This window comes from Tranquillimonas rosea (assembly GCF_900111315.1).
Lineage (GTDB): Bacteria > Pseudomonadota > Alphaproteobacteria > Rhodobacterales > Rhodobacteraceae > Tranquillimonas > Tranquillimonas rosea.
Genome location: NZ_FOGU01000003.1, coordinates 383800 through 432609, shown reverse-complemented (window position 1 = coordinate 432609; position 48810 = coordinate 383800). Strand labels below are relative to the sequence as shown.

Genomic DNA, 48810 nt, shown 5'->3' with positions numbered 1-48810 from the left:
CTCGCCTACATGGACTTCCCCCGCGAACACTGGGCTCAGATCGCGTCGACGAACCCACTCGAACGGGTGAACCGCGAGATCAAGCGCAGGTCCGACGTCATCGGCATCTTCCCCAACGACGAGGCCATCGTCCGCCTCGTCGGCGCGCTGATGCTCGAGACCAACGACGAGTGGACGGTCGCGCGACGCTACATGAGCCTTGAAACCCTTGCGCGTGTCACCGACACTCCCACCGTAAGGCTGCCCGCTGTGGCGTCCTGATCAAGCTTGGACCTCTCCGAAGGTCGGCGCTCCTACACCATCCCACGGGACACTACCGACTTCGTCCCGCCCTTCCCGCACGAGGGCGCATCGACGCTTTCGGCCTTGAGCTGCCTTTCGCCTGTCGATTCGTCGCCACAGCGCGGCTTCACCGAACCGGACGTTCGCGAAGCGCACAGCATTTCCTCCGCTCGGGTGACCGCTATGCGGACTTTCCGGTCATTCGGCGGCCAACCAATGCAATTGCAGCATGGCGATGGAGAAGCTCGCAGCTGCAGCAACCAAGGTTCTGCACCGCGGCGCAGGTCACGGAAGCGGTCATTCAAGCCGGCGCCAGACCGAAGGATCTAAACCGACCATTCGCTGCGCGTTCTCGCAGTGCCGCCGATGCGGGATTTCCTGCCGTTCTCTGCGAACGCCAGCTGCCGGTGACGCTCAGTGGCCCCCGTGGTCCTAGTGCTAAGATTCGTTGCCGAGAGGCTTTGGGGTGATTGCCACCAGTGTGTCTCGATCGAGCGTCTTCCGTTCTGCCCGGTCAAGCATCGCGATGATGTCTCCAGGTGGCGTGCCTCCTGCCCGAGCCTTGCGCCAGATCCGGCGGCACGAAGCAGGAGACCAGGGCAAGGCGGCTTGCGCCAACCACGCCCGCAGCGGCGGGGGCAGCCGGTCGTAGTCGCGCATCGGATCCCCCTGGCGGCGACGCTTTCGCAGGGTGGTCGATAGGTTGCGGCTCATAGGTCCTCGTCGGGATCGTCAACGGGGTCGAGAACCAGCATCAGTCGCGTTTCTCCGGTGCCTTCGATCGGTGGCGAGCGATGAACCAATCCCGGATCGGGAGACGGTTTCCAGAGCGTGCCGCGCATGACGAACGGCGCCCCCGTCGCTACCGTGTGTATCACTTCGGGATCGCCGTCCTCCGTGGTGCCGTATTGCGTGCCCGTGCCACGGTAGGTGCAGATCAGCCGCGCGCTGATCCGGTCGACGTGGAATCGGCGGCAGGCATTGGTCGCTACGATGTCGAGCCGTAGGCGCAGCCAACGCGAGCCTGTCACATTGGCGAACATCTCCGCGAGGGCTGCGATGTCGTCCAGGAGGCGTTCGCGCTCGGGTCCATCGGGCGGGCCCGCCTTGTCGCATGTCGCGGCAACCGCCGACCGAACCGCCTCCGGCCGCAGAACAATGCGAGCGCGGGAAAGCACCAGCGGGTCGAGGGTGTCGATCCAATTCTGAAACGACGCCAGCGGATGGCGCTGCCAAACCACGCCAGCAACGCCGTCGGCCTTGATGTCTTTGATCCCCGAAGGCTCTGACACCACCAGGACCCCCGGGAGGAGTTCCGAAGCGAAGGAGCCGTGGACCGTCATGCCGCTGCCCTCCGCCAGACCGGGAACGGATCGGGCAGGTCGGGCAGGGTATCCGGGCCGGTCGCGACATCCCCCGGGACCAGCGCCTCGTCCAGCCGCGCCTTCAATGCAGGCCAGTCGATACCTGCACCGATGAACACCAGCTCCTGCCGCCGGTCGCCCCAGGGCTCCATCCAATGCTGCGCGAGATAGGCCCGCGCGCTGGCGTGATCGGGACGGCGCGCCTTTGGCACAGAGGCCCACCATTGCCCCAACGGTGCGACCGAGGACAGCGCTCCCGCGAGAGAGAACTCCGCCACCCAATCGGGCCTCGTCGCGATCCAGAAATGCCCCTTGGCACGGATCACCCCGGGCATGTCCCCGTTCAGGATCTTCAGCACCTTCTCGGGGTGAAATGGCTGTCGCGCGCGGTAGACGAAGGAGGCGACGCCGTATTCCTCGGTCTCCGGCACGTGATCGGCGAAGCCGTAAAGCTCTTTCGCCCACATCGGATGCTCGTGCGCCTTTTCGAAGTCGAAGAGGCCGGTGTCGAGGATCTCGCTTGCCGCCACGTCCGAGTGGTCGGTCTCGATGATCCGCGCATCGGCATTCAGGCTGCGGATGATCTTGCGCGCGGCATCGGTGCGGTCGGGACCGGCGTCGGTGACCTTGTTGAGCACCACCACATCGGCGAACTCGATCTGGTCGGTCAGCAGGTGAATGAGCGTCCGCTCGTCGGCTTCACCCATGGTCTCGCCGCGGTCGCGGAGGAAATCGTGGCTCGAATAGTCGTTCAGGAGGTTCACCGCGTCGACGACCGTGACCATCGCGTCGAGTCGTGAGACGTCCGACAGGCTGTCGCCTGCCGCGTCGCGGAAATCGAAGGTCGCGGCGACCGGGAGCGGCTCCGAAATGCCCGTGGTCTCGATCAGGAGGTAGTCGAACCGCCCCTCTGCGGCGAGCTTGCGCACTTCATCCAGAAGGTCGTCGCGCAGGGTGCAGCAGATGCAGCCGTTGCTCATTTCCACGAGCGTTTCGTCGGTCTGGCTGAGGTTGGCGCCGCCGTCGCGCACGAGGTCGGCGTCGATGTTCACCTCGGACATGTCGTTGACGATCACCGCGACACGGCGGCCCTCGCGATTGTTGAGCGCGCGGTTCAGAAGGGTCGTCTTTCCGGCGCCGAGAAAGCCCGAGAGGACAGTGACGGGAAGGCGGATATCGGTCTGGGTCATGGCGGTACCTAAGTGAAATGTTATATCGTAACTATTACCGCTAATGGTGCCGCTCGCCAACCCCCCACATCATTCTTCTGACCGACGCCATGACCCTCGCAAGACTGGCGCACGCCTGCGCCCAACGTGTGCCGAGGGGCCACTTTGCGTGGCGAGACTCATTGCGGCCAGCCCGGCAGTCTCGATCATGCCGCGGGTTCACGAGGATTTCGCTGCGGAGATGGCCGAGGTTATCTTGAGCTCCGGTCCGCTCCGTTGGCCTCAAGCCCGTGCGAATGCGCGGGCCGGAGACAGGCCGGCCTCGCGGAAGAGCCCTTCGATCTCCGGGTGCTCGACCCCGTCTGTGACGAAAACCAGTTTCGTACGGTGATCCGCATCCGGCCAGTCCGGGAGGATGAGCGGGTCGTGAAAGACATGCTGCACGCCGTGGAAGACGACCGGCGTATGAGGTTTTTCCGCGAGCTGGACGATGCCTTTGACCCGCAGCAGGGCCGGCCCCATCCTGGCAATCATGGTTTCCAGCGTTCTGGTGAAGGGGTCGGTGGCGACCGCGTCCTCGAAGGTGACGCAGAACGCTCGGATCGACAGGCTGTGACGATTCACGTCATGCGAATGTTGATGGTCGTGACCGGCCCCATGGTCGTGATGGTGTTGGTCGTGGTGGTCCGCCTCCGCGCCCTCGTAGGCCTCTGCGGCAAGCCAGGCCTGGACATCGAGACTGTGCGCGCTCGGGTCGAAGGCCTGTAGCTCGAAGAGTTCCTTCAGGTCGAACTCCAGCGCCTGCGCGTCGAAGCGCCTTGCCACCGGATTCAAGCGTTCCAAAGCCTTGCAGGTCTGGTGTCGGGGATCCTCGGAATGTGCGTCAGCGACCATGTCGGTCTTGCTGAGCACGAGCAGATCGGCCACAGCCGCTTGCTTGGCGGCCTCCTCGTGTCGGGAGAGCGTGTCGGCTCCGGCGAGGCTGTCGACGAGTGTCACCACACCTGCGAGCGCGTAGCGACGTACGAGCCGCGGATCCTGCATGAGGGTGGCGATGACCGGCGCCGGATCGGCCAATCCCGTGGTTTCGATCACCAGCCGTTCGAATGTGGGAAGGCGGCCGCTTTCCGCGTCCGCGTGAAGGCGCAGAAGCGTGTCGCGGATATCGCCGCGGACCGTGCAGCAGAGGCATCCCGAAGTCATCTCTACGGTCTGATCGGGCGAGTGTGAGATCAACGCACCGTCCAGACCGACCTCTCCGAATTCGTTGACCACCACCGCTGTGTCGCTGAAGCGCGGGTCTCTCAGGATTCGCTTGAGAAGCGTGGATTTTCCGGCGCCGAGGAAGCCCGTGAGCAGGGTGACGGGAATCGTGGACATCGGTCAGTCTCCCGAAGTGTTCTGAACTGTGCCGGCGCCGCACGCGGACCGTGCTCGCGTCGCTCGGTTCAGCGCTCCGGCAAGTACCGAGAGGCAGAACAGGATTGCCAGCAGACAGACGATCGTCGGTCCGGTGGGCGTGTCGAGGTGGTAGGAGGCCTGCAATCCGCCCCATGCCGCAAGGATTGCGAGCCCTGAAGCGAGCAGGGCCATGATTTCAGGGGTGCGGGCAAAGGGACGGACCGTGGCCGCGGGAATGATCAGCACCGCGGTGATCAGCAGGACCCTGACCACCTTGATGGCGATGGCGACGACAATCGCGAGCGCGAGAGTGAGGACCAGCTGTTCCCGTCGCGGATCGAGACCCGCCGCCCGGGCGAGGTCTTCGTTCAACGTCGCGGTGAGCAGCGCCGACCAGCGCCAGCCGACGAGGATGAGCACGTGGGCCGTCCCGCCCCAAATCACGCTGATGTCCGCCCTGGACACCGACAGGATGTCGCCGAAGAGATAGGCCATCACGTCGATCCGTATGCCCTCGAGAAAGGAGACGGCCACCAGGCCGAAGGCGAGCGTGGAATGGGCCATTACCCCCAGAAGGGTATCGATGGTGTAACCCCGCCCCGCCATCAGTGAGACGAGGCTGGCCATGAGCAGCGCGATGACCAGCGCCCCGGCAAAGACCGGCAGCGAGAAGGCAAGTCCCAAGGCCACGCCAAGGATCGCCGCGTGGGCCGTCGCATCGCCAATATAGGCCATCCGACGCCAGACCACGAAGCAGCCGAGCGGTGCGGCCGCGAAGCCCGTACCGATACCCGCGAGCGTGGCGCGAAGGATGAAATCATCGAGGATCATTCCGCTGCCTCCTTGGTCCGGGGGCCATGGTCCGTATCACCGTGATCACGGTGATTGCCGTGGCGGTAGTGGGCCATCGTGCCCGCGGTGCCCGGGCCGAAGAGGGCCTGATACTCGGGAGCCTCGGCGACGCGCTCGGGGCGGCCCTCGCAACACACATGGCCGTTCAGGCAGACGACCCGATCGGAGGCACTCATCACCACGTGCAGGTCATGGGATCTTCACATAAGCGGGCGGCATAAGACGGACTTCATGGCCAAGGCCTGCCAGCTCCCGCGCCCAGTGATGGGCCCCGGCGCAGGCTTCCATCCCCACAAGGCAAGGGCTAAGCCGGGCAAAGAACACCAGAATCTGCGACCGACGCAACTGACGGCGGCAGACAATCGTGCCTCCGCGTCCACTCCGTGAACTTGGAAGACATTTTTGGCCAGATCGAGGCCGACGGTGGTAGGTTGGTCAATGGATGGCTCCCTTCAGGTGCGTGCTTCACAGACCCACCTTGGCACAACGCGATGCCGCTGGCGGGGCCATCCACACCATCAGTGGCGCAACCACAGGCGACCGTGCCCGATAGCACGCTGCTGGACTGGTGCGGCCGGGCGATGAAGGTGCTCGCGCCGATCATCGAGAGGATCAAGGCCGAAGTCATGGCGGCGCCCGTGCTGCATGCGGACGGTGAGCCATCGCGGCGCCATGCGTTCGAGACCGATGGCGAACCCGATACGCGTCCTGGACCGCTCCCGCCGCGACCGCGGCCTCGGCAAGGGAGTCAAGCAGGGGCGGGTCTGGGCCTATGTCTCGGACCAGAGGCCCTGGGCCGGCACGGCGCCGCCAAGCGTGGTCTACCGCTTCTCGCCGGACCGGAAAAGGCGAGCATCCGCGTCAGCACCTGCAAAACAGCAGCGGTATCCTTCAGGCGGACGCCTATGCGGGCTTTGGCCAGCTCTACGGGCGCCGCGCGGACGGCAGCAGCCAGTTCCGCGAGGCGGCCTGCTGGGCGCATCTGCGGCGCGACTTCCACCATGTCTGGGAGGCCACGACGTCCGAGATCGCGCGGGAGGCGCTCGACCGGATCGGGAAGCTCTACGATGTCGAACGGCAGGTCGCCGGCCAGCCCGCCGGACTGCGCAAAACAGCACGGGTGCAGTACTCCCGACCTCAGGTCGACGCCTTCAAGGTATGGGCCGAGGCCCAGCTGCTGCTCATCCCGGGCAAAGGCGCTCTCGCGAAGGCCTTCCGCTACGGACTCTCCCGCTGGCCGTCTTTTGAGCTATTCCTCGAGGATGGCCGCATAGGGATAGATAGTGAGGAGGGCCAGAAAACGGTCCGGTGGACCGTTTTCCCGACGAACCCCGCCGAGCGTGCGATGCGCCCGATAGGCGTTGTCCGCCGCAACTGGCTCTTTGCCGGCTCCGACAGCGGCGGGGAGACCCTGGCCCGGGCCATGACTTTGATCGAGACGGCGAAGATGAGCGGGCTGGAACCGCAAGCCTGGCTCGCCGATGTCCTCGACCGCATCCACGATCTCAAGATCAACCGCGTCGACGAACTGCTCCCGTGGAACTGGAACTCGTAGAATTAGGCGACGGTATCAACCGGCCGGTTACGAAGGAGCGAACCATGAGCATAGTGATCCTCGGCATCGATCTGGGCACGAATAGCTGCAGTCTGGTCGGATTGGATTAGCGGAAAGATTGTGCTGCGCAAGCGCACGCGCCGGCAGAGCGAACGAGCGCTGAGGCGGCAAGCTGTGCGCAATCTCTATATCTGCTCTCCGGCAGGCCTGGCTCGCCGCGCGGTTCAGGCGTCGGAGATGACGTCCTGCCGTTGCTGCCCCAGCCCCTTGATCCCGAGCTCCACCACGTCGCCCTCCTTGAGGAAGCGCTGTGGCGACATGCCGAGGCCCACGCCCGGGGGCGTGCCGGTCGAGATCACGTCACCGGGGTGCAGCGTCATGAACTGGCTGAGATAGGAGACGAGGAAGCGCACGCCGTAGACCATGGTGGCGCTGGTGCCGTTCTGCATGGCCTCACCGTTGACGGTCAGCCACATCGGCAGGTCCTGCGGGTCGGCGACCTCGTCCGGGGTGACCAGCCAGGGCCCGATCTGGCCGAAGTTGTCGCAGCTTTTGCCCTTGGTCCACTGGCCCTGCCGTTCCGCTTGGAAGGCGCGCTCGGAGACGTCGTTGGTGATGGCAAAGCCCGCGACGTGATCCATCGCCTGATCCTCGGAGACGTATTTGGCAGGCTTGCCGATGACCACAGCCAGCTCGACCTCCCAGTCGGTCTTTTTCGACCCGCGCGGGATCACGATGGGATCGTTTGGTCCGCAGATTGCGCTCGTGGCTTTCATGAAGATGATCGGCTCGGGCGGCACGGTGGCGCCGGTCTCGGCCGCGTGGTCCGAGTAGTTGAGGCCGATGCAGATGAACTTGCCGGTGCCCGCGATCGGCGGACCGAGCCGTGGATCGCCATCGACCACCGGCAGCGAGCCCGCGTCGGTCGCGGCGATCTTGGCCAGCCCGTCGGGGTGCAGGCTCTCCCCGGCAAGATCGTCGATCACGCCAGAGAGGTCGCGGATGGTGCCGTCCTCGTGCAGCAGGCCCGGTTTCTCGGCACCCTTGGCGCCAAAGCGCAGAAGTTTCATGTCCTGTCCTTCTTTCTTGCGTTCAGATCGTCCAGCCGCCGTCGATGCAGAGGGCCTGGCCGGTCGTGTAGGTGGCCCCGGCGAGGTAGACGGCGAGATCCGCGATCTCCTCGGCCTCGGCGATGCGGCCCATGGGTTGGCGCGCGATGAACTCGGACCGCGCCTTGTCGTAGTCGCCTGTCGCGGCAAGCCGCTCGTCGAGCGAGGGCGATTGCACCGTGCCGGGGCAGATGGCGTTGCAGCGGATGCCCCGGCCCACGTAGTCGGCCGAGACCGACTTGGTCAGGCCCAGAACGGCGGCCTTGGTGGTCGAGTAGACGAAGCGGTTGGGCACGCCCTTCAGCGAGGAGGCCACAGACGACATGTTGAGGATGCAGCCGCCGCCGCGTTCCAGCATGCCCGGCAGGACGGCGCGGATCATGCGGGTCATGGACATGACGTTGAGATCCCAGGCGAAGGCGAGGTCGTCGTCGCTGGCCTCGAGCACCGATCCCGCATGCACGAAGCCCGCGCAATTGAACAGCACGTCGACAGGCCCGGTCGCGGCGATCAGATCGGCAATGGCGGCAGGGTTGCGCACGTCGAGTTTCGCCGCGACGCATCCCCGGAGCGAGGCCAGCGCCTCTTCGTTGATGTCGGTGGCGATCACGTCTGCACCCGCGCGCACGAATGTCTCGGCCGTTGCGCGGCCGATGCCCTGCGCGGCTGCGGTGATCAGCACCTTCTGTCCGGTGACGTCGGTCATTGTCTTTCCTTGTATCGGTCTTGGACGCTCACATCACCGCGCCGATCTGCCAGGGCACGAATTCCACCGCCCCGAAGCCCTGAGCCTCGCTCTTGGTTTCCTCGCCCGAGGCCACGCGCATCATCAGATCGAAGATCTCGCGCCCCTTGTCCTCGAGCGTCACGCCGGAGAGGATGTCGCCGCAGTTCACGTCCATGTCCGGCTGCATCCGCTTCCAGAGGTCGGGATTGGAGGCGATCTTGATGCAGGGCACGGGCTGGTAGCCCGACACGCTGCCCCGCCCGGTGGTGAAGGCGATGAGGTTCGCGCCAGACGCCGTCTGCCCGGTGACCGAACAGGGATCGTAGCCGGGGCTGTCCATGAAAACGAAGCCGGGTTTGTCGATGGGTTCGCCGTACTTGTAGACGCCCGTCAGCGGGGCGGCGCCACCCTTGGCCACGGCGCCGAGGCTTTTTTCCAGGATGGTGGTCAGGCCGCCGCGCTTGTTGCCGGGCGAGGGATTGTTGTCCATCTCGCCGAAGTTGCGGGCGGTGTAGTCCTCCCACCATTCGATCAGGTCGATAAGCTTGCGGCCCGTCGGTTCGTCCAATGCGCGGCGGGTCAGCAGGTGTTCCGCGCCGTAGATCTCGGAGGTCTCGGAGAGGATCGAGATGCCGCCGTGCCGCACCAGCAGGTCCGAGGCCACGCCGAGCGCAGGATTGGCGGTGATGCCGGAATAGCCGTCCGAACCGCCGCACTGCATGCCCAGCGTCAGGTCCGCGGCAGAGGCCTCTGCGCGCGTGGCCTTGTTCGCCTCGGCGGCAAGCTCGCGCAGGATGCCCACGCCGCGGTCGACGGTGGCGCGGGTGCCGCCGGTCTGCTGGATCGTCATGTAGCGAAAGCGCGCGTCATCCTTCAGCGCCTTGCGGTCGATGAGGTCGGGGATCTGCATGACCTCGCAGCCGAGACCCACCATGAGGATCGCGCCGAAGTTGGGGTTGTGCCCGTAGCCCGCCAGCGTGCGGAACAGCGTCTCGTAGCCTTCGCCCTTGCCGGACATGCCGCAGCCGGTGCCGTGAACGATGGGCACGATGCCGTCGACGTTGGGAAACCCGGCCAGCAGGTCCTGGCGGTTGGCTTCTTCGGCGATGAAGCGCGCGACCGAGCCCGCGCAGTTCACTGACGTCAGAATGCCGAGGTAGTTGCGCGTGCCGACGCGCCCCGAGGGGCGGTGAAAGCCGCGGAAGGTTGCGGGTCTCTCGACCGGGGGCAGGACCTGCGCGGCCTCGCCGAAACCGTAGCCCTGCCGGTGTTGCCCCATCCCGAGATTCTGGACGTGGACATGCGCGCCGGCGGCAATGGGGACCGTGGCGGTGCCGATGATCTGGCCGTACTTCACGACATTTTCGCCGGCCGCCACGGGCCGTAGCGCGACCTTGTGGCCGGCCGGGATGGGCTCGGATGTGCTGACGTGGGGGGCGATCCCGGTGCCGGGGGTGATGGCGGTGAGCGCCACCATGATGTTGTCCGCCTCGTGCAGGCGCAGGGCGATTGGGCTGGTCATCTGGGCCTTCGCAGTTGCCGTCACGGTGTGACGATGATCTTGACGATATCCTCGCGGCTGGCGGCGAGGCCGGGGAAACGGTGGGGAAGGTCGGCCAGCGGGACCACCTCCGACGCGAGGGCATCGGCGGGGATATGCCCGTCGCGGATCGCCTGCATCACGCGGTCGAAATCGGACTTGAGCGCATTGCGGCTGCCGATGATGCGGGCCTCGCGCTTGTGGAACTCGGGGTCCGAAAAGCGCAGGTCGTCCTTGACCACGCTCACCAGAACCGTGCTGCCGCCGTGGGCCACCAGCGGAAAGCCCGCCTCGATGGCCTTGGCGTTTCCGGTCGCATCGAAGACCACGTCGAAGCCTTCAGCCAGATCGCCGGTCAGAATCTCGTCACCGGGCTGGTTCAGGTGCTCGAAACCGAAAAGCCGCCGCGCCGTCTCAAGCCGTTCGGGGCTGAGATCCATGAGGTGCACCTCGGCTCCGGCAAGACGAGCAAACAGCGCGGTGCCGAGCCCGATTGGCCCCGCGCCGGTGACCAGCGCCAGGTCGCCTTCACCAGTGCCCGAGCGTGCCACGGCGTGGGCGCCGATGGCCAGGAATTCGACCATCGCGGCCTGCTGGGGCGTCAGCCCCTCGGCGGGATAGAGGTTGCCGCGCGGCACCGAGAGCTGGGCGCACATGCCGCCGTCGCGGTGCACGCCCAGGACCGAGATCGCAGTACAGCAGTTGGGCTTGCCACGCCGGCAGGCGCGGCAGGTGCCGCACGAGATATAGGGGTTCACGACCACAAGCTGCCCTGCGTCCGGCCCCGAGGCGATGGTGCCCGACAGCTCGTGGCCGATGACGCGCGGGTAGTCGAGGTAGGGGTGTTTGCCCTCGAAGATGTGGTAGTCCGTGCCACAGATGCCGATGGCCGCGATATCGACAAGGACGTGCCCCTCGGGCGGGTCCTGGGGCAGGGGGCGCTCTTCGGTCCGGAAGGTGCCAGGTTCGGCGCAGACGCCGCAGGTCATGGTGCCGGAGGCCAGGTCTTTCATAGCGCCGCCTCCAGGTTGCGGGCCGACCAGTCGGCGGGAAGTTCGCCCTTCACGATCAGGCTCAGCACGTCGTCCTTGCTCACTTCCTCGATGGCATGGGCGCCGACGACCTTGCCCTTGTTCATGACCACGATCCGGTCGCAGAGGTCGAAGACGTCGTGCATGTCGTGGCTCACGAGGAAGATGCCGATGCCCTCGGCGCGAAGCTGGCGAATGAGGTCGGCAACCATAGCGGTCTCCGAGGGGCCAAGCGCCGCCGTCGGTTCGTCCATGATCAGGATCTTGGTGTCGAAGTAGATCGCGCGGGCGATGGCGATCACCTGTCGCTGGCCGCCGGACAGGCTCGACACCGGGTCGCGGAGGTTCTTGAAATTCGGGTTCAGCCGCGCCAGCACCTCGCGCGCTTCCTCGTGCATCCGCGCATCGTCAAGGTTGCCGAAGCGTGTCTTCAGCTCGCGGCCCAGGAACAGGTTCTTGGGCGCGTCGAGGTGATCGGCAAGCGCCAGCGTCTGGTAGATCGTCTCGATCCCGACGGCGCGCGCATCGTTGGGCTCGGTGAATTCCACCGTCTTTCCGCCGACGCGGATCTCGCCCCCGTTTGGGATCATCGCGCCCGAGAGGATGCGCATCAGGCAGGACTTGCCCGCTCCGTTGTGGCCCAGCACGCCCACGACCTCGCCGGGCCATAGGTCGAGCGAGACATGCTCGACCGCGCGGACACCTCCGAAGTGCTTTTCGATGTCGATCATCTCGACCAGCGGATGTTCGGTCATGAGGGGGCCTTTCCCTGCGGCTGCGGGTGTCCGGGGGCGGGTGCGCCGCCCCCGGCGTTGGATCAGTAGAGGACGTTCTGCGCCTTGTCGGAGTCGATGTTGCTTTCATCGACCACGACGACGCCGGTGTTGATGAAGTCCTCGACGCTCTCGCCTTCGAGCACGTCGATCACCGTGTTCACGCCCATCTCGCCCATGGCGAAGGAGCCCTGCACGGCAATGGCCTCAAGCACGCCGTCACGCACGAATTCCTGCAGGTCCGCGTTGCCGTCGAAGCCGAGCGCGACCAGCTGGCCCGCCTTGCCCGACTGCACCAGCGCGCGGCCCATGCCGACGGCGGTGGGTTCGTTGGCGCCGAAGATTCCGACCAGATCGGGGTTCGCGGACAGCACGTCGGTGGTCTGGTTGAGCGCGTTGGCCATCTGCGACTGCGAGTAGTAGGGGCCCACGATCTCGAGGTCCGAGTTCGCCTCGATATAGTCGGTGAAGCAGCCCACGCGGCCGATCTCGGAGCCCACGCCCGCGACATAGGACATGATGGCGACCTTGCCATCCGTTCCCGCCTCTTCGATCATGCGTTCCGCGACCTGCTCGCCGGCGGCGCAGTTGTCGGTGGACAGGAAGGCCTGATAGGTGCCCTCGGCGCCTTCGCCGAGCGCGCTATCGATGATGACGACCGGGATGCCGGATTCGTAGGCGCGTTTGACCGCCGGGGCGAGCGCTTCGGGGTCCGAGGGCGCGAGCACGATGCCCGAGACACCGCGGTTGATGGCGTTCTCGACAAGGTTCACCTGGTCGGAAATCGCGCTTTCAGTGGCCGGGCCGTCAAAGCTCATGGTGTGTTCGGACTGCCCTTCGATGGCGGCGGACGCGCCCTTATTGACGTTCTGCCAGAAGTTCGAGCTGGTGGTCTTGACGATCACGGCGATCTCGCCGGCGCTGACGGTCCCCGCCGCGAGCGCCATCGCCGACGTCAGCAGGCCTAGTTTCATGAATTTCATCTCTTCCTCCTCCACTGTTGAGATGTCTGTCTTTCCGTCCGGCTTCAGGGCCGGTTGCGGATCTGGTCGATCCAGACGGCACCGATCACGACAAAGCCGATCACGATCTGCTGGATGAAGGCGGAGACGCCCGCCATGTTCAGCCCGTTGCGCAGGATGCCGATGATGAAGGCGCCGATCATGGTGCCCGACACACCGCCCACGCCGCCCGAGAGCGAGGCGCCGCCGATAACGGCCGCGGCGATGGCGTCGAGTTCATACATCACGCCCTCGCTCGGCTGGGCGGTGACAAGGCGCGACATCAGCACGTTGCCCGCAAGGCCCGCCAGCGCGCCGGACATGACGTAGGCATAGAGCTTGGTGGTATCCACGCGCACGCCGGACAGGCGCGCCGCTTCCTCGTTCGAGCCGGTGGCGTAGATGTGGCGGCCGATCTGGCGGCGGCGCAGCAGGTAGGCGGCGCCGATGGCCACGATCAGCAGCAGGATGGCGGGGTAGGGGATGCCCGGAAAGACGACGCGCGGAAAGCCGTTGTCGCGCATCTCGACCACGCGGAAAAGCGCGCCGTTGCCGAGTGTGCCGAAGGCCTCGCCCAGCTGGGAGATCGGGGCGGCTCCGGTCAGTTGCAGCGCGATACCCCGCGCGATCAGCATCATGCCGAGCGTGGCCACGAAGGGCGGGATGCGCAGCTTGGTGATCACGAAACCATTGAAGGCCCCGCAGAGACCGCCGGCAATCACGCCAAGCGTCATGGCGGGAATGACCGGCAGACCTGCCTTCACGCTCATCCCCGTAATGACACCCGAGAGGGCGAGGACGGAGCCCACGGACAGATCGATGCCGCCGGTGATGATGACCATGGTCATCCCGATGCCAAGAAGCCCGATCACCGAGGTCTGGAGAAGCACCGTCAGCGAGTTGTTGACCGACAGGAACGCCGGGCTTGCCAGCGCGAAACCGAGGATCAGCAGAACAAGGGTCAGCAGGGCGGAAAGCCTGTGAAGCTGGGCTGCGCCCGGCGTGAGGCTCTTGAGCGCATAGAACCCCGCGGGCTTGCTTACGTCTGACATCGGGCCTCCCCTTCTCGATGTGCATTTTATAATTAAGAACTGTATCCGTTGCCGCTTGATTCCGGTCAATAGTTTTTTATAATTGTAATCTGTATTATTTGGAACCTCCGGCAGGGCAGTCGCCTGGTGGGGAAGTAAAGGGCCACATGGCAAGAAGCGACACGCGGTTCCGCGCCGCCTACAACCAGGTGCTGGACTACTGTGAAGGACACCCCAAGGGGGCCCATATCCCGTCCGAGGCTAGGCTGTGCGAGATCGCGGGCGTCAGCCGTACCGTGATCCGCCGCTGCCTGTCCCGCCTGGAAGAGGCGGGAATCATCAGCTGGGACGGGCGAGACAAGCGCATCCTGCGGACGCCCGTGGCTGAGGACCGCATCGATCAGCCCGAAACCTCCGGCGGGGCAGAGGACCTGGAAGAGCGGTTCCTCGATTGGGTCCTGCGCTTCGACGTACCCGCGGGCACGACCCTGTCGGTAGCCGAACTGTCACGCACTTTCTCGGTACCGCAGCACGAACTGAAGGAATTCCTCGCCGGGCTCAGTCGCTTCGGCCTCGTGTCACGCCGTCCGCAGGGTGGCTGGATACTGCTCGGCTTCACCAAGGATTTCGCGGTGGAACTGTCGGACTTCCGCTCGGTGCTGGAGCTTCACGCCGTGGCGCAGGTTGCCGAGGCGCCGGTGGATCACCCGGTCTGGTCGAAGCTCGCCGAGTTGCGTGACAGGCATCTCGATCTCAAGGCGCGGATCGACAGCGACTATCACGCATTTTCCAAGCTGGACGAGAGCTTTCACCAGGCGATCAACTCGGTCGTGAAGAACCGCTTCGTGGCCGAGTTCCAGAAGGTGATCTCGCTGATCTTCCACTACCACTTCATGTGGGACAAGACCGAGGAAAAGACCCGCAACGCCGCCGCCATAGACGAGCACTTGGCCATCATCGACGCGCTCGAGGCGCGTGATGCCCATGCGGCGCAGGAGGCGGCGCGCCGCCACCTGCGGACGTCCAAGACGACGCTGCTGTCGTCACTGCGTCATCACGATCTCGGATAGCAGGGCTTCCGCCTCGGGCGGCAGGTCCTGCGCGATGGCGTCGAGATTGCGGGTCAGCGACGAGGGCTTTGCCGTGCCAAGCAGAACCGAAGCGGCGGCTGGGTGGCGAAGGCCGAAGTGCAGCGCGGCCGTGGCAAGCGGGATGCCCGCGCCCTCAGCTCGACGCTGAAGCTCGGCCACGCGGTCGAGCACGCCGCGCGGGGCGGGGCCGTAGTCGTAAGTCGCGCCCTCGACCGGGCCGGTGGCAAGGATGCCGGAATTGAAGATCCCGCCCAGCACAAGGCTGGTCCCTGACTCGTGGCAGGCGGGCACCAGTGCCTCTTCGGCGCTGCGGTCGAGCAGCGTCAGCCGTCCGGCCAGCAGGATCGCGTCGATTGGCCCGTGGGCCATCACGTCGAGGCAAACCTGGCATTCGTTCACGCCTAGCCCGAGGGCGCCGATGCGGCCCTTCTCCTTGAGCTTCACCAGCCGCTCGTAGCCGGACCCGAGGAAATCTTCCATGTGGCCAGAGTTTGCGGACCCATGGGTATATTCGCCGATATCGTGCACATAGACGATCTCGATAAAGTCGCGCCCAAGTCGCTCCATGCTCTGTTCGAGGCTGTGCTCGATCCCGTCCCCGGAATAGTCGTATCGCACGTCGTTCTGTGCCGGGTTCACGAAACCGTCGGCCTCGGCGATCGGCGTCTTCGCAGGGCTTAGGATGCGCCCGACTTTGGTCGACACCACGGCCCCCTCGTGCCCGTGCAGGAAGCGACCCAGACGCTGCTCGGCCAGCCCGCGTCCGTAGTGCGGGGCGGTGTCGAAGTAGCGGATACCGGCGTCCCACGCCGTTTGCAGGACGGCCTGCACGTCGTCGTCGCTGGCCTCGCGATAAAGGTTCCCGGCGCTCGCAGTGCCGAAGGACACCTCGGTCACCTGTACATCGGTGCGGCCGATCTTGCGGGTCTTCATGCGTCTTCTCCCTTCAGCGCGGCCTCAAGCCTTGGTTTCGGTGTGTCATCGCCATTGGCGCGCGCCCAGTCGACAAAGGCGCCGATGCGGCGACGGAGCTTCTCGCCGTGGTTCTGGGCAATGTCCGCGATGCGGTGATCGAGGAACGGGTTGGCAAAACGGTCGAGCGTGACGGCGATGTAGTCGTCCAGTCTCGCGTCCTCGCCCGCCGCGGTAAAGCCGGGGCGCACCTCTTCGTCGTAGAGCGCGCGCAGGGCGCCCGCGAGATCGGACTCGGCCATGATCTCGCGCACGAAGTCGGGGTTCTGCCCGTCTTCCAGCCAGCGGGAGGCCAGCCATGTGTGGCCGAGGTTCAGCACAAACAGCTTCTTGCGCTCGATCAGCCCAAGGTCCGGCACCATCTGCACAGACGCGTGATCGCAGGGCAGGGTAACGCCCTTGGCCTGCTCGATGGCCCAGAGCGCATAGGGTTCGGCCACCGCGCCCGCGGGGTCCAGCGGCTCGGACACGATGCGGTCGACGAGGGAGTTCACCCAGACGACCTCTTCGGTCAGCCAGTCGCGGTAGGGTTTGTCCATGCCCTGCGCGACGTCGAGCACCAGGCCTTTCAGAGCGGCGCCGTTGTCCTGCACCAGTTCGGTCGGCATGACCTGCGGAGCCTGTCCGCCTGCCTCGAACCGCCCACGCAGCAGGTGGGCAAGCTTGGCCGGGTAGGACATGGCCGGATCGAGCGTGGCGCCCGTGTCCTCGGGGCGCGGGTTGAAGCCTGCGTCGGCGGTGTTCGACAGGATCACCTGCGCCTCCTCGGCGGCGATGCGGGCGATCTCGGCCATGTCGGGGGCGAAGGTGAGGCCGCGCGCGATGCTGTCCACGTGGCTCACGCGGTCAACCTGCTGCCCATCCTCGATGCCGCGCACCTGCACTTCATAGCCCTCGGCCATCGCGTGCAGGCGCTTCGTGCGCGAGGGATCGCCAGAGGTCTGCACCACCGTCACGGGCCGCGCGCCGGGCATCGCCTCGGACAGGAAAAGGTCCGCGTGCGCCTGCAAGAAGCGGCTCGTCCCGAACTGGAGAATGGGTGTGATTGACATGACTTCTCCGGACTGAATATAGTTTGTTATTATTTAGCACAGAACGCTACGGCAAGGACAAAACCGTGATCGACGCCCACCAGCATTTCTGGCGCATTTCGCGAGGCGACTATTCTTGGATGGACGAGAGCGTCGCCCGGATCCGGCGCGACATCCTGCCTGCGGATCTAGCGCCTCTGGCCGAGGCAGCGGGCGTGAGCGGGACGGTGTTGGTGCAGGCGGCGCCGACGGTTGAGGAGACGCTCTTCATGCTGTCGCTGGCGCAGGAGACGCCGCTGGTTCGGGGCGTGGTGGGCTGGATCGACCTGGAGGGCGACGTGTCGGGACAGCTCGACCACATCGCGCATCCAGCGCTGCGCGGTATCCGGCCAATGCTTCAGGACATCGAGGACACTGAGTGGGTCCTGCGCGAAGAAGTGGTCACGGGGTTGCGGCAGGTCGCTGCAGCGGGCTTGAGGGCGGATGCCCTGATCGTGCCGCGGCATTTCGCGGTCATCACCGAGTTGGCGCGGCGCGTGCCGGAATTGCCGATCGTGGTGGATCACTGCGCCAAGCCGGTCTTCGACGGCGGCGACCCCGGACAGGCATGGCGCGATGGAATGGCGGCACTGGCGGCGCATCCTCAGATCAGCTGCAAGCTGTCGGGACTTGCCAATGAGTACGGCCCCGGCTGGTCGGCCGCGGCGCTGCGCCCGGTCTTTGACCACGTGCTGGCCTGCTTTGGACCGCAGCGTATCATGTGGGGCAGCGACTGGCCGGTACTGGAGCTGGCGGGGGATTACGCAGGCTGGGCAGCCTGCGCTCAAGAGATGGCTGCGGACCTGCCCAAGGCATCGCGGGACGCGATCTTCGGCGGAACGGCGGCGTCGTTCTACGGGCTATGAGCGAGGATGCGATGCAGCGGATGGGACTGGTGATCGGGATCGACCCGGCGCGGATCGACGAATACAGGCGCCTGCATGCGGAGGCATGGGAAGGCGTGCTCGACCGGCTCAGAGCCTCGAACATTACAAACTACTCGATCTTCCTTCGGGAGCCCGAGAATCTCCTGTTCAGTTACTGGGAGTATCTCGGCGAGAATTTCGAGGCAGACAATGCCGCCATCGCGGCCGATCCCACGACCCGCAAGTGGTGGGCGATCTGCGGACCGATGCAGCGGCCGCTGGAAAGCCGGGGCGAGGGCGAGTGGTGGGCCGGCATGGAAGAAGTCTTTCACCTCGACTGAGCTTTCTCTATCTCAGTTCGGCACTGCTGTTACCTTGGTGTGCGCCCCTCTGGGTGGACCAGCCGGATCGGTTGAATTGATCCCTCGCGGGCTTTCAGAGCCCATGCGCAGACGCCACCGCAGTCACAGCACCGAATTCAGGCGCCAAGTCGTCGCCGAGTATCGTGGCGGCGAGACGCTCCATGCGCGCGGCCGGCGCCACGACCTGTCCAGCAACCTTATCCGTATTTGGATCGAGAAGGCCGAAGCTGGCGCTCTCGACGAGGACGTTGCGGCGACGGAACCGATGGCGGAATACGAAGCGCGGATCGCCGCGCTCGAGCGGTTGGTGGGACGCCAGGCGCTCGAGATCGAGTTTCTAAAGGGGGCTCAGCACTCAGGACGCACGCCGAGAAGCGGGCTACATCAGGGACTGCCGATCGCGCGGGCTCTCAATCCGGCGGGGATGTGAGCTGATGGGTGTCGCGCGGTCCATCTTCTATGCCGACTCCGGCCTCAAGCCTGGCGACGCGGCTATAATCGCGGAAATCCAGGCGATCACCGACGAGTTCGAGGGCTACGGCTACCGTCGTGTCGATGCCGAACTCCGCCACAGAGAGCGTCCGATCTTCTGTGTATGAGGTTGCCAGTCCATTCTGACCCCAAGAGGGAGATGGACGATGACGAAGAAGATCGACGCGAAGTTCTCGGACGAAATGATGGCGGGCTGGGAGCAGTCGGAGGACCTGCTTGGTGACGGCGGCCTGATGCAGGACCAGGACCTCAAGCGCGCGCTCATGCAGCGTATGCTCGGTACGGAGCTGACTGAGCATCTCGGCTACGAGCGCGGCGCCGAGGCACCGCCTGTGCAGGCGAACCGGCGCAACGTCGCGAGCCGCAAGACCACTGCAGACCTGCTGACGCGCTCACGGAGGTCGTCGGTTCAGCATTGCGCCGACGCCAAGTGCAGCGCTTATTGGGGCGTTACCGTCAGCGTGACGCGCAATCATTCGGCCATGAATCACCCGCAACCCGACGAACGGCGGCTGAAAGGGCCAAGCGGCGGAAGACGCCCGGTGCCGGGCGGCACCGCGCGCGTCACTTGCGGCGCGACGAGACGACGAAATCGATGCCGCACAAGAGCAGCGTCAGAAAGATGATGGCCAGTAGGTTGGCGCGCGGGACCATCCATCCGAGGATGCCAAGGAACCCGGCCAGAACCAAGAATGCGAGTGCGGCGAAAAGCTTGTCCAAGTCGTCTCCTCTCTGGCGATCAGGCGCCGATCCAGTCGAATAGCCATGTCGCTGTGCGCATCAGGCGTGCGTCCTCGCCGCGCGGGCCGACCAGCTGAACGCCCATCGGCAAGCCATTCTGCGCCGTCAGCAGCGGGAGCGTGACCGACGGCGTTCCGCAGAACGTCCACAACCCGTTGAACACGGGGTCGCCCGTAGTGGACAAATCCCGCGGTGCCGGACCGGGGGCGGCGGGGCACAGGATGGCGTTGCAGCGCTCGAATATCTGTTCCAGTCCGGAATAGAGCACCTCGCGCCAGTCCAGTGCCGACAGGTAGTCGCGCGCCAGGATGGTGTTGCCGCGCTCGATCGCGGTCCGGGTCTCGGGCCCCAGTCGGTCGGGCGCCTCATTGGCGTAGGCGTGCAGGCAGCGCGCCATCTCGGCAAGCTGGATGCGGCTGCGTGCAGTCTCGGCGCCGTCGAACGGGGCGGGCAGGGTGAACGTGAACGCCCTGTCGCCGAGGGTCTCGGCCAGCTCGTCGAACGCGGCATGAAGGTCGGGATCGGCATCGTCCCATCCCGGCGGGCGGATCATCGCGAAGACCGGCGGTGCCGGCGGGCTGCCCTGCGCCGTCCGCAAAAGGCGTGGCATCGGAATGGGCCGCGTCGCGGTATCCGCGGCGTCGTATCCATAGAGGCTGTCGGCGAGCAGGGCGGCATCCTGCGGGCCCCTGGCGAAGACCCCGACCGTGTCGAGGCTGGGGGCCTGGGCGAGTACTCCGCGCCGGGGGATCGACCCGAAGGTCGGCTTGAACCCGGTCACCCCGCAGAAGGCGGCGGGGCGGATGACCGAGCCGGCCGTCTGGGTGCCGACCGCCAGCGGAACCATGGCCGCGGCCACCGCGGCGGCGGATCCCTGAGACGACCCGCCCGGCGTGTGGGCCGTGTCGTGGGGGTTCCGCGTCTTGCCGGGATGCATGTAGGCGAGTTCTGTCGTCACGGTCTTGCCCATGATCACGGCGCCCGCCGATTTCAGCCGCTCGACGACGAAGGAATCCTCTTGCGGCTGTCGCCCCTCGTCAAGCGCCGCGCCGTTGGCCGTGGGCATGTCGGCGGTGTCGATGATGTCCTTCACCCCAACGGGCAGCCCGTGCAACGGCCCGATTGGGCGCCCCGACTTGCGCAGGGCGTCCAGGCGCTCGGCCTGCTGAAGCGCGTGGTCGCCGTCCAGCCAGGCCCAGGCCTGGATCTCGGGCTCGCGGTTGGCGATCTGCGCGAGACAGGCGCGGACCACGCTCACCGCGCTGACCTCGCCGGCGGCGAGGCGGTCCCGCAACGCCACCGCGCCGAGCGTCAGGATCGGATCCGGAGCCGCGGCCGCGGTCCTATCGTCCATAGAAGACCTCCGGCAGATAGAAGACGAGGTCGGGGAAGATGTAGACAAGCGCCATGGTGATGAAGACCATCGCGAGGAACGGCATGCATCCCTTGAAAATTTGCACCAACCGCACGTCGGGCGGCGCGATCCCCTTGAGATAGTAGGCCGACATCGCCATCGGCGGCGTGAGGAACGATGTCTGTAGATTCAGAGCCACGAGGACGCCGAAGAAGATCGGATCGACCTCGAAGATCTCCAGCAGCGGCAGGAAGATCGGGACGAAGATGATGATGATCTCGGACCATTCCAGCGGCCAGCCCAGCAGGAAGATGATCAGCTGCGCAAGGATCAGGAAGGTCAGCGGCGTCAGGTTCATGCTCTGCACGAACTCGGAGATCACCTTCTCGCCGCCGAGATACGAGAACACCGAAGAGAAGATGTAAGAGCCGATGAACAGCCAGCAGACCATCGCCGTCGTCCGCGCGGTCAGATAAACCGCCTCGCGCAGGCGCTGCCAGGTCATCGCGCGATAGACGAAGGCCAGGACGATCCCGCCGAGCGCCCCCATCGAGGCCGCCTCGGTCGGGGTCGCGAGGCCGCCCAGGATCGAGCCGAGCACGGCGAGGATCAGGAAAGCCAGCGGCAGGAACGATGTGATCAGCATCCAGACCAGCCGTGGGGTCGATATGTCGGGGATCTCACCCTCAGCCGGGCGGGGGGCGATCGAAGGCTGCAGGATGGACCGGCCCATGACGTAGACGATGTAGAGACCGGCCAGGAGCAGGCCCGGGAACATCGCCGCCGCGTAGAGTTGCACGACCGAGACCGACGCCGCGGCGCCGTAGACGATCAGCATGATCGACGGCGGGATGAGGATGCCGAGCGTGCCGCCGGCACAGATGATGCCGCTGGCGAAGCTGGTGTCGTAGCGCGCCTTCAGCATCGCCGGCAGCGCCAGCAGACCCATCAGCGTGACCACCGCGCCGACGATGCCCGAGGCCGTGGCGAACAGCGCGCAGGTCAACAGTGCCGCGACGCCCATGGAGCCCGGTATGCGCTTGGCCGCGATGTTGAGCGTGTTGAACAGCCGGTCGACGATGTTGGCGCGTTCGACCATGTAGCCCATGAACAGGAACAGCGGCACGGCGGTCAGGATCTGGTTCGACATCACCGTATAGCTCTGGTTGACGAACAGATCGAAGATCCTGTTGTTGAAGAAGCCGCCGAGCCAGGCCGAGAATGTCTCGAGACTGCCGGCGGTTTCATCCAGCCGGCCGAGCGTGCGCCACATCAGGTCGGCGTCGAAATAGGCATAATATCCGAAGCCGAGCCCCATCGCCATCAGCGTGAAGGCGATCGGAAAACCTAGGAACACGATGAGGATGAAGATTCCCAGCATCGTCACCGCGAGAACGGGGTCAGTCATGTCTGTTCTTGATCCCTGTCTTTGATGCGCGACTCTGCCGCTTCGGCCAACAGCTGGTCTTCGGTTTCGAGCACATCTTCTTCGGGTTGAAGCCAGTAGCCGTCGCGGAGGCAGATGATGCAACGCAGCACCTGCGCGAGGCCCTGAATGAACAGCAGGATCCCGGCCAGGACGATCACCGACTTGAACTGGAAGACGGGCACACCGGCGGGGCTGAACACGCTGGTTTCGGTATAGCGCCACGCCCGCGCGGCGTATTTCCAGCCGGCGAAGATCAGGGCGAGGACAGCGGGGAAAAAGAAGACGAGATAGAGGATCAGGTCCACCGTCGCCTGGACCCGTATCGGCCACAGCCGGTAGAGGAAATCGCCGCGCACATGGCCGTTGCGCGACAACGTATAGGCGCCGGCCACCATGAAGATGGACCCGTACATTATGTAGGACACGTCCAGCGACCAGCTGGTCGGGCTGTTGAAGACGTATCTGAGAAGAACCTGCAGCCCAACGCCGACCGACATCAGGATGATGAGCCACGCGAACGCCTTACCGAACCAAGATGACAGGCTGTCGGCTAGACGGATGAAACCGATCATATGTGTAAACCCTATCGCTGACACGACTCACCCGGCAAGGCGGTGCACCTTGCCGGGCGGTTCTGGCTGAGCCGGTGGACTCAGAGTTTCAGCGTCTCCGGGAAGAAGTGATTGTACGCAGCCTGGTAGTCGGGCGCGTTCATCAGCTCGTAATACGCGGTCCGCTCGACCCAGCTGCGCTGACTGTCGAGGATCCGTCGCATGATGTCCTCTTCCTCGAGCTCCGAGATCAGATCTTCCCAGGCCACCAGCTGCTGGTCCATCACGCTTTGCGGCGTGCGGTGGACGGTCACGCCGCCTTCGTTCTGCAGCCATTGCAGGTCGGCGGAATACTGGTCCAGCGCGAGGGCGTAGTTCGCCGTCGAGGCAGCTTCGACCGAGTGGATCAGGATGGCACGCAGGTCATCGTCGAGGCTGTCCATGAAGTCCTGGTTGAACAGGTACTCGAACATCTCGTTCGCCTGGTGGAACGAGCCGAGGTAGTAATTCGATGCCACGTCCTGGGCGCCGAAGTCGCGGTCCGACGACGGGTTGTTGAACTCGAACGCGTCGAGCACACCGCGTTCCATCGCCGGGACGATCTCGCCACCGGGCAGCTGCGCGACCGAAAGCCCCATGTTCTGAAGCAGGTTGGTGGCGAGCCCCACGGTGCGGTAGCGCGAGCCCTCGATGTCCGACATCGACTCGAACGGCGAGGTGAACCAGCCGAAGGGCTGAGCCGGCATCGGCATGCCGAAATAGCCGTCGACGTTCAGGCCCATCTCGTCACGGACCAGCTCGTCGAACAGCTGCTTGCCGTCGCCGGCGTAGAACCAGGACTGCAGGTTGCGCGCGTCCTGGCCAAAGACCGGTCCCGTGCCGAACAGCGACGCGGCCCTGTTCTTACCGTACCAGTAGGCAGACACGCTGTGGCTGGCATCCAGGCCGCCGTCGCTCACGGCGTCGATCACCTGGAACGCTCCGACGACGGCGCCGGCCGGCAGCAGGTCCACTTGGATACGTCCGCCGGACATGGCCTCGACGCGGTCCGCGTATTGCTGGGCCATCTGCTGCCAGATGTTCGATGCCGGCCACGAGGTCTGCATCCGCATGGTGATCGGGCTCTGGCCGACAACCGGGGGCGCAGCCAAAACACCAGCCGTGGCAGCGCCGCCAGCCAGGGCCGACTTACGCAGGAATGACCGGCGACCAATCGGGTTCTGTGACATAGTACTCCTCCCTTTTTTCTCGCCCGTCTCCCCATTTTCAGTGGAGAGCCGCCAACCGTCCTCCAAATCCGGCTGGCCACGGGCTTGGGTCGCAGCCTCGCTTGGGAATGGCGTTGTGTAAAGCCATCGTTAACTCTTCGTGGCTGGCGAGGGCGGAGGCGTCGGAGAAGTGGGCTACAGAAAGCGTTCGCAAACAGAGGTTTGCCAACTCCCTCGGCGCGCGCGGACGTAGTCGTGAAGGCGGGTGCGCGGTTATGGAGCAGCTTTGCCCGGGCCGGATGGCCGGCCTGAGCGTCGGCGCAGGGGGCGCGGTTCGCCTGTTCGACACCGCCTCTCGCACCGCCGGCGAATTTTTTGGGGGCCTCCCTGTTGAATTGCTGCAGTGCAGCATTAGATGAGGGTCAATGGCGGGAAACGGCCCGCACAACACAGTCAATTCTCTTCGAAAGGAGACCCGACATGGCCAAGCAGAACACCAAATCCGCCGCCACCGATCTGCAGAACCTGTTCGACCCGCAAGGTTATCAGGACATCTTCCAGAGCTGGGCGCAGACCGGCGAGCGCATGATGGGCATCGCTACCGAGGCGGCCACCCGCTCCACCGACATCGCGAGCGAGTCGGCCAAGGAAACGTTCTCGAACCTGCGCGAAGTTAGCCAGGTGCGTGACGAGCCCGCCGATTACGGCAAAGCCTACAGCGACTTTGCGCAGAAGCAGATGAACCTCTTCATGCGCACCGCGCAGTCGATGTCCGAAATCGGCCAGAAGACCAGCGCCGAAGCCACCGGCCTAGCCTCGCAGGCCGGCGAAGACCTGGGCAACAAGGTTGCCGCGAACACGCAGAGCGCCGCGAACACGGCGGCCAAGAAAGCCAGCTGAGGCTAGTCAGCCACAAACCAGAAACGAAGACGGCGGGTCCTGAACGGGACCCGCCGTTTTCATGTTCGTGCTGTGACATCCAATCTTCATCCACCCGAAGGCGGAGCACAGCGGTCAGCTTGGCGCCAGTGCGCCGATGGAGCGTTGGGCGATCCGCGCGGCGTTTCAGACGTGCGAAGTGCCTCGCCATCGCGATGAGCTTGGCGGCATAGGCTGCCGGGGCGCATAGCCGAGCGCAGAATGCAGCCGGCTACAACCCTGATGAGTTTCGTTCAGGGCGTCATACCCGCGGCGGCGAAATACCTGTCGATGCATCGCTGAACATGGCTTTCGATCAAGGCCCTGGGGGCTCTTGGTATCTCTCCGAAGTCCAGCCCCATGAAGAACTGTGAGATCAGCGTTTCGGACACGGGCTCGGCTTCCAGGTTCGTCAACAAGCGGTTCAGCGCCTCCGCGACAGCGGGATCGGACCAGTAATACCGGATACGGTCGCTGTAGCTGAAGGTCCGCAGGAGCTCGATCTCTTCAGGGCTGCCCTTGTAGTAGTCCCGCCAATAGGCGTCGTTCGTCTCCATCCGTGTTGCGATGACCTCTTTCAGCCGCGACGGCGCCGGGATGGGCAATTGCGCCTCCAAATCGGCCAGGGCGAAGACCGCTTCCCGGAAGCGGAAGGTGAGTTCGGGGCCGACCTTCAGGAAGAAGAAGTGGTTCTGCACCAGCGCCCGCAGCGCGGAGGCGGGCTGGTAGTCGGTGGAATGGGCCTCGAAGGTGAGGCCCGGCTCCGAAAGGATCGAGCGCGCGAGCGGCTGCGCGGCGGCGGGATCGAACTCGAAGACCGAGGTGTGGCTGAAATCCACACCGGGCTGGGTCACCACCGAGACGATGCGATCCCAGGCCGAGTCGAGGCCGTGTCTTGTGAAGGCCTCGCGGTGAGTCTCGATGGTGTCCTTGAACCGCTCGACCGAGGTGACGTCGAGGGCGTCGGGGTCGTCGGTCTCGCCGCCGGGGATCGGGACCTCTGTTCCGATGATGTAGATCAGCTGCGACGGGTCGGGCGCGTGCTTTTCGGCGACGGCGCAGAGGTCTGCTGCGCGCTCGGCGATTGCCGCAAAGCTCAAGGGCGGCTCCCCGCCCAGCGGCATGGACGCGTCGAGATGGATCTTGCGAAAGCCGGCGGCAGCGTAAAGCCGGACCAGCTCCCGCGCCTTTTCCATCGCATGCGCGGCCGACTCCTTCCGCCACGGGTTCGGGCCGAGGTGATCGCCCCCGAGGATCAGCTGCTCCATCGACGCTCCCGCCTCGTCGGCAAGGCCCGTCACCCAGGATATGAAATCGGACGGGGTCATGCCGGTGTAGCCGCCGTCCTGGTTCACCTGGTTGCATGTCGCCTCGATCACGGTGGGAAGGCCGGTCCGGGCTGCATGGGAAAGGATGGCCCGCAGGGCATGCTCGTTGGCCGTGCAGAAGCAGGGAAGCCCCTTCGCCGTGCCTGAGCGGTTCGCCTCGATGAGCGTCTTAATGTCGATCATGCCTCCCTCCCGTCTGAAACTGCTGGGGTCGAGCTCAGGAAGGCGGAGATCTGGCTGGGGCCGGAATTTCCCTCCATCGGTCCGCGCCGAGTCACCGCGATCGCGCCGGCCGCGTTGGCCTGCCGCCCGGCTTCCTCCAATCCGACGCCCTGCGCGAGGAGCGCAACGAAGGTGCCGCAAAAGCAGTCGCCCGCGCCGGTCGGATCCACTTCGTCGACGTCATGGCCGGGAAGGTCATACTTTGCGCCGTCCCCGATGATCGTCGCCCCCTTGGCGCCGCGCTTGATCGCGAGGATTTCGGCGCCAGAATGCACGAGCCGGTCGATGGCGGCGGCCTCGTCCAGGCCGGGATAGAGGTGATCCAGGTCGCTGGTGCTTGGCATGAGACAGTCGGCCTGCCCGAGGATCCGTTCGAGAGCGCCCCTGGCTTCGTCGTCCTGCATCAACTGAGGCCGCGCGTTGGGATCGCAGGTGATCTTGCCACCTGAGCCTTTCACCGCATCGGCAGCCGAGAGTATCGCGCGGCGCAGCGGCGCGCTTCCCAGCGAGGCCGCCGATACATGCAGCGCGAGCGGTCCCGGCGGCAGCATCTCGGCCGTGAAGCTCAAGGAATCCGCGGCAGTGTTTGCCAGGTGGAAGATGAAGTCCCGCGATCCGTCGTCGTAATACGACACGAAGGCTGTGCCAGTGCTCCGATCGGGCAGGACCGATACGCCTTCGGTCCCCACGCCATCCGCGCGCAGCCGCTCCAGCAACAGCCGACCGAAACCATCGTCTCCCACGCCACCGAACATCTCGGTTTCGGCGCCCATCCTGGACGCCTGGTCGAGGAAGATGGCGGGCGCTCCGCTCGGATAGGGGCCGGAGAACTCACCGATGCGCTCCAGGGCGCAGCCCTTCGTGTGCGAGATGAACTCCACGAGGAGCTCGCCTACCGTGACGATCTTGTGCCCTTCGAGCATGACGCCTCCCATGACTGCGGGGGATGCATAGCCTGAAGTTTTACGCGTGTCAAAAATCTCCGATGCTGATAGCTTCACTTTGTCAGGATGTTCAGCCAGATGGTGGAGCGATGGCAGGCAGGACCGGAGCGCCCGTGAACAAGCCGAAGATCAACACGATGGAAGAGCTCTCCACCGCGATCGGCGTGTCGCGACCGACCCTGTCGCGGTATTTCCAGGATCCCGACAGCGTCCGCAGCTCGACCTCGGAAAAGATCCGTCGTGGCCTCGAGCGCGTCGAATACATTCCCAACTTTTTTGCCACGCGGATGAACCGAAAGACGACCGGCCTGATCGGCGTCATCTTTCCGCACCTCAAGGACCTGTTCTTCACCAGCCTTCTCGAGGCGATCGAGACCGCGGCCATGGAGGCCGACCTCACGATCATCACCCAGAGCTCCCACGGCGACCCGGCGATCGAGACCCGCGCCGTTGAACAGCTGCTGTCGATGAACGCGGACGGCGTGATCGTGGCGCCGCTCGGCGAGAACAGCGATGTCGATGCCCTGAGCCGCGTGGCCGGTCGCCTTCCCTTCGTCTTCATCGATTCCCGGTTGCGGGACGCGCTGCCCGACGTCGATTTCGTCGGAACCGACAATCGGCAGAGCGTATCCCTGATCACGGACTATCTGTGCCGCACCGGAAGCCCGCCCGTGTTTCTGGGGATGCCGAGGCTGAACTCCAACAGCTTTGAGCGCGAAGCGGCCTACATCGCCGAAATGAAACATCTGGGCCACGACCCGGTCATCGTGAGCACCAATATCAAGGGCGACGGCTGGGCGTTCGAGGCCTACGCCCACGAGGTGATGGATGATCTCTTCAGCCGCGGACATCTGACCGAAAGCACCATCCTCTGCGCGAATGACAGGCTTGCGATCGGGGCCATTCGGGCGGCGAGCCGTCACGGCCTGTTCTCCAGGGGAAGGGAGGGGCGCCGGATTCTCCGAATCGCGGGCCACGATGACCACCCCTCGAGCCGGTTCATGACGCCCGCCCTGACCACGGCGGCGCAGGACACCGAGGCGATCGGACGGGGTGCGGTTCGAATACTGACTGAGCGATTGCGCAAGAGTAGCGGCGCATCGGATAAGCCCGTTTTCCAGTTACATGAGGCGGTCTTGAGAGTTCGCGAGTCGGCCTGACAACTGCCCCGTCCATGCCCATCGCGACCTGAGGGCGCCGCAGGATTCTGTGGCGCCTTTTTCATTTTCCTTGACGCAACGGGGTTTTCCGGCTCCTATCTTTACACGCGTAAAAGGGAGGTAGACATGACTGTGAAGCGAACGCTACTGGGCACCGCTGCCGGCGTCGGACTTGTCGCAGGGTCGGCGGCCGTCGCCGTGGCCGAGGAAATCACCGTCGCGACCGTGAACAACGCCGACATGATCATCATGCAGGAGCTCTCCTCGCAGTGGGAGGAGGAGACCGGCAACACGATCAACTGGGTGGTCCTCGAAGAGAACATCCTGCGTCAGCGGGTCACCACCGACATCGCGACCGGTGGCGGTCAGTACGACATCATGACCATCGGCTCTTATGAGGCGCCGATCTGGGGCAAGCAGGACTGGCTCGAGCCGCTCGACGGCATCGAGGGCTATGATTACGACGACCTGATCCCGGCCGTGAGGGCCGGCCTGTCGGTCGACGACACGCTCTATGCGCTGCCGTTCTATGCCGAGAGTTCGTTCACGATGTATCGCACCGATCTCTTCGAGGAGGCCGGGCTGGAGATGCCGGACCAGCCGACCTACGAGGAGATCATGTCCTATGCCGAGCAGCTCTCTGACAAGGAGAACGAGCTCTACGGCATCTGCCTGCGCGGCAAGCCGGGCTGGGGCGAGAACATGGCGTTCTTCGGCACGCTCGTGAACACCCATGGCGGCCGCTGGTTCGACATGGAGTGGAACCCGACGCTCGATCAGGAGCCGTGGGCCAACGCGCTCGACTACTACCTCGAGATCATGAACAATTACGGACCTCCGGGTGCGGCCTCGAACGGCTTCAACGAGAACCAGGCGCTGTTCCAGACCGGCAAGTGCGCGATGTGGATCGACGCCACCTCGGCAGCGGGGCGGGTCTTTAATCCCGAGGAATCGCAGGTCGCCGACGATGTCGGCTTTACGGCCGCTCCGGTCGCCGAAGTCGACAAGGGCAACGCGTGGTTCTGGGCCTGGTCGCTCGCCATCCCGGCGAGCTCGCAGAAAATCGATGTCGCGAAGGACTTCATGGCCTGGGCCACGAGTGAAGAGTACGTGAACCTCGTCGGCGAAGAAAAGGGCTGGGTCGCGGTGCCGCCGGGCACCCGCGCATCCACCTACGAGAACGAGAACTATGTCGAGGCGGCGCCGTTCGCCGAAACGGTTCTGAACTCGATCCAGGCGGCCGATCCGGCCGACGCCACGGCGGAGCCTGTTCCCTACACCGGCATCCAGTATGTCGCGATCCCTGAATTCCAGGGCATCGGGACGCTGGTCGGGCAGAACATCTCGGCGGCCCTGACCGGCCAGATGTCCCCTGAAGACGCGCTCGCACGGTCGCAGCAGGCGACGCAGCGCGAGATCGACCGCGCGGGTTACGCAGAGTAACCCTCCCTGCCCGGGAACCGGTGCCATCCGGTTCCCGGCGTTTAGCACCTCGGCGCACGACCGCGCCGTCTTCCACATCACCAGACAGGCGAGGCCCGCCATGGCGGCGCGATGGCGGGCCTCTCGCCGGCCGAGCAGAAGCGGCGCATCGAGACCGCGGCGCGGGTGCTGAACCTCGGCGATTGCCTCGATTGCACCGGCGTACTTTCACTCTCAGGAGAAGTCACATGCAGGCTATCACCTTTCCGGTTGCTGGCGAGGTCCGGCTGACGGATATCACCGCGCCCGACGCCGGTCCGGGCGAGGCGCTGATCGCCGTGCGCGCGAGCGGCCTCTGCCACACGGATTTCGACGTGCTGCACGCACGCTACGGCCCCGGCGCCTTTCCCCTGGTGCCGGGCCACGAATACGCCGGCGAGGTTGTCGCGGTCGGGCCGGATGTCGGCGACCTTTCGGTCGGAGATCGCGTCGCCGTCGATCCGAACCTCAGCTGTGGAACCTGCCGGTCCTGTCGTCGGGGCCTGGGAAATCTCTGCGAGCGTCTCGGGGCCTACGGTGTCTCGACAGGCGGCGGCTTCGCCGAGCTCAGTGCTGTCCGTGCAGGGAACCTGATGCCGATCGGAGACATGCCCTACGAGCTCGCAGCCCTGGCCGAGCCAATGGGCTGCGCGCTCAACGGCGTCTCGGCGGTCGATCCGAACCCGAACGATGCCGTGCTGATCTTCGGCGCCGGTCCGATGGGGCTGCTGATCGGGCTGGCGCTCCGTGCACAAAAGGTGACGCAGGTCACGTTCGCGGACGTTTCGCCCGACCGGCTTGAACTGGCCGAAGGCTTTGGCTTCAGGGCCGTCGCAAGCGGTTCGGCGGAGTTGGAGTCGATGCGCCGCGAGATCGACCTGACCGTGGACGCGACCGGCAAGGTCGAGGTTGCGGCGACCCTCATCGACTACACGGCTGACGGAGGCTCCTGCCTGTTCTTCGGCGTCTGCCCGCCCGCCGCACGCATCGACGTTGCACCGTTCGAGATCTTCCGTCGGCAGATCAGGCTCGCCGGTGCCCATTCACTCAACCACAACATCGCCGCGGCTCTCGGTGCCATCCGCGCCGCCGGACCGGACGTCGCACGTCTCGTTTCCCACCGCCTGCCGCTCGAAGAGGTTGCCGAGGTGTTGGCCGGGAAAGCGCCCGCAACGGGGCTGAAGATTCAGGCGGCCTTCGATAAATGACCACCGGCTTAAGCGGCCGCCGCTACGATGCGGGCCACTGCGACATCGACGGGACGCATGCGGGCAGCTAGCGTATCGGTGCGGTGATACGCAGCTTGGATAGCTTTGGCGATGGTGTGCGCCAGCGCGCGGGGCAGCGGCTGGGGAGTATCCGTTTTCTGAGGCCCAATCCCCCGAGAGATCCTTGCCGGGACGCTCTCCCGTCTCATTGCGCGGCTTTTGGCAGCTGCCGCACTCGGTAACGTGGTGTCGAGCCAGGCGGACATTTGGGAGCGGTGGCGCCTGTGTCGACGCAATGCGCCGGATTACAATCAGGATCGACTGACGGCCCTGCGGCGCTCGTGCGGCTCCTCCTGGCGGCTGACACATGGTACAACTGAGCGCGGGTATTAGCGCTTATGATTCGCGCTTTGATTGCGTTAACGGTGCCGGATTTTGGCTTTCCGGAGACTGCCATTTTGATTCACGATGCGCTCATATCGGCGATTTACGCCGGCGCCGCGGGAGAAACGGATTGGGCCGAGATCCCGAATGCCGTCTGCGACGTGTTCGGTGCCGGCGCCATGTTGTTTGCCGACGGATATGTCACGGACAAGAGCTCGTATCGGATCGCGCAGTTTAACTACGGCGAGGACGTTCTTGCCGACTGCGGCCTTACCGTGGCGGACAACTTCGATCCCAACCTAAATCCCTGCTTCCGCGCTTGCACACGGGCGCGCTTGAACGAGAGCTTTGAAGGCGGCGAAATCTTCCACGGCGAAACCGAGCGGCAGCGTGACTTTTTCGAGCACTGCTTCGTGCGCCGGGGTATCGCCTCGACGCGGGTATTCACGGTGATGCGGGAAGGCGGCGCCGTGGCTGGCGGGTTCATCGCGCGGCCGACCGCAGCCGGACCGATGGATGCGGCGGACGTCGCGCGTTTCGACGGGATGCTGTCGCATTTGCGACGCGCCACCGACATGCGGTTGAGACTCGAGATCGGCCGCGCGGCCTTGAGCAGCCTCGCCGAGATCATCGACCATCGCGCGACCGCCGTCCTGCTCGTGGACCGAAACCTGCGGATCGTATTTCGCAATGCGGTCGCCGAGACGATGCTGGCAGGCAGGAGCGGCGTGAGCGCGTTCGGGCGGACGTTCCGGCTGGCCGACCCGGCGGCCCATGCCCTGCTTCTGGCGCGTCTGGGCGACCTCTACGCGGATGGTGCCGTGCCGACGGAAACACCGATCCGCGCGAAGCGCCAAGACGGACTGCCGCCGCTCGCCGTGTCTGTCTACCGAGCGACGGGCATGTCCGCCGCGACCGGTGCGCATGCCGCGCATGCCTGCATCGTGATCGGCGATCCCTGCGACGAGGGTGGCCTGCCCACCGCCGAACGGCTTCAGGCCGCGCTCGGACTGACCCGGGCAGAGGCGAACGTGCTGCGTCTGACGCCACTCGCGCTGTCGCGCCGCCAGATGGCCGACCGCCTCGGGGTAGCCGAAAGCACCGTCAAGACGCATCTCGCGCGCGGGCGCGAGAAGCTGGGCGCCAGATCGACGGCCGCGCTTGGTCAGATCATGACTCGGGTCGGCCTCCGGTGATCCCGGAGCGAGGCCGTCACGAACGCGGGGCGTAACGCCGGCACAGCAAGACGCCGGCTTGCTGCACCCCCCTGAGATCGCCCGCAAGACCGGCCTCGGTAGGCACGCCATTCCGGACCCCATCTGAAGGCGCGCAACTCTGGCCGAACCTGATCCGCGTCATTCCGAGCGACACGCGCCGAACCTGCGCGATTCGCGCGAGCGGGCAGATGTCATCCCCCGGTTGGGGGAGGCTCGCCCTGAGTCCCGGCCCCATACTCGCTCCGACATTGGTTGCTGCTCATTTGATCGGAGCCCCGCATGATCCGTGCCTTCGCGCTCGCCCTCGGCCTGCTGTTTGTCGGAGAATTGGCAACAACGCTCATGAACGCGCCGATCCCGGGGGCGGCCCTGGGGCTGACGGCCGTCGTGGCGCTGTTCGCCCTCCGCGGCCGGCCCGATCCCGACCTCGAGCGGCTGTTCGACGGCGTCGCGCCTCACACGCCGTTACTCTTCGTGCCTACGGCGGCCGGGCTCGTCGCCCATGTCGATCTGTTGGCGCTCTTCTGGGTGCCGATCGTCGTGGCGGTCGTCCTTGGCACCGCCACGACGCTGGTCGTGGCCGGCCTTTGTGCACAGGCGCTCCTTTGCTCCGAGCGGAGCGCGGCATGACCGGCGCCGTGGCATTGGCGGTCGGCAACCCGCTCTTCGGGGTGACGGCAACGGTCGTGGCCTATGCCGCTGCCGAGGCGCTGCACACCCGGCTGCGCAGGCCGGCGCTGTTGCACCCAGTTCTGACTGCCAGCGCGGCCGTGGCTGTCATTCTGGCGGTCACGGGAATGCCCTATCAGGTCTATTTCGCCCAGGCCTTTCCGCTCCAGATCGCGCTCGGTGTGTTCGTCGTCCTTCTGGCCGTGCCGCTTTCCCGGCAGTTCGCGCTGATCCGGATGGCTGGTGGTGCGATCGTGCTGACGCTGCTCATGGGCTGGCTGGCGGCGCTCGTGACCGCGCTGGCCTATCCTGCCGTCTTCGGGGCCCCTCAGACGCTTCTGGCCACGCTCGCGTCGAAATCGGCCACGACGGCTGTTGCGGTACAGATGGCCGAGCGGCTGGGCGGTACACCTGCGTTGACCGCGTTGGTGGTGATCTCGACGGGCATCTTCGGCACCGCCTTCGGGCCAACGATATTGCGGCGCTCGGGCGTGCATGACGATCGCGCGATCGGCCTCGCCCTCGGCATCGCCGCGCACGCGATCGGCACCGCGCGGGCGCTGCAGATTTCGGATCGGTGCGGTGCCTTCGCCTCGCTCGGCATGATCCTGAACGCCGGTCTCACGATCCTTCTCGTTCCCATCATCCTCGGAGCCCTCTGATGACACGCCGGTGGATACGGGGGCTTGCCACGGCTGCGACGGGGCCGCTGCGGCTTGGTTCAACGGGTGGGTACGACTTCGGTCGCACGACGATCGCCACACATTCGGAGAATAGGAGCGCCACATGCTTACCCCTGATCGGACAGTCCGGGTCCCGACCCATCGCCGTCTGTTCCGCGCCATTGCCGTGCGCTGCACAGGACCCGGCGGGTACTACAACCTCGGCAACGCACTGGGCCTCGTCTCGGGTGTCGCGTTCCAGATCCTCGCCGCGCAGGATGCGACCGGCGGCTCGGCCCTCGCCGCCATCCGGGAGTACCTGGTCGGCAGCACGGGGGCGACCGCTCTGACCGTTGCCATGGTGATGTTCTTCGTCAGCGGCGAGCTTTATCATCGGGCATGGTCGGCGGGGACGACGCCCGACGCCGTGATGGTGCGCCGCGCCGACTTCCTCTCGGGGATTGCCGCCTTCGTTCTGGGGATCGCCCTCATTCTGTTCGGCAGCTTCTGGCTCGCCGCGGTCTCGACGCTCTTGCTGGCAGGCGGGAAAATCGGCAACGGGCTGACGCCCGGACGGGGCTGGCCGGTTCGCATCCCGTTGCCGGGTTACGGGACAACGCGGCATCGACAGATCGATGTCTTCCGCTTCAGTGCCCTGCTCAGCCGTGCTCCCGCGGTCGCTGCCATACTCTTGGAGCTTGCGCGCCTTTCGGCTGGCGGGGAAGGGGGCGCGCTGGACCTCGCGCAGTCCGGCGTCCTGCTGATCTGCTACATGCTGTGGTGCCGGGCGGATCTCCTGCTGTTTCGCCATTGACGACATCGCCTGGGGGATACCGCACGTCGCGCGCAAGCACGACAACGCGCTCGTGGCGGATGCGCAGGTCTGGGCGTCTCACATGTCGTCCCAATCCATGACGGCGCGGAGGGCACGGTCGAGCTGATCCTGCCAGAGCCAGCGCATGCCATCGAGGGCCTCCGCGTCCGCGCCCCATTCCACTGCGACGAGCGCGCCCTGGCACAGGCAGGCCCGCCAGTCTTCGACGAGCCGCGCAAACGGATAATCCGTCACGCCCGCCCCACAGAGCGCCTCGTGATAGCCTTCCAAAAGGACACGCTCTTGGGCACGGCGCGTGGCGGGCGACCAGTACGGAACGCTTGCATGGACCAGATCGAGCGTCCCCAGCCACAGCCGCAGCGACCACGCGAACGGCTGCCGGTCGACGAGGCAGAGCGCCGGCCCACCGGGCTCGCCTTGAATCCCCGGCCTGAGCGTCAGGACGTTCGTGGGGTTCGGGTCGCCATGAAGAAGGGCGACGCCGGACCCGTCCCGCGCCCGCAGACGCATGCGCTCGACGTCCTCGTCCAGGACGCGGCGCAGCCGGTCGCGTCGCCGCGCGTCTATCTCGTCGCCGAGGGCTTCCAGCACCGGCTCCAGCCCCCTCCCTACATGGCCGAGATACCGGTCGAGATCCGCGTCGAGGTCGTGAGTCCCGTCAGGATCGCCCGCCATGCCCCATCTGTGAGCGTGCAGCTTGCCGAGCGATGCGCCCAGGCATCGCGCATGGGATCTCGTGGGGGGAATGGTCTTGTTGTCCGTATGGCTGGCCGTCAGATCCGCGAGGAGAAGGGCGTAACCCTCGCCGATGCTGTCCGCGACATCCATGTCGTGAGGCCCTATCGCCGCGTGGCAGCGGACGAGCGGGGCGTCGTCGAGACCAACGTAATCCCGCGTGTAGTAGGCGACTTCGGAGGCGCCGAGGAAGTCGTGACCGGGCGGGCAGAGCTTGAGGAACATGGTCGGCGGTAGCGCCTCGCCGTTCGCGCTGCCCCTCAGGTGGAGCCGGGCGGCGGTGCTGCACGCGGCATCGACGGGCTCGACCCGCAGCTCTTCGATCCGAGGTGTCGCGTGTCCGGTGCTCTCGAGGGCCGCCGTGACCCAATTCAGGTCGACCTCATCCAGAGACGCCGGGATCTCGCTGTTTGGCATCGATATTTCCTGTTCAAAATGGACATCCGGGTCTCGAAAGCGCTGGACGACATCTCGATGGCCGCCGTCTTCGCCGCGCTGGGCCGCCCCGGTGCGGCAGGGCCCCAGAAGCGCGGGATCATCCGGGCTGCCCTGTGGAACGCGCCGTCAATCGGACCCTTGTCGAATCCGAAGCCGTGGAGCTCGTATCGGCGCGATACGGGGCGAAAAGCCTGGGTGACATCGCCCGCGAGGCGACAAGCGGCGAGTGACGGCTCTGTCCGCTGTCGCCCGCAGGTTCGGCGCGTCTGCTGCTATTCAAGACGCTCAGCCCGCTTCCCTCGCGACGGTTCTCTCTCTGGCCACCTGCCGCAGGCGTTCGAGAAACAAGGTGAAGGCGCGGGTTGGTTGGCGGCGACTTGAATAGAAGGCGTGATAGCCCGGAAACTCGGGGCTCCAGTCCGAGAGGACCTCGACAAGACGGCCGTCGGCCAGAAAGGGCGCGGCGAGGTCTTCGAGCATGTAGGCCAGCCCCATCCTCGCATGAGCCGCCCCCACGAGCGCATCACCATCGTTGACGACGACGGAAGGTGTGACCTTCACCGTCTCGGCATGCCCATCCTTCTCGAACGACCACGGCGACAGGGTGCCGCCGGCAGTCCTGAAGCCGATGCAGCGATGCCCGGCCAGGTCTCGCGGTATGCGGGGCCGGTCGCAGGTGGCGAGATACCCCGGCGCCCCCACTACGACGGACCTCAAGGGCGGCCCTACGGGTACGGAGACCATGTCCATTTCCAGATCGTCGCGCATCCGTACCCCGACGTCGAACCGCTCGGCGACGATATCGACATAGCCGTTCTCGACGCTCAGCTCGCCCTCGATCTCGGGATGGGCCGCGAGCAGCCGCGAGAAGGCCGGCCAGACCAGCGTATTCGCGGCGTGCTTTCCGCAAGTCACGCGCAGGCGCCCGCCCGGCTCCTCGCGCAGCTGTTCCAGATCGTCGATCTCGGCATCAATTTCCGCGATGACCGGAGAAAGCGTGTGCAGCAGACGCTCGCCCGCCGCCGTCGGGGAAAGGCTGCGCGTTGAGCGTGACAGCAACCGTATCCTGAGGTCGCCCTCGAGGCGCTTCACGGTCTGGCTGACGGCGGACTGGGTCACGCCGAGGCTGCGGGCCGCGGCGGTGAAGCTGCGCTTTTCCGCAACGCGGTGGAAGATGACGAGGTCGGAGAATTTGCGCGGGTTCATTCAGTAGCAATACTACTCAGTCCGACAAGTCCCCAAGCACTAATCGCGAACTGCATCCATGAACTAATAGAAGGTCAGCAAACAAGAGGAGCTGACCATGATTGACAAGATATGGTTCATCACCGGAGCGGGCAGGGGGCTGGGCCATCTGATCGCCCGGGATGCACTCGCCGCTGGCGACAAGGTCGTCGCGACCAGCCGGACGGTCGACGGGATCGTCAAAAGCCTTTCCGTCTCAGACGATAGCCTGCTCGTGCTGCCGCTCGACGTGACCGATCCCGAGGCGGCTTCGGCGGCGCATGACGCCGCTGTCGACGCGTTCGGCCGGATCGACGTGCTGGTCAACAATGCCGGCCGCGCTCAGCTTGGATGGTTCGAGACGATCCCGGACGAGGACGTGCGCCGGCAGTTCGAGATCAACCTCTTTGGCGCGATGAACGTGGCGCGCGCGGTGCTGCCCACGATGCGCCGGCAGCGCTCGGGTCTGATCGTGACGATCTCGTCGGTCAACGGCCTCGTCTCGAACCAGGGCGGATCGGTCTATGCGGCGTCCAAGTTCGCGCTCGAAGGCTGGATGGAGGGCCTCGCCGAAGAGATCGCACCGCTCGGCATCCGCTCTCTCGTCGTGGAGCCGGGAATGATGCGCACGAACTTTCTCGACCCGTCCACCGCGCGGCAGGGAAGTGTCGAGATTGCGGACTATGCCGAGGTCGTGGAGGGATTCCGACGTTTCATCTCACAAGCGAACGGCGCGCAGCAGAACTACCCCGAGGACCTTGCCGCCCTGATCGTCGCCGAAGCGTCCTCTGCCGCTCCTGCGCGACGGCTCTTGTTCGGTGCCGATGCGCACGAATGGGCCGGTGCCAAGTGCCAACAACTCGCAGCCGAGATCGACGCCTCCAGCGCGCGTGCCTGAGCCTGGACCTCGTCATCTGCCGCCGCTACCAGTTCGAACTTCGAGCTGCCGCACACCGCGGCTCGCCACGACGCCCGGATCGCGTTCCATCACAAGTCTTGATCACAACAATCACCGCTCCGGTCTGGCTCGTGAGGGCTGCGGAGACGAGGTCTGCGATACGGATCGTCACCTTCCACCAGAGAGGCCCTCACATGCAGAACCGACCGCTGAGCAACCGGATTTCGACAGGCTGGATCCCGCTGGGCGCTGCCGGAGCGGCGGTGGTCCTGTGGGGCTGTCTGCCGGCGCTCAGGCTTATGATCGGGGACCAGCCGCCCTTTCTCACTGCCACGATCGCGCTGGTGGCCGCGGCGGTGATGGAAACGCTGCGAAGTTGGGTCGTGGTGCTGCGGCATCCGGAGCTCGACACCGGGCATCGGCCGCTCTCGTTCGGGAGGGGGCTCGGGCTGGCGCTGGGACTGATCGGCGCGATCGGTTTCTACTTCATCGGTCTCGACCGGGCACCGGCGGCACAGGTGACGCTGATCACCTATGTCTGGCCGCTGATGTTCGTCATGGCGAGCGAGGTGCTGGACACTGGGCGGCTGCGGGCCTTGGCGATATGCGGGGGCGCGGTCGCGTTCCTGGGCTCGGCGGTGCTCATCCTCGGAACCGGCAGTGGGGCGGTCACGGCGGACCGGGTCATGGGCTATGCCGCGGGACTTCTTTCCGGTCTTTCCTGGGTCGTCTATTCGTTGATGCTGAAGCGCGGCGGTCAGCTCGGTCCGGATGCCTGGCCGCGCATCTTCACGCTCGCCGCGGTCGGCGCGGGCCTGTGCCACTTCGCGCTGGAACCCGTGGCGCTCACCTTCGATCCGCGCGGCTTCGCCGTGGCGGCGGCGATCGGGCTGGGGCCCTACGGCATTGCCTTCATCGCCTGGGCCTACGGCGTGGCAAAAGGCCCGTCCCGCACCGTTGGAACCATGGCCTACGGGGTGCCGGTGGTGGCCACGGCCCTTCTGGCGTCCATCGGAGCGACGGAACTCACCTGGAAGCTCTTGCTCGGTGCAACTCTGGTGATGGGCGGCATCGTCATCGCGAGCCGGAATGACGAGTTTGGAATGCGGCTTTTGTCGCTCATACCCCGCCGCCTGCGACGAACCGCTCCTTGAGCATGTCGCCAAGGAGGCGCGCTGCCTCGGTGGGCCGTCCCGGCCGTCGGTGCAGTGCGATCTCGATCTCCGGCAGCGCCGGCAGCCCGGACACCGAGGCCGGCCCGACCGCCTGTGCGGCCTGCTGCATCATGCTCCGGGTGAGCGCCGTCATGGCGAGGCCGGCGCCCACCATCGCAGTCTGTCCGGTCAGGCTCATGCTCGTATAGGCGATCCGCCACGGCATGCCGGCCGCGCTCAGCGCCTCCGTCATCGAGGTCCGCAGAACGCAGACCTCCTTCGGATAGACCGACAGCGGCAGCGGCGCCGCGTCGTCGGGACGGAAGTCCGGCGCCGAGACCCACTGCATCGGCTCGCGGCGCAGGATCTCGCCGCCGGGGACACTGGGCATCCGCGTGACCACCGCGAGGTCGAGCGCGCCGTCCTGGACCTGCCGCATCAGCTCGACCGAGAAGGCGCAGGAAAGATCGAGCGTGACCTCCGGGTGCTGAAGCCGGAACGCCCGGATCGTGTCCGAAAGCTGCGCCGCGTAGTCGTCGGGCACCCCGAGCCGAACCTGCCCGCTCAATCGGTTGCTCGAGAGGCTGCCCCAGGCCTGATCGTTGAGCCGCAGCATATCCCGCGCGTGGGCAGAGAGATCCTGCCCCGCGGCGGTGGGGGCGACGCCGCGCCCCAGCCGAACCAGCAGCGGCTGGCCGACCTCCGCCTCGAGCCGCTTGATCTTCATGCTGATCGTGGATTGCAGCGCCCCGCTGGCGCGCGCGGCGGCGGTGAAGCCGCCGGTGTCGATCACCGCGACGAAGGCGCGAAGCTGTTCGAGATCGAAGGTCTGGCGGGTCATCTCGAGTATCACCGGTATTGATCGAAACTATCAATGGCAAGGTGTCGAACGATGGCTCGGCACGCGTTCGGCGCCTGTCAGCAGAGCCCGCCTCCGCGAGGCCGCACGGCGCACTGAAGTGCAGGGGACGCGGCCCTCCGAGTGCGGGTCTTGGCCCATTTCCGTCGCCAGACAATCTATGATTGAAAAATTGTGTAAACGATTACACGGTGGATTCGAGCTCATTTGAGGGAGGAGACATGACTCAGCACATTCGCCATGCCGCGCTTGGCACTATCCTTGCCGGCGCGGTGGCGCTGCCGGCCGCGGCGCAGGACGCGCTGCCCATCGCGGTGCAGATGTACACCCTGCGCGATCTCGGCACGCTGGAAGAGCAATTGCAGGCCGTCGAGGATGCGGGCGTCACCGCGATCGAGACCGTCGGGACCCATGACGTCAGCGCCGAAGAGATGACCGGTCTGCTGGATGAGCACGGGATCGAGGTGATCTCGAGCCACGTCCAGCTCGACTCGCTGCGCGAGGGCATCGACGACACCGTCCAGTTCAACAGGGCGATCGGCAACGACACGATCACCGTGCCCTACCTTGCCGAAGAACAGCGTCCGTCCGACGCCGAAGGCTGGCGCGATCTGGGCGAGGAACTGGCCGGCATTGCCGAGGACCTTGCCGAAGAGGACATGCGGCTGGCCTATCACAACCACGATTTCGAGATGGTGGAGTATGACGGGCAGACCGCGCTGGAGATCCTGTTCGAGGCCGCGGGCCCGGACCTGCTCGCCCAGGTGGACCTCGCCTGGGTCGAAAGAGGTGGCCACGATCCGTCGGAGTTCCTGCGCACCATCGGCGACCGCGTCTTCGCTGTCCACGCCAAGGACAACGCGCCCGAGGGCGAGAACGAGGACCAGCGCGGTTTCGCCGCCGTGGGCGTCGGCACGCTGGAATGGCCGGGCATCCTGGAGGCCGCGCAGGAGGTCGGCACCGAATGGTACATCATCGAGCATGACCTGCCCGCGGACGCGGCGGGCGTGATCGCCGAGGGGGCCGAATACCTGCGAGCCGAGCTGCCGCAGGACGCCGCGAACTGATCATTTGATCGCGCCCCCCGCGCGAGGGGGCCGCCAATCCGACACGGACACGGTCGGCGCGACCGGCCCGAGACCTCTCGGGCCGGCACCGGGAGGGTGTGTGCCGACCACCCAGGGAGGAGCGACATGGACAAATCCGACATCACCCGACGCGAGTTGGGACTGGCCGCGCTGGCCGGGGCGGCGAGCCTGCAGGCGGGCACAGCGCGGGCCCAGGGGACGTCGCCCAAGGACGGCGGGGTGAAACACGCGGTCGCGCGCTGGACCTTCGGCGACACCGCGCTGCCGGATCTCTGCGATCTGGCCAACGACATCGGCCTGCAGGCCATCGACCTCGTCGGTCCCGACGACTGGCCCACGCTGAAGGCGGCGGGTCTCGACAGTTCGATGTGCAACGGTGCCGAGCCGAACCTGACCGACGGCTTCGCCGACCCGCAATTCCACGACGCGCTGGTCGCCAGCTACGAGCGTCACATCGATCTCGTGGCCGAGGCCGGCTATCGCAACCTGATCCTGTTTTCCGGAAACGCGCGGGGCATGGATCCCGGAACCGGGCTGGCGAACGCCGAGAAGGGGATCAAGCGCATCCTCGGCCGGGCCGAAGAGCGGGGCGTCGTCCTGCACATGGAGCTTCTGAACTCGAAGGTCGATCACCCCGACTACATGGCGGACACGTCGCCCTGGGGCGTCGAGCTGTGCAACCGGCTGGGTTCGGACAGTTTCCGCCTACTCTACGACATCTACCACATGCAGATCATGGAGGGCGACGTGATCCGGACGATCCGCGATCACGGCGACTGTTTCGGCCATTACCACACCGCCGGGGTGCCCGGCCGGCACGAGATAGGCGAAGGGCAGGAGCTGCGCTGTCCCGCCATCGTCCGCGCAATCGAGGAGACCGGCTTCACCGGCTACCTCGCGCAGGAATTCATCCCCACCGCCGACCCCGCCAGCGCCGCGCTGCGCGACGCGGTGGAGATCTGCACCGTCTGAGACATCCAGCGACACGCCAGAGGAGGAGACGAGAATGGCTGACGACATGCACTACGACGCGATCGTCGTGGGCTCGGGGATCAGCGGCGGCTGGGCCGCCAAGGAGCTGACCGAGAAGGGACTCAAGGTCCTGCTGCTCGAACGCGGGCGCAACATCGAGCACCAGGTCGACTACGTGAACGCTCAGAAGGAGGCGTGGGATTATCCCCACCGCGGCGAGCCCACGCGCGAGATGGTCGAAAAGCACCCGGTGCTGAGCCGCGACTATCCCCTGAACGAGCCGACCCACGGCATGTGGGCCGACGAGCAGGAGAACCCCTATACCGAGGAGAAGCGCTTCGACTGGTATCGCGGCTACCACGTGGGCGGGCGGTCGCTCCTGTGGGGGCGGCACACCTATCGCTGGAACGCCGAGGACTTCGAGGCCAACGGCAAGGAGGGGATCGCCGTCGACTGGCCGATCCGCTACGACGATCTCGCGCCGTGGTACGATTACGTCGAAGGACATGCCGGCATCTCGGGCAACCGCGACGGTCTGGACGTGCTGCCCGACGGCAACTTCCAGCCGCCGATTCCGCTGAACATCGTGGAAAAGACGGTGTCGGAGCGGATCAGGACCGAGTTCGACGGCACCCGGCACCTGATCAACGCCCGCATGGCGAACATGACCGAGGACAAGCCGGAAGAGGGGCGCACCCGCTGCCAGTACCGTGACAAGTGCTGGCTGGGCTGCCCCTACGGCGCGTATTTCGCCACGCAATCCTCGACGCTGCCGGCGGCGATGGCGACAGGCAACCTGACGCTCAGGCCCTATTCGATCGTGCGGCAGGTCCGCTACGACAAGGACGCGGGGCGCGCGACGGGCGTCGAGGTGATCGACGCCGAGAGTGGCCAGACCTACGAATACACCGCCGATGTCATCTTCCTGAACGCCTCGACCTTCAACTCGACGTGGATCCTGATGAACTCGGCCACCGACGTGTGGGAGGGGGGCCTCGGCTCGTCCTCGGGCGAGTTGGGCCACAACGTGATGGACCACCACTTCCGCACCGGCGCCACGGCCACCATCGAGGGGTTCGAGGACAAGTACTACTACGGCCGCCGTCCCACGGGCTATTACATGCCGCGCTACCGCAACTGGGGCGGCGACACCCGCGACTACGTGCGCGGCTTCGGCTACCAGGGCGGCGCCGGGCGCGAGGGCTGGGACCGCTCGGTCGCGGAACTGGGCAACGGGGCCGACCTGAAGGGCGCGCTGTCGCGGCCCGGCGAGTGGACGATGATGATGCTGGCCTTCGGCGAGATGCTTCCCGCGCACAGCAACCACATCGCGCTCGACCCGCAGGTGACCGACGCCTGGGGGCTGCCGGTGCTGAAGTTCTCGGTCGAGATCGGCGAGAACGAGGAGCTGATGCGCAAGGACATGCGCGGCGACGCGGTGGACATGCTGACCGCGGCGGGTGGCTCGGACGTCGAGGGCTTCGACTGGGGTTACGCACCCGGACAGGGTATTCACGAAATGGGCACGGCGCGTATGGGCCGCGACCCCAAGACCAGCGTGCTGAACGGCCACAACCAGGTCTGGGACGCGCCCAACGTATTCGTCACCGACGGCGCCTGCATGACATCGGCCTCCTGCGTGAACCCCTCGCTCACCTACATGGCGCTGACCGCGCGGGCGGCGGATTTCGCCGTGTCGGAACTGAAGAAAGGAAACATCTGATGGACCGCAGACAGCTTCTCCAGATGATCGCCGCGGCCACCGGGACCGCCTTCATCGCCGGCGGCGCCCGCGCCTACGAGCCGACCGAGACCGGCAAGAACCTGTTCTCGGCGGAGGAGTCCGAGCTGGTGAACGCGATCGGCGAGACGATCCTGCCCGCGACCGACACGCCCGGCGCGCGCGAGGCGGATGTGGGGCCGTTCATTACCCAGTACGTGTCGGATTGCCACGACGCCGAACAGCAGGCGGTGTTCAAGGCGGGGCTTGAGGAACTGCGCGAGCGTGCGCAGGTCGTCTACGGGACGGATTTCGCGGGGCTGTCCGACAGTCAGCGCCTGGCCTTCGTCGATGATCTCGACCGCGAGGCCAAGATGGTCGCCGTCACGGCGGGCGAGGGGGCCGGCCCGGCCGACCTGCACTGGTTCACGATGATGAAGCAGCTCGTAATCTTCGCCTTCTTCACTTCCGAGGTCGGGGCGACCGAGGTGCTACGCTATGTCGCCGTGCCGGGCCGCTTCGACGGCGACGTTGACTACGACGGCGGGCCCGCCTGGGCGACCTGACGAAAAACGCCGGGGCGCCGTCCCGCGCGGCGCCTCGGCATCACACATCCAAGGGAGAGAGACGATGACACGCACGATGACGGCGCTCTGCGCGCTGGCGCTCGCCGCGCCGGCCGCGGCGCAGGAGATGACCGACGAACAGCGGTCCACCGTGACCGAACTGGAGGGGCCGAAGCCCCAAAAGATCGAGGCCCCTGCCGACGGCGTGCCCTCGGACGCCACGGTACTGTTCGGTGGCGACGATCTTGGCGCGTGGGAAAGCGTCGAGGGCGGCGAGGCGCAATGGCATGTCGAGGACGGCATCATGCGCGTGAACCGCGGCACCGGCGCGATCCGCACGACAGGGGATTTCTGCGACGTGCAGCTCCATGTCGAATGGCGCGCGCCGGAAGAGACCGAGGGCTATGACGGGCAGGACCGGGGCAATTCCGGCGTCTTCCTGCAAGAGCGCTACGAGGTGCAGGTGCTCGACAGCTACGACAACCCGACCTATGCGAACGGTCAGGCGGCCTCGATCTACAAGCAGCACATCCCGCTGGTGAACGCCTCCCGCGCGCCGGGCGAATGGCAGAGCTACGACATCATCTACACCGCGCCCGAGTTCGGCTCGGACGACCGCGTGAGCGAACCGGCGCGCGTGACGGTGATGCACAACGGCGTGGTCGTGCAGAACGACGTGGAGATCCAGGGCAAGACCGTCTGGATTGGCGCACCGTCCTACGACGAGGCTCACGGCTGCGCGCCGATCATGCTGCAGGACCACGACGCCGACGTGGCCTATCGCAACATCTGGGTGCGCGACCTGTCCTGATCCGCCGGCCGGATACGGGGGCCGGGGATCGGACCCGTCCCCCGGATCGCCCGGCGGTTAGAACGTCTTGGACAGCGTGAGCTTGAGATTGCGGCCCGGCGCCGGACGGGTGGCGAGGTGCGGGGTGTAGTACTCGTCGGTCAGGTTCTCGAGCCCCACGCGCAGTTCGGTATCCTCGAGCACGCCCGATTGCGGCCGGTAGGTGGCCCGCAGGTTGTGCACGGTGAAGGATGGCGAGGGCGTGGCCGAGCGGGTCATCTCGGCGTCGGTCACCACTTCCCAGCTGAGGTCCAGCGTCTCGCCCCAGCGCTTGCCGAGGGTCATCCGCAGCTGGTCGGCGGGGATGCCCTCCCAGTCGCTCTTGCCGGCGCCGGGCAGGACGCCCTCGCCCCGCGCGATGTTGGCGTTGAGATCGACATAGACGCCGTTGGCCAGTGAATACGCCGCCTCCAGTTCCAGCCCGCTCAGATCGACCTGGGAATAGTGCGCCCCGCCGGAGGAATACGAGCTGACGGACCAGTAATGGGTGTCATAGGCCATCGCCTTGAGCGCCAGCGCGTCGCCCGCGGCCAGCAGGTCGCGCCCGTCGAAGGACAGGCCCGCCTCGAAGGTCGTGGCCTTTTCCGGCTCGGTCATGAAGGCCGGCGTGCCCAGGTCGTCGAGGATCGGCAGGTTCTCGTTGTAATACGCCCCGCCCAGGACCGAGAGGCCGCCGCTGAACGCGTAGCGCGCCGACACGCCGCCCATCAGCGCCGAGTTGTCGTAGTCGTCGTATCCGTCGCCGCCGATCTCCTGGGTCTCGTAGCGCAGTTGCGGCGTCACGGTCAGCCGGCCCATCCGCATGTCGTCCACCGCGAACAGCGCGACGCGGTCCTCGGTGCCGCCGGGCGCTGCCGAGGCCTCCTTGCGCTCGCGCCGGATGTATTCCGCGCCGATCCGCAGGTCGTGCGACACCGCGCCGGTGTCGAACAGGGCGGTGTTCTTGGCGGTCAGCTTGGTCGTCTCGTAACGGTGGTCGGCGTTAACGGTCGGGAAGCCGCCGGGCGGGAAGGGGAAGCCGCAATCGACGACCTCGCAGATCGACGAGCCGGGGACGTATTCCTGCTCGATTTTCTGGTCCGAGTAGGACAGGTCCACCTCGAGGTCGATCAGGTCGGTGCCCGGCGCGTCGTAGGCATAGCCCAGCACGGCGGTGCTGTCCTCGGTCGCGCGGTCGACATTGCCGAACTGGTCGCCGGTGGTGCCGAAGGAATCGTAGGGCACGTCGCTGCGGTCGGTCTCGGTCCGCGACAGAAGCAGTGACAGGCTGTGGGCGCCAGTCTCGCCGAAGGTCAGGCGCGAGTTCAGCAGCCACGAGGGCAGCGTGTAGCCGTCCTCGGACCGTGGGGTGCCGTCGCCGTCGTCCTGCACGCCCTGCTTGCGCCAGGTGTAGTTGCCCAGCACCTCGAAATTCTCGGTGGGCTGCCACGCGGCGGTGGACGAGCTTGCAAGGCCGTCACCGTTCGAAGAGTATTGCAGTGTCTTCTTGAAGGCGAAGCCGGGTGCGCCGCCTGTCAGGTCAGCGGCCTGGATCGGCTCCAGCCGCAGCAACCCGCCGAAATAGCCCGAGCCGAATTCGAACGTGCCGCCCATCCCGCGCAGCACCACTGCTTCGCGGTAGAGGTCGGGATCGGTGAAAAGCTGGGTGCCGATGCGGTAGAGTTCCTCGCTGCCCTTGGTCGCGCCGCCCACCTGGATGCCGACCTTCTGGTCGGTGCCGTAGGTGCCCGTCGCGCCGAAGCCACGCACGTTGATCCCCGAGCCGACCGGCGAGCCGCCGTTCACGAGGTTCACGCCCGGCACGCTGTCCACGAGCTCGGCGATGGTGCCGGCCTGGCGGTCCTCGATCTCGTCGAGATCCACCACGGTCTCGGCGGTGGCGGTGTCGGTCTGAACCTCGCGTTTGCTCTCGACCACGATGGTCCCGAGCGAGAACTCGGTCTGGGCGGCGGCCGGCAGGGCCGGCGTGAGGGCGGCGCTGCTCAGCAGCAGACACCGCAATCCCGTGCGGTACATCATCTTTGTCCCCTTGGCTGTTGTCGTCTTCTTGCTGGCCAAGGGCTGGCGGGAAGGTTTTTCAGGTTTTGCCTGCGATTGCAGGTCAACGGTTGCATTCGCTAAGTTAGCCGAGTATTTTTGTCAAGAATTATGCGGTCCCTTGGGCCGGGCAAGCGGTGCGGCAATCCGCGCAGGCCAGCGAACCTCTCCACCACAGACGACGACAAGGATTGCCGATGTCCGCCAACCTCACCGCCCCTCCGTCCGCCGCCGCCCTGCGCGCCGCCGCAGCCGAAGCGACCCTGCGCCCGCGCGACCTTGCCGCCTCGCTCGGCGTCAGCGAGGCGCAGCTTCTCGCCGCGCAATCCGACGGTGGCGACGTCACGCCAATCGCTGCCCATCCCGACGCGCTGGTGGCCGAACTGTCATCGCTCGGCGAGATGATGGCGCTGACCCGCAACGAGAGCATCGTCAGCGAGGTCCACGGCACCTATGACGGCTATGCCTCGGGCGGCCATGCCTGCCTGGTCCTGGGCGCCGGGATCGACCTGCGCCTGTTTCCGAAGCACTGGTGCCACGCGTTCGCCGTCGAGGCCGAGACGGCGCAGGGTGTGCGCCGGTCCTTCCAGGTGTTCGACGCCGCCGGCGACGCGGTCCACAAGGCCTATCTGCCGCTCGACGCCGATCCCGCCGGGTGGCAGGCCCTGCGCGACCGTCTCGCGCTGACCGAGCCGTCCGACACGCTGGAGGTCGCCCCGCGCGCCCCGGCGGAGGGCGCAATCGTGGCGCCGGAAAAGGCCGCGGCGCTGCGCAAGGGCTGGGACGATCTGGGCGACACGCACCAGTTCCTCGCACTGACCCGCAAGCTGCGCATCAACCGGCTTGGCGCCTATCGCATCGCCGGGGCGCCGTATGCCCGCGCGCTGGCTCCCGAGGCCTTGTCCGAGGCGCTGCACCGCGTGGCCGGGACCGGGGTGTCGACGATGATCTTCGTCGGCAATCCCGGCTGCATCCAGATCCATTCCGGCCCGATCGGACCGATCCGGCCGATGGGGCCGTGGCTGAACGTGCTCGACCCCGGTTTCGACATGCACTTGCGCGGCGACCACGTGGCCGAGGTCTGGGCCGTCAGCAAGCCCACGCGCCGCGGGCCCGCGCTGTCGCTCGAGGCGTTCGACGCCGACGGCCGCCTGATCGCCCAGATCTTCGGCCACCGCGCCGCCGAACGCGACGAGACCGGCCCCTGGGCCGAGCTGTTGGACGCGCTGCCCGACCGGGCCGTGGAGGGCGCATGATGCCGCCGCTCGCCCGTCTGGCCGCGCTTGCCCT

The 48810-nt window shown here is 66.1% G+C and carries 48 protein-coding genes and 3 pseudogenes (1 of these 51 only partly in view); 25 read left to right on the top strand and 26 right to left on the bottom strand.

Going from position 1 to position 48810, the window contains the following annotated elements; translation table 11 throughout:
* On the top strand, positions 1 to 261 hold a 261-nt coding region (locus BMZ25_RS07175; protein ID WP_177190414.1), incomplete at its 5' end, for a transposase.
* A gap of 459 nt (positions 262 to 720) precedes the next feature.
* Here BMZ25_RS07175 and BMZ25_RS21125 read toward each other — a convergent pair.
* The 7 genes and pseudogenes from BMZ25_RS21125 to BMZ25_RS07140 all read right to left on the bottom strand — a co-directional run.
* A complete protein-coding gene (locus BMZ25_RS21125; RefSeq protein ID WP_328586839.1) occupies positions 721 to 942 on the bottom strand; it encodes a DUF6525 family protein in 222 nt (73 codons plus the stop codon).
* Between the two features lie 50 nt (positions 943 to 992).
* Entirely contained in the window at positions 993 to 1625 is a 633-nt protein-coding gene (locus BMZ25_RS07165; protein WP_092690922.1) for a DUF1826 domain-containing protein, read from the bottom strand.
* The gene (locus BMZ25_RS07160; protein WP_092690917.1) at positions 1622 to 2836 is read right to left on the bottom strand and encodes a GTP-binding protein; all 1215 of its coding nucleotides are present in this window, start codon (positions 2834 to 2836) and stop codon (positions 1622 to 1624) included. The genes BMZ25_RS07165 and BMZ25_RS07160 overlap by 4 nt, the downstream gene beginning before the upstream one ends.
* Positions 2837 to 3097: 261 nt before the next feature.
* Complete coding sequence (locus BMZ25_RS07155; RefSeq protein ID WP_092690914.1) at positions 3098 to 4195, bottom strand: CobW family GTP-binding protein; 1098 nt, start codon at positions 4193 to 4195, stop codon at positions 3098 to 3100.
* 3 nt (positions 4196 to 4198) lie between these two features.
* Positions 4199 to 5047 carry a metal ABC transporter permease gene (locus BMZ25_RS07150; RefSeq protein ID WP_092690911.1) on the bottom strand — a complete coding sequence of 283 codons (849 nt, stop codon included), beginning with the start codon at positions 5045 to 5047 and terminating at the stop codon, positions 4199 to 4201.
* Positions 5044 to 5265: pseudogene (znuC, locus tag BMZ25_RS21380) on the bottom strand (zinc ABC transporter ATP-binding protein ZnuC); the annotation flags it as partial. The pseudogene znuC and the gene BMZ25_RS07150, both read right to left, overlap by 4 nt.
* 1 nt (position 5266) lies before the next feature.
* Positions 5267 to 5508 (bottom strand): annotated as a pseudogene (locus BMZ25_RS07140) (IS110 family transposase); the annotation flags it as partial.
* Between the two features lie 96 nt (positions 5509 to 5604).
* Here BMZ25_RS07140 and tnpC point away from each other — a divergent pair.
* Positions 5605 to 6623, top strand: a pseudogene (gene tnpC, locus BMZ25_RS07135) (IS66 family transposase); the annotation flags it as partial.
* 224 nt (positions 6624 to 6847) lie between these two features.
* Here the strand turns inward: tnpC and BMZ25_RS07130 are convergent.
* The 7 genes from BMZ25_RS07130 to BMZ25_RS07100 all read right to left on the bottom strand — a co-directional run bounded on the left by BMZ25_RS07130 (position 6848) and on the right by BMZ25_RS07100 (position 13856).
* Positions 6848 to 7693: a fumarylacetoacetate hydrolase family protein gene (locus BMZ25_RS07130; protein ID WP_092690898.1), complete on the bottom strand. Its 846-nt coding sequence runs from the start codon at positions 7691 to 7693 to the stop codon at positions 6848 to 6850.
* A 22-nt stretch (positions 7694 to 7715) separates the two neighbouring features.
* A complete protein-coding gene (locus tag BMZ25_RS07125) occupies positions 7716 to 8438 on the bottom strand; it encodes an SDR family oxidoreductase (protein WP_092690896.1) in 723 nt (240 codons plus the stop codon).
* 28 nt (positions 8439 to 8466) lie between these two features.
* Positions 8467 to 9981 carry a UxaA family hydrolase gene (locus tag BMZ25_RS07120; protein WP_092690893.1) on the bottom strand — a complete coding sequence of 505 codons (1515 nt, stop codon included), beginning with the start codon at positions 9979 to 9981 and terminating at the stop codon, positions 8467 to 8469.
* A 20-nt stretch (positions 9982 to 10001) separates the two neighbouring features.
* On the bottom strand, positions 10002 to 11012 hold the full coding sequence (locus BMZ25_RS07115; RefSeq protein WP_235859808.1) for a zinc-binding alcohol dehydrogenase family protein: 1011 nt from the start codon (positions 11010 to 11012) through the stop codon (positions 10002 to 10004).
* The gene (locus BMZ25_RS07110) at positions 11009 to 11785 is read right to left on the bottom strand and encodes an ATP-binding cassette domain-containing protein (RefSeq protein WP_092690890.1); all 777 of its coding nucleotides are present in this window, start codon (positions 11783 to 11785) and stop codon (positions 11009 to 11011) included. The genes BMZ25_RS07115 and BMZ25_RS07110 overlap by 4 nt, the downstream gene beginning before the upstream one ends.
* A gap of 62 nt (positions 11786 to 11847) precedes the next feature.
* The gene (locus BMZ25_RS07105; protein ID WP_092690887.1) at positions 11848 to 12786 is read right to left on the bottom strand and encodes an ABC transporter substrate-binding protein; all 939 of its coding nucleotides are present in this window, start codon (positions 12784 to 12786) and stop codon (positions 11848 to 11850) included.
* Between the two features lie 44 nt (positions 12787 to 12830).
* Positions 12831 to 13856 carry an ABC transporter permease gene (locus tag BMZ25_RS07100; RefSeq protein ID WP_092690886.1) on the bottom strand — a complete coding sequence of 342 codons (1026 nt, stop codon included), beginning with the start codon at positions 13854 to 13856 and terminating at the stop codon, positions 12831 to 12833.
* A gap of 146 nt (positions 13857 to 14002) precedes the next feature.
* Here BMZ25_RS07100 and BMZ25_RS07095 point away from each other — a divergent pair, with 146 nt between their 5' ends.
* Positions 14003 to 14905: a GntR family transcriptional regulator gene (locus BMZ25_RS07095; protein WP_092690881.1), complete on the top strand. Its 903-nt coding sequence runs from the start codon at positions 14003 to 14005 to the stop codon at positions 14903 to 14905.
* Here the strand turns inward: BMZ25_RS07095 and BMZ25_RS07090 are convergent.
* Both BMZ25_RS07090 and BMZ25_RS07085 read right to left on the bottom strand, forming a co-directional pair.
* The gene (locus BMZ25_RS07090) at positions 14879 to 15859 is read right to left on the bottom strand and encodes an aldo/keto reductase (RefSeq protein WP_092690878.1); all 981 of its coding nucleotides are present in this window, start codon (positions 15857 to 15859) and stop codon (positions 14879 to 14881) included. The two genes, BMZ25_RS07095 and BMZ25_RS07090, sit on opposite strands and share 27 nt — an antisense overlap.
* Entirely contained in the window at positions 15856 to 16950 is a 1095-nt protein-coding gene (locus BMZ25_RS07085) for a mannitol dehydrogenase family protein (protein WP_092690874.1), read from the bottom strand. The genes BMZ25_RS07090 and BMZ25_RS07085 overlap by 4 nt, the downstream gene beginning before the upstream one ends.
* 65 nt (positions 16951 to 17015) lie before the next feature.
* On the opposite strand from BMZ25_RS07085, the gene BMZ25_RS07080 reads away from it, so the two are divergent.
* From BMZ25_RS07080 to BMZ25_RS20400, 5 genes are all read left to right on the top strand, one after another.
* Complete coding sequence (locus BMZ25_RS07080; RefSeq protein ID WP_092690869.1) at positions 17016 to 17834, top strand: amidohydrolase family protein; 819 nt, start codon at positions 17016 to 17018, stop codon at positions 17832 to 17834.
* Positions 17835 to 17845: 11 nt separating this feature from the next.
* Entirely contained in the window at positions 17846 to 18175 is a 330-nt protein-coding gene (locus BMZ25_RS07075; protein ID WP_092691050.1) for an L-rhamnose mutarotase, read from the top strand.
* A gap of 103 nt (positions 18176 to 18278) precedes the next feature.
* Positions 18279 to 18626, top strand: coding sequence for a transposase (locus BMZ25_RS07070; RefSeq protein WP_092691047.1), 348 nt, complete (start codon positions 18279 to 18281; stop codon positions 18624 to 18626).
* Positions 18627 to 18630: 4 nt separating this feature from the next.
* On the top strand, positions 18631 to 18795 hold the full coding sequence (locus tag BMZ25_RS20770; RefSeq protein ID WP_177190413.1) for a hypothetical protein: 165 nt from the start codon (positions 18631 to 18633) through the stop codon (positions 18793 to 18795).
* A gap of 39 nt (positions 18796 to 18834) precedes the next feature.
* Entirely contained in the window at positions 18835 to 19314 is a 480-nt protein-coding gene (locus BMZ25_RS20400; protein WP_143071499.1) for a hypothetical protein, read from the top strand.
* Between the two features lie 113 nt (positions 19315 to 19427).
* On the opposite strand, the gene BMZ25_RS07065 is transcribed toward BMZ25_RS20400, so the two are convergent.
* The 4 genes from BMZ25_RS07065 to BMZ25_RS07050 form a co-directional block, all read right to left on the bottom strand.
* Complete coding sequence (locus tag BMZ25_RS07065) at positions 19428 to 20783, bottom strand: amidase (protein ID WP_092690866.1); 1356 nt, start codon at positions 20781 to 20783, stop codon at positions 19428 to 19430.
* Entirely contained in the window at positions 20773 to 22191 is a 1419-nt protein-coding gene (locus BMZ25_RS07060) for a TRAP transporter large permease (RefSeq protein WP_092690863.1), read from the bottom strand. The genes BMZ25_RS07065 and BMZ25_RS07060 overlap by 11 nt, the downstream gene beginning before the upstream one ends.
* Positions 22188 to 22784 carry a TRAP transporter small permease subunit gene (locus BMZ25_RS07055; RefSeq protein WP_092690860.1) on the bottom strand — a complete coding sequence of 199 codons (597 nt, stop codon included), beginning with the start codon at positions 22782 to 22784 and terminating at the stop codon, positions 22188 to 22190. The genes BMZ25_RS07060 and BMZ25_RS07055 overlap by 4 nt, the downstream gene beginning before the upstream one ends.
* Before the next feature lie 80 nt (positions 22785 to 22864).
* Complete coding sequence (locus BMZ25_RS07050; RefSeq protein WP_092690858.1) at positions 22865 to 23992, bottom strand: TRAP transporter substrate-binding protein; 1128 nt, start codon at positions 23990 to 23992, stop codon at positions 22865 to 22867.
* Positions 23993 to 24451: 459 nt separating this feature from the next.
* Here BMZ25_RS07050 and BMZ25_RS07045 point away from each other — a divergent pair, with 459 nt between their 5' ends.
* A complete protein-coding gene (locus tag BMZ25_RS07045; RefSeq protein ID WP_092690856.1) occupies positions 24452 to 24871 on the top strand; it encodes a phasin family protein in 420 nt (139 codons plus the stop codon).
* A gap of 272 nt (positions 24872 to 25143) precedes the next feature.
* On the opposite strand, the gene BMZ25_RS07040 is transcribed toward BMZ25_RS07045, so the two are convergent.
* Positions 25144 to 26400, bottom strand: a complete 1257-nt coding sequence (locus BMZ25_RS07040; RefSeq protein ID WP_092690853.1) for a class II D-tagatose-bisphosphate aldolase, non-catalytic subunit — start codon at positions 26398 to 26400, stop codon at positions 25144 to 25146.
* On the bottom strand, positions 26397 to 27362 hold the full coding sequence (locus tag BMZ25_RS07035; RefSeq protein WP_177190412.1) for a sugar kinase: 966 nt from the start codon (positions 27360 to 27362) through the stop codon (positions 26397 to 26399). The genes BMZ25_RS07040 and BMZ25_RS07035 overlap by 4 nt, the downstream gene beginning before the upstream one ends.
* A gap of 23 nt (positions 27363 to 27385) precedes the next feature.
* Here BMZ25_RS07035 and BMZ25_RS07030 point away from each other — a divergent pair, with 23 nt between their 5' ends.
* From BMZ25_RS07030 to BMZ25_RS07000, 7 genes are all read left to right on the top strand, one after another.
* Positions 27386 to 28543 (top strand): LacI family DNA-binding transcriptional regulator, encoded by a 1158-nt coding sequence (locus tag BMZ25_RS07030; protein ID WP_235859807.1) that lies wholly within the window; start codon positions 27386 to 27388, stop codon positions 28541 to 28543.
* A 126-nt stretch (positions 28544 to 28669) separates the two neighbouring features.
* On the top strand, positions 28670 to 29986 hold the full coding sequence (locus BMZ25_RS07025; protein WP_092690848.1) for an ABC transporter substrate-binding protein: 1317 nt from the start codon (positions 28670 to 28672) through the stop codon (positions 29984 to 29986).
* Between the two features lie 227 nt (positions 29987 to 30213).
* Positions 30214 to 31212 (top strand): alcohol dehydrogenase catalytic domain-containing protein, encoded by a 999-nt coding sequence (locus BMZ25_RS07020; protein ID WP_092690841.1) that lies wholly within the window; start codon positions 30214 to 30216, stop codon positions 31210 to 31212.
* A gap of 410 nt (positions 31213 to 31622) precedes the next feature.
* Positions 31623 to 32792: a helix-turn-helix transcriptional regulator gene (locus BMZ25_RS07015; RefSeq protein WP_177190411.1), complete on the top strand. Its 1170-nt coding sequence runs from the start codon at positions 31623 to 31625 to the stop codon at positions 32790 to 32792.
* 300 nt (positions 32793 to 33092) lie between these two features.
* Entirely contained in the window at positions 33093 to 33443 is a 351-nt protein-coding gene (locus BMZ25_RS07010) for a CidA/LrgA family protein (protein ID WP_092690829.1), read from the top strand.
* Positions 33440 to 34144: an LrgB family protein gene (locus tag BMZ25_RS07005; protein WP_092690826.1), complete on the top strand. Its 705-nt coding sequence runs from the start codon at positions 33440 to 33442 to the stop codon at positions 34142 to 34144. Before BMZ25_RS07010 ends, BMZ25_RS07005 begins: the two co-directional genes overlap by 4 nt.
* Positions 34145 to 34268: 124 nt before the next feature.
* Positions 34269 to 34958, top strand: a complete 690-nt coding sequence (locus BMZ25_RS07000; protein WP_092690819.1) for a hypothetical protein — start codon at positions 34269 to 34271, stop codon at positions 34956 to 34958.
* Between the two features lie 78 nt (positions 34959 to 35036).
* Here BMZ25_RS07000 and BMZ25_RS06995 read toward each other — a convergent pair whose 3' ends face one another.
* Positions 35037 to 36131 (bottom strand): hypothetical protein, encoded by a 1095-nt coding sequence (locus BMZ25_RS06995; RefSeq protein ID WP_092690813.1) that lies wholly within the window; start codon positions 36129 to 36131, stop codon positions 35037 to 35039.
* Positions 36132 to 36437: 306 nt separating this feature from the next.
* Entirely contained in the window at positions 36438 to 37358 is a 921-nt protein-coding gene (locus tag BMZ25_RS06990) for a LysR family transcriptional regulator (protein ID WP_092690808.1), read from the bottom strand.
* A 97-nt stretch (positions 37359 to 37455) separates the two neighbouring features.
* On the opposite strand from BMZ25_RS06990, the gene BMZ25_RS06985 reads away from it, so the two are divergent.
* Both BMZ25_RS06985 and BMZ25_RS06980 read left to right on the top strand, forming a co-directional pair.
* Positions 37456 to 38274, top strand: coding sequence for an SDR family oxidoreductase (locus BMZ25_RS06985; protein WP_092690803.1), 819 nt, complete (start codon positions 37456 to 37458; stop codon positions 38272 to 38274).
* A gap of 194 nt (positions 38275 to 38468) precedes the next feature.
* The gene (locus tag BMZ25_RS06980) at positions 38469 to 39428 is read left to right on the top strand and encodes a DMT family transporter (protein ID WP_092690801.1); all 960 of its coding nucleotides are present in this window, start codon (positions 38469 to 38471) and stop codon (positions 39426 to 39428) included.
* On the opposite strand, the gene BMZ25_RS06975 is transcribed toward BMZ25_RS06980, so the two are convergent.
* Positions 39394 to 40269 carry a LysR substrate-binding domain-containing protein gene (locus BMZ25_RS06975; protein WP_092690798.1) on the bottom strand — a complete coding sequence of 292 codons (876 nt, stop codon included), beginning with the start codon at positions 40267 to 40269 and terminating at the stop codon, positions 39394 to 39396. The two genes, BMZ25_RS06980 and BMZ25_RS06975, sit on opposite strands and share 35 nt — an antisense overlap.
* A 239-nt stretch (positions 40270 to 40508) precedes the next feature.
* Between BMZ25_RS06975 and BMZ25_RS06970 the strand changes: the two genes are divergently transcribed.
* The 5 genes from BMZ25_RS06970 (at position 40509) to BMZ25_RS06950 (ending at position 45444) form a co-directional block, all read left to right on the top strand.
* On the top strand, positions 40509 to 41354 hold the full coding sequence (locus BMZ25_RS06970; protein ID WP_092690794.1) for a sugar phosphate isomerase/epimerase family protein: 846 nt from the start codon (positions 40509 to 40511) through the stop codon (positions 41352 to 41354).
* A 126-nt stretch (positions 41355 to 41480) separates the two neighbouring features.
* A complete protein-coding gene (locus BMZ25_RS06965) occupies positions 41481 to 42347 on the top strand; it encodes a hydroxypyruvate isomerase family protein (RefSeq protein WP_092690791.1) in 867 nt (288 codons plus the stop codon).
* A gap of 34 nt (positions 42348 to 42381) precedes the next feature.
* The gene (locus BMZ25_RS06960) at positions 42382 to 44070 is read left to right on the top strand and encodes a GMC oxidoreductase (protein ID WP_092690788.1); all 1689 of its coding nucleotides are present in this window, start codon (positions 42382 to 42384) and stop codon (positions 44068 to 44070) included.
* On the top strand, positions 44070 to 44633 hold the full coding sequence (locus BMZ25_RS06955) for a gluconate 2-dehydrogenase subunit 3 family protein (protein ID WP_092690781.1): 564 nt from the start codon (positions 44070 to 44072) through the stop codon (positions 44631 to 44633). The genes BMZ25_RS06960 and BMZ25_RS06955 overlap by 1 nt, the downstream gene beginning before the upstream one ends.
* 64 nt (positions 44634 to 44697) lie before the next feature.
* On the top strand, positions 44698 to 45444 hold the full coding sequence (locus BMZ25_RS06950) for a 3-keto-disaccharide hydrolase (RefSeq protein ID WP_092690775.1): 747 nt from the start codon (positions 44698 to 44700) through the stop codon (positions 45442 to 45444).
* 57 nt (positions 45445 to 45501) lie between these two features.
* On the opposite strand, the gene BMZ25_RS06945 is transcribed toward BMZ25_RS06950, so the two are convergent.
* Positions 45502 to 47502 (bottom strand): TonB-dependent receptor plug domain-containing protein, encoded by a 2001-nt coding sequence (locus tag BMZ25_RS06945; protein WP_235859806.1) that lies wholly within the window; start codon positions 47500 to 47502, stop codon positions 45502 to 45504.
* Between the two features lie 215 nt (positions 47503 to 47717).
* Here BMZ25_RS06945 and BMZ25_RS06940 point away from each other — a divergent pair, with 215 nt between their 5' ends.
* Together BMZ25_RS06940 and BMZ25_RS06935 are read left to right on the top strand one after the other, a co-directional pair.
* Positions 47718 to 48776 (top strand): hemin-degrading factor, encoded by a 1059-nt coding sequence (locus BMZ25_RS06940; RefSeq protein ID WP_092690767.1) that lies wholly within the window; start codon positions 47718 to 47720, stop codon positions 48774 to 48776.
* Positions 48776 to 48810, top strand: partial view of a heme/hemin ABC transporter substrate-binding protein gene (locus BMZ25_RS06935; protein WP_092691036.1) — the 5' portion only. 811 nt of this gene lie beyond the right edge of the window; the window shows 35 of its 846 coding nt (coding positions 1–35); it begins with the start codon at positions 48776 to 48778; its stop codon lies beyond the right edge, outside the window. The genes BMZ25_RS06940 and BMZ25_RS06935 overlap by 1 nt, the downstream gene beginning before the upstream one ends.

Coding starts and splice junctions, on each gene's coding strand:
- BMZ25_RS21125 (WP_328586839.1), bottom strand. CDS start 942: ATGCGCGACTACGACCGGCTGCCCCCGCCGCTGCGGGCGTGGTTGGCG.
- BMZ25_RS07165 (WP_092690922.1), bottom strand. CDS start 1,625: ATGACGGTCCACGGCTCCTTCGCTTCGGAACTCCTCCCGGGGGTCCTG.
- BMZ25_RS07160 (WP_092690917.1), bottom strand. CDS start 2,836: ATGACCCAGACCGATATCCGCCTTCCCGTCACTGTCCTCTCGGGCTTT.
- BMZ25_RS07155 (WP_092690914.1), bottom strand. CDS start 4,195: ATGTCCACGATTCCCGTCACCCTGCTCACGGGCTTCCTCGGCGCCGGA.
- BMZ25_RS07150 (WP_092690911.1), bottom strand. CDS start 5,047: ATGATCCTCGATGATTTCATCCTTCGCGCCACGCTCGCGGGTATCGGT.
- BMZ25_RS07130 (WP_092690898.1), bottom strand. CDS start 7,693: ATGAAACTTCTGCGCTTTGGCGCCAAGGGTGCCGAGAAACCGGGCCTG.
- BMZ25_RS07125 (WP_092690896.1), bottom strand. CDS start 8,438: ATGACCGACGTCACCGGACAGAAGGTGCTGATCACCGCAGCCGCGCAG.
- BMZ25_RS07120 (WP_092690893.1), bottom strand. CDS start 9,981: ATGACCAGCCCAATCGCCCTGCGCCTGCACGAGGCGGACAACATCATG.
- BMZ25_RS07115 (WP_235859808.1), bottom strand. CDS start 11,012: ATGAAAGACCTGGCCTCCGGCACCATGACCTGCGGCGTCTGCGCCGAA.
- BMZ25_RS07110 (WP_092690890.1), bottom strand. CDS start 11,785: ATGACCGAACATCCGCTGGTCGAGATGATCGACATCGAAAAGCACTTC.
- BMZ25_RS07105 (WP_092690887.1), bottom strand. CDS start 12,786: ATGAAATTCATGAAACTAGGCCTGCTGACGTCGGCGATGGCGCTCGCG.
- BMZ25_RS07100 (WP_092690886.1), bottom strand. CDS start 13,856: ATGTCAGACGTAAGCAAGCCCGCGGGGTTCTATGCGCTCAAGAGCCTC.
- BMZ25_RS07095 (WP_092690881.1), top strand. CDS start 14,003: ATGGCAAGAAGCGACACGCGGTTCCGCGCCGCCTACAACCAGGTGCTG.
- BMZ25_RS07090 (WP_092690878.1), bottom strand. CDS start 15,859: ATGAAGACCCGCAAGATCGGCCGCACCGATGTACAGGTGACCGAGGTG.
- BMZ25_RS07085 (WP_092690874.1), bottom strand. CDS start 16,950: ATGTCAATCACACCCATTCTCCAGTTCGGGACGAGCCGCTTCTTGCAG.
- BMZ25_RS07075 (WP_092691050.1), top strand. CDS start 17,846: ATGCAGCGGATGGGACTGGTGATCGGGATCGACCCGGCGCGGATCGAC.
- BMZ25_RS07070 (WP_092691047.1), top strand. CDS start 18,279: ATGCGCAGACGCCACCGCAGTCACAGCACCGAATTCAGGCGCCAAGTC.
- BMZ25_RS20770 (WP_177190413.1), top strand. CDS start 18,631: ATGGGTGTCGCGCGGTCCATCTTCTATGCCGACTCCGGCCTCAAGCCT.
- BMZ25_RS20400 (WP_143071499.1), top strand. CDS start 18,835: ATGACGAAGAAGATCGACGCGAAGTTCTCGGACGAAATGATGGCGGGC.
- BMZ25_RS07065 (WP_092690866.1), bottom strand. CDS start 20,783: ATGGACGATAGGACCGCGGCCGCGGCTCCGGATCCGATCCTGACGCTC.
- BMZ25_RS07060 (WP_092690863.1), bottom strand. CDS start 22,191: ATGACTGACCCCGTTCTCGCGGTGACGATGCTGGGAATCTTCATCCTC.
- BMZ25_RS07055 (WP_092690860.1), bottom strand. CDS start 22,784: ATGATCGGTTTCATCCGTCTAGCCGACAGCCTGTCATCTTGGTTCGGT.
- BMZ25_RS07050 (WP_092690858.1), bottom strand. CDS start 23,992: ATGTCACAGAACCCGATTGGTCGCCGGTCATTCCTGCGTAAGTCGGCC.
- BMZ25_RS07045 (WP_092690856.1), top strand. CDS start 24,452: ATGGCCAAGCAGAACACCAAATCCGCCGCCACCGATCTGCAGAACCTG.
- BMZ25_RS07040 (WP_092690853.1), bottom strand. CDS start 26,400: ATGATCGACATTAAGACGCTCATCGAGGCGAACCGCTCAGGCACGGCG.
- BMZ25_RS07035 (WP_177190412.1), bottom strand. CDS start 27,362: ATGCTCGAAGGGCACAAGATCGTCACGGTAGGCGAGCTCCTCGTGGAG.
- BMZ25_RS07030 (WP_235859807.1), top strand. CDS start 27,386: ATGCATAGCCTGAAGTTTTACGCGTGTCAAAAATCTCCGATGCTGATA.
- BMZ25_RS07025 (WP_092690848.1), top strand. CDS start 28,670: ATGACTGTGAAGCGAACGCTACTGGGCACCGCTGCCGGCGTCGGACTT.
- BMZ25_RS07020 (WP_092690841.1), top strand. CDS start 30,214: ATGCAGGCTATCACCTTTCCGGTTGCTGGCGAGGTCCGGCTGACGGAT.
- BMZ25_RS07010 (WP_092690829.1), top strand. CDS start 33,093: ATGATCCGTGCCTTCGCGCTCGCCCTCGGCCTGCTGTTTGTCGGAGAA.
- BMZ25_RS07005 (WP_092690826.1), top strand. CDS start 33,440: ATGACCGGCGCCGTGGCATTGGCGGTCGGCAACCCGCTCTTCGGGGTG.
- BMZ25_RS07000 (WP_092690819.1), top strand. CDS start 34,269: ATGCTTACCCCTGATCGGACAGTCCGGGTCCCGACCCATCGCCGTCTG.
- BMZ25_RS06995 (WP_092690813.1), bottom strand. CDS start 36,131: ATGCCAAACAGCGAGATCCCGGCGTCTCTGGATGAGGTCGACCTGAAT.
- BMZ25_RS06990 (WP_092690808.1), bottom strand. CDS start 37,358: ATGAACCCGCGCAAATTCTCCGACCTCGTCATCTTCCACCGCGTTGCG.
- BMZ25_RS06985 (WP_092690803.1), top strand. CDS start 37,456: ATGATTGACAAGATATGGTTCATCACCGGAGCGGGCAGGGGGCTGGGC.
- BMZ25_RS06980 (WP_092690801.1), top strand. CDS start 38,469: ATGCAGAACCGACCGCTGAGCAACCGGATTTCGACAGGCTGGATCCCG.
- BMZ25_RS06975 (WP_092690798.1), bottom strand. CDS start 40,269: ATGACCCGCCAGACCTTCGATCTCGAACAGCTTCGCGCCTTCGTCGCG.
- BMZ25_RS06970 (WP_092690794.1), top strand. CDS start 40,509: ATGACTCAGCACATTCGCCATGCCGCGCTTGGCACTATCCTTGCCGGC.
- BMZ25_RS06965 (WP_092690791.1), top strand. CDS start 41,481: ATGGACAAATCCGACATCACCCGACGCGAGTTGGGACTGGCCGCGCTG.
- BMZ25_RS06960 (WP_092690788.1), top strand. CDS start 42,382: ATGGCTGACGACATGCACTACGACGCGATCGTCGTGGGCTCGGGGATC.
- BMZ25_RS06955 (WP_092690781.1), top strand. CDS start 44,070: ATGGACCGCAGACAGCTTCTCCAGATGATCGCCGCGGCCACCGGGACC.
- BMZ25_RS06950 (WP_092690775.1), top strand. CDS start 44,698: ATGACACGCACGATGACGGCGCTCTGCGCGCTGGCGCTCGCCGCGCCG.
- BMZ25_RS06945 (WP_235859806.1), bottom strand. CDS start 47,502: ATGATGTACCGCACGGGATTGCGGTGTCTGCTGCTGAGCAGCGCCGCC.
- BMZ25_RS06940 (WP_092690767.1), top strand. CDS start 47,718: ATGTCCGCCAACCTCACCGCCCCTCCGTCCGCCGCCGCCCTGCGCGCC.